Source organism: Arthrobacter sp. sptzw42 (genome assembly GCF_059089685.1).
In genome coordinates this window covers 115,344-163,711 of record NZ_JBNHEX010000009.1, presented here as the reverse complement: position 1 = coordinate 163,711, position 48,368 = coordinate 115,344, and the positions used below count along the sequence as shown (strand labels likewise).

General features: G+C 65.3%; 47 protein-coding genes, 1 tRNA gene, 1 other RNA gene and 1 pseudogene (1 of these 50 only partly in view). 23 read left to right on the top strand and 27 right to left on the bottom strand.

The genetic code is table 11. From position 1 onward, the window contains the following. Positions 1-130: 130 nt before the first annotated feature. Positions 131-760: a uracil-DNA glycosylase family protein gene (locus tag AC5RT4_RS12870; RefSeq protein ID WP_494040629.1), complete on the bottom strand. Its 630-nt coding sequence runs from the start codon at positions 758-760 to the stop codon at positions 131-133. A 209-nt stretch (positions 761-969) separates the two neighbouring features. Then, entirely contained in the window at positions 970-2,175 is a 1,206-nt protein-coding gene (locus AC5RT4_RS12865) for a cobalamin-independent methionine synthase II family protein (protein ID WP_494105985.1), read from the bottom strand. 335 nt (positions 2,176-2,510) lie between these two features. On the opposite strand from AC5RT4_RS12865, the gene AC5RT4_RS12860 reads away from it, so the two are divergent. From AC5RT4_RS12860 to AC5RT4_RS12845, 4 genes are all read left to right on the top strand, one after another. After that, a complete protein-coding gene (locus tag AC5RT4_RS12860; RefSeq protein WP_494105984.1) occupies positions 2,511-3,572 on the top strand; it encodes a M14 family zinc carboxypeptidase in 1,062 nt (353 codons plus the stop codon). Between the two features lie 258 nt (positions 3,573-3,830). Further along, positions 3,831-5,120, top strand: a complete 1,290-nt coding sequence (locus tag AC5RT4_RS12855) for an adenylosuccinate synthase (RefSeq protein ID WP_307096779.1) — start codon at positions 3,831-3,833, stop codon at positions 5,118-5,120. Between the two features lie 275 nt (positions 5,121-5,395). Next, on the top strand, positions 5,396-5,776 hold the full coding sequence (locus AC5RT4_RS12850) for a YegP family protein (RefSeq protein WP_494105983.1): 381 nt from the start codon (positions 5,396-5,398) through the stop codon (positions 5,774-5,776). A 56-nt stretch (positions 5,777-5,832) separates the two neighbouring features. Further along, positions 5,833-6,258 (top strand): CoA-binding protein, encoded by a 426-nt coding sequence (locus tag AC5RT4_RS12845; protein WP_494040633.1) that lies wholly within the window; start codon positions 5,833-5,835, stop codon positions 6,256-6,258. Positions 6,259-6,270: 12 nt separating this feature from the next. Here the strand turns inward: AC5RT4_RS12845 and AC5RT4_RS12840 are convergent, their stop codons facing one another. After that, positions 6,271-7,299: an isopenicillin N synthase family dioxygenase gene (locus AC5RT4_RS12840; protein WP_494105982.1), complete on the bottom strand. Its 1,029-nt coding sequence runs from the start codon at positions 7,297-7,299 to the stop codon at positions 6,271-6,273. A 45-nt stretch (positions 7,300-7,344) separates the two neighbouring features. Here AC5RT4_RS12840 and AC5RT4_RS12835 point away from each other — a divergent pair, with 45 nt between their 5' ends. Genes AC5RT4_RS12835 through AC5RT4_RS12820 form a run of 4 tightly spaced genes read left to right on the top strand, consistent with a single transcriptional unit; the run spans position 7,345 to position 8,966 of the window. Continuing rightward, the gene (locus AC5RT4_RS12835; RefSeq protein ID WP_494040635.1) at positions 7,345-7,761 is read left to right on the top strand and encodes an MmcQ/YjbR family DNA-binding protein; all 417 of its coding nucleotides are present in this window, start codon (positions 7,345-7,347) and stop codon (positions 7,759-7,761) included. A gap of 26 nt (positions 7,762-7,787) precedes the next feature. Then, entirely contained in the window at positions 7,788-8,327 is a 540-nt protein-coding gene (locus tag AC5RT4_RS12830) for a DUF1990 domain-containing protein (protein ID WP_494105981.1), read from the top strand. Then, positions 8,324-8,641, top strand: coding sequence for a putative quinol monooxygenase (locus AC5RT4_RS12825; RefSeq protein ID WP_494105980.1), 318 nt, complete (start codon positions 8,324-8,326; stop codon positions 8,639-8,641). The genes AC5RT4_RS12830 and AC5RT4_RS12825 overlap by 4 nt, the downstream gene beginning before the upstream one ends. A 31-nt stretch (positions 8,642-8,672) precedes the next feature. Beyond that, positions 8,673-8,966, top strand: a complete 294-nt coding sequence (locus AC5RT4_RS12820) for a DUF503 domain-containing protein (protein WP_494040638.1) — start codon at positions 8,673-8,675, stop codon at positions 8,964-8,966. On the opposite strand, the gene AC5RT4_RS12815 is transcribed toward AC5RT4_RS12820, so the two are convergent. The 4 genes from AC5RT4_RS12815 to purS all read right to left on the bottom strand — a co-directional run bounded on the left by AC5RT4_RS12815 (position 8,967) and on the right by purS (position 13,233). Continuing rightward, positions 8,967-9,791 carry an SGNH/GDSL hydrolase family protein gene (locus tag AC5RT4_RS12815; RefSeq protein WP_494105979.1) on the bottom strand — a complete coding sequence of 275 codons (825 nt, stop codon included), beginning with the start codon at positions 9,789-9,791 and terminating at the stop codon, positions 8,967-8,969. It lies immediately after the preceding gene. Between the two features lie 103 nt (positions 9,792-9,894). Beyond that, on the bottom strand, positions 9,895-12,204 hold the full coding sequence (purL, locus tag AC5RT4_RS12810) for a phosphoribosylformylglycinamidine synthase subunit PurL (protein WP_494105978.1): 2,310 nt from the start codon (positions 12,202-12,204) through the stop codon (positions 9,895-9,897). Further along, the gene (gene purQ, locus AC5RT4_RS12805; protein WP_494040641.1) at positions 12,201-12,980 is read right to left on the bottom strand and encodes a phosphoribosylformylglycinamidine synthase subunit PurQ; all 780 of its coding nucleotides are present in this window, start codon (positions 12,978-12,980) and stop codon (positions 12,201-12,203) included. Before purQ ends, purL begins: the two co-directional genes overlap by 4 nt. 1 nt (position 12,981) lies before the next feature. Then, positions 12,982-13,233, bottom strand: coding sequence for a phosphoribosylformylglycinamidine synthase subunit PurS (gene purS / locus AC5RT4_RS12800; RefSeq protein WP_003798434.1), 252 nt, complete (start codon positions 13,231-13,233; stop codon positions 12,982-12,984). A gap of 268 nt (positions 13,234-13,501) precedes the next feature. Here purS and AC5RT4_RS12795 point away from each other — a divergent pair, with 268 nt between their 5' ends. Then, the gene (locus AC5RT4_RS12795; RefSeq protein WP_494040642.1) at positions 13,502-13,684 is read left to right on the top strand and encodes a hypothetical protein; all 183 of its coding nucleotides are present in this window, start codon (positions 13,502-13,504) and stop codon (positions 13,682-13,684) included. Between the two features lie 278 nt (positions 13,685-13,962). Further along, a complete protein-coding gene (locus AC5RT4_RS12790; protein WP_494105987.1) occupies positions 13,963-17,067 on the top strand; it encodes a S8 family serine peptidase in 3,105 nt (1,034 codons plus the stop codon). Positions 17,068-17,156: 89 nt separating this feature from the next. Here AC5RT4_RS12790 and AC5RT4_RS12785 read toward each other — a convergent pair whose 3' ends face one another. Genes AC5RT4_RS12785 through AC5RT4_RS12770 form a run of 4 tightly spaced genes read right to left on the bottom strand, consistent with a single transcriptional unit; the run spans position 17,157 to position 19,626 of the window. After that, complete coding sequence (locus AC5RT4_RS12785) at positions 17,157-17,504, bottom strand: serine protease inhibitor (protein ID WP_494105977.1); 348 nt, start codon at positions 17,502-17,504, stop codon at positions 17,157-17,159. Beyond that, positions 17,501-18,442 carry a 3-methyladenine DNA glycosylase gene (locus AC5RT4_RS12780; protein ID WP_494105976.1) on the bottom strand — a complete coding sequence of 314 codons (942 nt, stop codon included), beginning with the start codon at positions 18,440-18,442 and terminating at the stop codon, positions 17,501-17,503. The genes AC5RT4_RS12785 and AC5RT4_RS12780 overlap by 4 nt, the downstream gene beginning before the upstream one ends. Then, entirely contained in the window at positions 18,411-19,088 is a 678-nt protein-coding gene (locus AC5RT4_RS12775; protein WP_494105975.1) for an SSI family serine proteinase inhibitor, read from the bottom strand. Before AC5RT4_RS12775 ends, AC5RT4_RS12780 begins: the two co-directional genes overlap by 32 nt. Positions 19,089-19,122: 34 nt before the next feature. Next, positions 19,123-19,626: a MarR family winged helix-turn-helix transcriptional regulator gene (locus AC5RT4_RS12770; RefSeq protein WP_494105974.1), complete on the bottom strand. Its 504-nt coding sequence runs from the start codon at positions 19,624-19,626 to the stop codon at positions 19,123-19,125. 77 nt (positions 19,627-19,703) lie between these two features. Here AC5RT4_RS12770 and AC5RT4_RS12765 point away from each other — a divergent pair, with 77 nt between their 5' ends. Both AC5RT4_RS12765 and AC5RT4_RS12760 read left to right on the top strand, forming a co-directional pair. Further along, complete coding sequence (locus AC5RT4_RS12765; protein WP_494040647.1) at positions 19,704-19,946, top strand: hypothetical protein; 243 nt, start codon at positions 19,704-19,706, stop codon at positions 19,944-19,946. Positions 19,947-20,068: 122 nt separating this feature from the next. After that, positions 20,069-20,284 (top strand): hypothetical protein, encoded by a 216-nt coding sequence (locus AC5RT4_RS12760; protein WP_494040648.1) that lies wholly within the window; start codon positions 20,069-20,071, stop codon positions 20,282-20,284. Positions 20,285-20,383: 99 nt separating this feature from the next. On the opposite strand, the gene AC5RT4_RS12755 is transcribed toward AC5RT4_RS12760, so the two are convergent. Further along, a complete protein-coding gene (locus tag AC5RT4_RS12755; RefSeq protein WP_494105973.1) occupies positions 20,384-21,742 on the bottom strand; it encodes an aspartate kinase in 1,359 nt (452 codons plus the stop codon). Positions 21,743-21,984: 242 nt separating this feature from the next. On the opposite strand from AC5RT4_RS12755, the gene AC5RT4_RS12750 reads away from it, so the two are divergent. Together AC5RT4_RS12750 and AC5RT4_RS12745 are read left to right on the top strand one after the other, a co-directional pair. Further along, complete coding sequence (locus tag AC5RT4_RS12750) at positions 21,985-22,947, top strand: ABC transporter ATP-binding protein (protein ID WP_494105972.1); 963 nt, start codon at positions 21,985-21,987, stop codon at positions 22,945-22,947. Next, positions 22,944-24,077 (top strand): ABC transporter permease, encoded by a 1,134-nt coding sequence (locus tag AC5RT4_RS12745; RefSeq protein ID WP_494105971.1) that lies wholly within the window; start codon positions 22,944-22,946, stop codon positions 24,075-24,077. The genes AC5RT4_RS12750 and AC5RT4_RS12745 overlap by 4 nt, the downstream gene beginning before the upstream one ends. Positions 24,078-24,172: 95 nt before the next feature. Here the strand turns inward: AC5RT4_RS12745 and recR are convergent, their stop codons facing one another. From recR to AC5RT4_RS12725, 4 genes are all read right to left on the bottom strand, one after another. Further along, on the bottom strand, positions 24,173-24,772 hold the full coding sequence (recR, locus tag AC5RT4_RS12740; protein WP_256249526.1) for a recombination mediator RecR: 600 nt from the start codon (positions 24,770-24,772) through the stop codon (positions 24,173-24,175). Between the two features lie 37 nt (positions 24,773-24,809). Continuing rightward, complete coding sequence (locus tag AC5RT4_RS12735) at positions 24,810-28,292, bottom strand: DNA polymerase III subunit gamma and tau (RefSeq protein ID WP_494105970.1); 3,483 nt, start codon at positions 28,290-28,292, stop codon at positions 24,810-24,812. 51 nt (positions 28,293-28,343) lie between these two features. Next, an RNA gene (gene ffs / locus AC5RT4_RS12730) (signal recognition particle sRNA small type) lies at positions 28,344-28,440 on the bottom strand. Between the two features lie 18 nt (positions 28,441-28,458). After that, positions 28,459-28,809, bottom strand: coding sequence for a hypothetical protein (locus AC5RT4_RS12725; protein WP_494105969.1), 351 nt, complete (start codon positions 28,807-28,809; stop codon positions 28,459-28,461). Positions 28,810-29,134: 325 nt separating this feature from the next. Between AC5RT4_RS12725 and AC5RT4_RS12720 the strand changes: the two genes are divergently transcribed. Continuing rightward, positions 29,135-29,219 (top strand) — tRNA-Ser (locus AC5RT4_RS12720). Between the two features lie 48 nt (positions 29,220-29,267). On the opposite strand, the gene AC5RT4_RS12715 is transcribed toward AC5RT4_RS12720, so the two are convergent. After that, positions 29,268-30,209, bottom strand: coding sequence for an oxygenase MpaB family protein (locus tag AC5RT4_RS12715; RefSeq protein WP_494105968.1), 942 nt, complete (start codon positions 30,207-30,209; stop codon positions 29,268-29,270). An 86-nt stretch (positions 30,210-30,295) separates the two neighbouring features. Between AC5RT4_RS12715 and AC5RT4_RS12710 the strand changes: the two are divergent. The 3 genes and pseudogenes from AC5RT4_RS12710 to AC5RT4_RS12700 all read left to right on the top strand — a co-directional run. Further along, positions 30,296-31,063 (top strand): annotated as a pseudogene (locus tag AC5RT4_RS12710) (M23 family metallopeptidase); the annotation flags it as partial. A 257-nt stretch (positions 31,064-31,320) separates the two neighbouring features. Further along, positions 31,321-31,506 carry a hypothetical protein gene (locus AC5RT4_RS12705; RefSeq protein ID WP_494105988.1) on the top strand — a complete coding sequence of 62 codons (186 nt, stop codon included), beginning with the start codon at positions 31,321-31,323 and terminating at the stop codon, positions 31,504-31,506. A gap of 696 nt (positions 31,507-32,202) precedes the next feature. Next, on the top strand, positions 32,203-33,132 hold the full coding sequence (locus tag AC5RT4_RS12700; RefSeq protein WP_494105967.1) for a phosphodiesterase: 930 nt from the start codon (positions 32,203-32,205) through the stop codon (positions 33,130-33,132). Between the two features lie 10 nt (positions 33,133-33,142). Here the strand turns inward: AC5RT4_RS12700 and AC5RT4_RS12695 are convergent, their stop codons facing one another. Beyond that, on the bottom strand, positions 33,143-34,780 hold the full coding sequence (locus tag AC5RT4_RS12695) for a stealth conserved region 3 domain-containing protein (RefSeq protein WP_494105966.1): 1,638 nt from the start codon (positions 34,778-34,780) through the stop codon (positions 33,143-33,145). A gap of 60 nt (positions 34,781-34,840) precedes the next feature. After that, positions 34,841-35,770, bottom strand: coding sequence for a hypothetical protein (locus tag AC5RT4_RS12690; RefSeq protein ID WP_494105965.1), 930 nt, complete (start codon positions 35,768-35,770; stop codon positions 34,841-34,843). Positions 35,771-35,917: 147 nt separating this feature from the next. On the opposite strand from AC5RT4_RS12690, the gene AC5RT4_RS12685 reads away from it, so the two are divergent. Together AC5RT4_RS12685 and AC5RT4_RS12680 are read left to right on the top strand one after the other, a co-directional pair. Further along, entirely contained in the window at positions 35,918-36,217 is a 300-nt protein-coding gene (locus AC5RT4_RS12685) for a type II toxin-antitoxin system VapB family antitoxin (protein WP_170850843.1), read from the top strand. Beyond that, positions 36,210-36,884, top strand: coding sequence for a LytR C-terminal domain-containing protein (locus tag AC5RT4_RS12680; protein ID WP_494105964.1), 675 nt, complete (start codon positions 36,210-36,212; stop codon positions 36,882-36,884). Before AC5RT4_RS12685 ends, AC5RT4_RS12680 begins: the two co-directional genes overlap by 8 nt. 69 nt (positions 36,885-36,953) lie before the next feature. Here AC5RT4_RS12680 and AC5RT4_RS12675 read toward each other — a convergent pair whose 3' ends face one another. Continuing rightward, on the bottom strand, positions 36,954-37,604 hold the full coding sequence (locus tag AC5RT4_RS12675) for a TetR/AcrR family transcriptional regulator (RefSeq protein WP_494105963.1): 651 nt from the start codon (positions 37,602-37,604) through the stop codon (positions 36,954-36,956). A 50-nt stretch (positions 37,605-37,654) separates the two neighbouring features. Then, complete coding sequence (locus AC5RT4_RS12670; RefSeq protein WP_494105962.1) at positions 37,655-38,353, bottom strand: DsbA family oxidoreductase; 699 nt, start codon at positions 38,351-38,353, stop codon at positions 37,655-37,657. A gap of 219 nt (positions 38,354-38,572) precedes the next feature. On the opposite strand from AC5RT4_RS12670, the gene AC5RT4_RS12665 reads away from it, so the two are divergent. Both AC5RT4_RS12665 and AC5RT4_RS12660 read left to right on the top strand, forming a co-directional pair. Further along, complete coding sequence (locus tag AC5RT4_RS12665; RefSeq protein ID WP_494105961.1) at positions 38,573-39,634, top strand: glycosyltransferase family 4 protein; 1,062 nt, start codon at positions 38,573-38,575, stop codon at positions 39,632-39,634. A 58-nt stretch (positions 39,635-39,692) separates the two neighbouring features. Beyond that, complete coding sequence (locus AC5RT4_RS12660) at positions 39,693-41,852, top strand: amylo-alpha-1,6-glucosidase (protein WP_494105960.1); 2,160 nt, start codon at positions 39,693-39,695, stop codon at positions 41,850-41,852. Between the two features lie 7 nt (positions 41,853-41,859). On the opposite strand, the gene AC5RT4_RS12655 is transcribed toward AC5RT4_RS12660, so the two are convergent. Genes AC5RT4_RS12655 through AC5RT4_RS12635 form a run of 5 tightly spaced genes read right to left on the bottom strand, consistent with a single transcriptional unit; the run spans position 41,860 to position 46,474 of the window. Further along, the gene (locus AC5RT4_RS12655; RefSeq protein WP_494040663.1) at positions 41,860-42,393 is read right to left on the bottom strand and encodes a GNAT family N-acetyltransferase; all 534 of its coding nucleotides are present in this window, start codon (positions 42,391-42,393) and stop codon (positions 41,860-41,862) included. A gap of 17 nt (positions 42,394-42,410) precedes the next feature. Continuing rightward, a complete protein-coding gene (locus AC5RT4_RS12650; protein WP_494105959.1) occupies positions 42,411-43,406 on the bottom strand; it encodes a sugar phosphate isomerase/epimerase family protein in 996 nt (331 codons plus the stop codon). A gap of 1 nt (position 43,407) precedes the next feature. After that, entirely contained in the window at positions 43,408-44,550 is a 1,143-nt protein-coding gene (locus AC5RT4_RS12645) for a Gfo/Idh/MocA family protein (protein WP_494040792.1), read from the bottom strand. Between the two features lie 38 nt (positions 44,551-44,588). Next, complete coding sequence (locus tag AC5RT4_RS12640) at positions 44,589-45,731, bottom strand: Gfo/Idh/MocA family protein (protein ID WP_494105958.1); 1,143 nt, start codon at positions 45,729-45,731, stop codon at positions 44,589-44,591. Beyond that, positions 45,728-46,474, bottom strand: a complete 747-nt coding sequence (locus tag AC5RT4_RS12635; protein ID WP_494105957.1) for a sugar phosphate isomerase/epimerase family protein — start codon at positions 46,472-46,474, stop codon at positions 45,728-45,730. Before AC5RT4_RS12635 ends, AC5RT4_RS12640 begins: the two co-directional genes overlap by 4 nt. Before the next feature lie 155 nt (positions 46,475-46,629). Between AC5RT4_RS12635 and AC5RT4_RS12630 the strand changes: the two genes are divergently transcribed. After that, entirely contained in the window at positions 46,630-47,841 is a 1,212-nt protein-coding gene (locus AC5RT4_RS12630) for an ROK family transcriptional regulator (protein ID WP_494105956.1), read from the top strand. Positions 47,842-47,880: 39 nt separating this feature from the next. Here AC5RT4_RS12630 and AC5RT4_RS12625 read toward each other — a convergent pair whose 3' ends face one another. Further along, positions 47,881-48,368: the 3' portion of a D-2-hydroxyacid dehydrogenase family protein gene (locus AC5RT4_RS12625; protein WP_494040668.1), read on the bottom strand. It continues 472 nt past the right edge of the window; only the last 488 of its 960 coding nucleotides appear in the window; its start codon lies off the right edge, out of view; it ends in the stop codon at positions 47,881-47,883.

Sequence of the window (48,368 nt, the reverse complement as noted above, 5' to 3'; positions counted from 1 at the left end):
AAAAATCCCCCCAAAGGCCTCAACCCGAAAGAAAAAAACCACACCAGAGGACGAAAAAAAAACCCCCCCCTCCCCCCTCCCCCCCCCAGACCCGCCCCCCCCCCGCCGTCGTCGTTCCAGAAACTCCGGGCTACGCCTTTGCCAGGCCTGTGCGCGCCATTGCGTCCGCATAGGCGACGCGCATGTCCTCGAGGTACTCCTCCTGTCGCGCCGGCGAACCGGCGAAAGCACGGCCGCTGAGGGACCGCACCTTGTACGTCTTCAGGCCGCGGCGCCAGAGCAGCGGAACTTCAGTCTTCAGCAGCAGGTTGGCCAGGCGGTTGGCCTCGGTGCCGTGCGCCACGATCACGGACGCGCGGGGAACCAGCGCAAGGAACTTCAGGAGCGGCTTGAGGCCGGCAGAGATCTGGTCCGGGGTGAACTTGCCGTTGGCCTCGCCGGGCATGTGCCACGGGTGGACGTTCCACGGCATCACGAACTCCGGCCGCAGGCCCAGCTTCCACTGGATGCCGAGCATGCGGGTAGCGGCATCGTGGTCCCCGGCAGTGATGAAGCCGGAGTTGTCCGCCTCGCCGATGTTCGAGTACAGGCTGATGATGCGGCACTCATCGACGTCGTGCATGGGGTCCACGTAGGGCACTGCCATGCCAGGCTTGGCCGCCTGAAGGGAATCGCACAGTTCGTTGACCGCTGCGACATTGGGTTCGTAGCGGCGGCTCAGAAGTTGGTCATGAAAGGATTCGGGTGCCAGGGCTGTCATGTAGTGCTGGGTCTCCTGCGGGGATTGGTGTTGCTGCCACCACGGAAAATGGGCGCACGGTGGCGCACTACATCCGCGGTGGTTGAAATGGGGTGGACCGATTCCTGGTCGGACTTTCCCAGTTTAGCAAGCCCCGCAAAACGAAACGCCGGTCCCGCGCACCCGTCCTGAACGGGGCACGGAACCGGCGGGTTCGGTCTGACTTACTTTTACCAAAGCCGCTTGGTTGCGCGGCGTGCGCCTTCACCCAGTGATTTCAGCTTGGCGAAGGCGATCTGCGGGTGGACCCTTCCACCCAGGCCGCAGTCGGTGGAAGCGATCACGTTCTCCCGGCCCACAACTTCCGCGAACCGAACAATGCGGTCGGCCACGAGGTCCGGATGCTCCACTACGTTCGTGGCGTGGGAAACGATGCCCGGGATGATGACCTTGCCCTCGGGAAGCGCAGTGTCCTCCCAGACGCGCCACTCGTGTTCGTGGCGCACGTTCGCGGCCTCGAACGAGTAACCGCCGGCGTTGATCCGGAGCATGGTGTCCACCAGGTCCGCAAGGGGAAGGTCCGTAGTGTGCGGGCCGTGCCAGGACCCCCAGCAGAGGTGGAAGCGGACCTGTTCCTCGGGGAGGCCGCGGAGGGCGTAGTTGAGCGCCTCGACGCGGATCTGCGTGAACTTCAGATAGTCCGCCACGCTCGGCTCGGGGCTGATCTGGTCCCAGTTCTCGGCGATGGAGGGGTCGTCGATCTGCAGGATGAGGCCGGCGTCGACGATGGCTTTGTACTCTTCGCGGAGCGCATCGGCGCAGGCGTAGATGTACTCCTCCTCCGTGGCGTAGTACTCGTTGGTGATGCGCGAGGCGCTGCCGGGGGAGAGTGCAGCTACAAAGCCGTCCTTGAGTCCGGCAGCCGCAAGGCCGGCCTTCAGGTTGGCGATGTCGGAGGCGACGGCGTCCTGTCCGGTGTACACGAGTGGTCCGGTGACCTTCGGGAACGGCTTGGGGCCGCCCGTGAAGATGCCGCTGGTGGGATCGCTGTAGGCCTCGGAAAAGAGGGCGCGGTCCCGGCGGTGGAGGAAGCCGGTCAACTGGACGTTGCCGGGCGTCGATTCCTTCGCTTCAACGGCCCACTTGGCGTCATTGTCCAGTTCCAGCCCGCCCATACGCGCGAAGGAGTAGGACCACCAGGCGCCGTAGTCAACGGAAGCGGACATGGCGTGCCCGTACTCGCCGTCGTTAGGGATATCGACGCCGAGGCTTTGCTGGCGCTGGACCAAATCGACCACGGAAGCGGTGAGGAGTTCGTTGTAGCCCTCGACGTCGGCAGGGTTTTCCTCGCGTGCGGCATTGGCAGCGATCAGCTCAGGAGTCCGGGGCAAGGAACCTGCGTGCGTGACGCGGATATGGTCTGTGTTCAAGGTCATGCTGAAATTTCCTTCCATCGGTCCTGGCAGTAGCACCTTCGCAGGCAGGACGGGCCTGCACTTTGAGGTTGCTGCGGCGTCAACGATCCAGGTCTCTCGGCCGCTCCGGATGGTTCCCTCCCACTCAAAGCCAGCGGCCTCCCGGGGAGCAAGTTCGCTTCGGATTGTGTCGGAACAGGATTGGACGGTGTCGCTTACAAAACGTAATAACTGGCTGCGCATTCCTGTTATGTCCATTGACACCGTTCGTTCAGGTTGGTTGGCTTCTGTCACAGCCTGTGATGGGTGACACGGCGAACTGTCACACCCAAAGCACTCGAAAGAGGTACCGCACCGTGAAAAAAACCCTGGCAACCTTCAAGACCCTGGCCGTTACGGGAGCCCTTGCCCTGGCCGTTGTGGCCGCACCAGCCCCGGCCCTCGCCGTGGGCGAAGGCCCCAACTACGACGGCAACGGCCAGATCACCACATCGAAGCTGGCCTCTTATGACCAGATGGTGTCTTTCCTGAAAGACCAGGACGCCCGCCAGCCGGCCATGGAACTGGAGGTCATCGGCCAGACCGTAAAAGGCCGGGACATCCACCTGGTCAAATACATCTCGGACCCGGCCAAGCCCACCATCCTGTACCTGACGCAGCAGCACGGCAACGAACAGCTCACCACCGAAGGCGCCCTGGAATTCGTCAAGCACCTGGGCACCGGAAAGTCCGGGGACATTCTCGACGGCGTGAACATCCTCATTGTGCCGATGCTCAACGCGGACGGCGCCATGGGAGACGTGAACTTCCCGCTGGACGACTACTTGGCGAAAGGCGACCGCAACATGACGCGGTACAACGCCGAAGAGGTGGATCTCAACCGGGACCATGTAGCCAAAGTCCAGCCGGAAACCCAGGCGCTGCATAACAACGTGATGCGCAAGCACAAGATCGACTACATGATCGACCTGCACCACCAGGGCACCCGAAGCCAGCGCGACGGCGAACTGGTGTCCGGGTCCATCCTGTACCCCACCACACCGAACGCCGATCCGGCAGTCGTCGAGAAGTCCAAGCAGCTGGGCGCGGTCGTTTTCGAGAACGTCGACTCCACTGGCTGGGGACACCTCGGCAAGTACGTGGGCGGCAGCGCCGAAACCATCAGCCGCAACGGCATCGCCGTGGAATACGACATCGCCACCCTGCTCTTTGAAATGCGCGGAATGTCCGACCACTACCTCGATGGCTACGCCCTGGGGCTCCGCAGCAACGGCTACCTGATCAAGCAGACGGTCACCACCCTGACCGCCACCGCCGCCGCGATAGCGGACGGATCCATTGCCGACGCCGACACTTCCTTCTGGGACAGCCTCGCCACCCAGACTTCCCGTCCGGGTGAGGAAGCCGACGACGAATAGCGTCACCGCTGACAACCTGCTGCGGTCCTTCCCACCGGGTCCGTTACCCGGCAAGAAGGACCGCAGCAGCCCAACGAGTGGACAAAGTCCCTGATCGGCTAAACTTGGGTGGTAAGAGCCCCGGAACTCTTGCGTCGCTGTGCTGCCGCGCAGACCAGCGAAGGCCGGTCAATTCGGGGCGTTCTCATGAACGGCGCTGCACCAGGCCCGCCACCTTTGGCCGGGCAGGGGCAGCCCGAACGAATGGGGGAGGATCCCATGCCAGCAATTGTGATCGTAGGAGCCCAATGGGGCGACGAAGGAAAAGGCAAGGCGACCGACCTGCTGGGCGGCCGTGTTGACTACGTTGTCAAACCCAACGGCGGCAACAACGCCGGGCACACCGTCGTCGTAGGCGGTGAAAAATACGAGCTCAAGCTGCTTCCGGCAGGCATCCTTAGCCCCAACGCAGTACCCATCATCGGCAATGGCTGCGTGGTCAACCTAGAGGCACTCTTCCAGGAGATCGAAGGCCTCCAAGCCCGCGGCGCCGACACCTCCAAGCTTCGCGTCTCTGCCAACGCGCACCTCGTCGCCCCGTACCACCAGGTGCTGGACAAGGTGACGGAACGCTTCCTGGGAAGCCGTGCCATCGGAACCACGGGGCGCGGCATCGGGCCTGCCTATATGGACAAGGTGGCCCGCCTGGGTATCCGGGTCCAGGACGTTTTCGACGAGTCGATCCTGCGCCAGAAGGTGGAAGGTTCGCTGCGGCAGAAGAACGAACTTCTGGTCAAGGTCTACAACCGCCGCGGCGTGCTGGTGGACGAGATCGTTGAGTACTTCCTGTCCTTCGCCGAACGGCTCCGGCCCCTGGTCATCGACAGCACCCTGGTCCTGAACACCGCCCTTGACGAGGGCAAGGTGGTCCTGATGGAAGGCGGCCAGGCAACGTTCCTGGACGTGGACCACGGCACCTACCCGTTCGTTACCTCATCGAACCCCACCGCCGGCGGCGCCTCCGTGGGTTCGGGCATTGGCCCTACCCGCATTTCCCGCTCCATCGGCATCATCAAGGCGTACACCACCCGCGTTGGTGCCGGCCCGTTCCCCACCGAGCTGTTCGACGACATGGGCTTGTACCTGCAGAAGACCGGCGGTGAATTCGGTGTCAACACCGGACGGCCGCGCCGCTGCGGCTGGTACGACGCCGTCCTGGCCCGCCATGCCTCCCGCGTCAACGGCTTCACGGACTACTTCGTCACCAAGCTGGACGTACTCACCGGCATTGAGCAGATCCCGGTGTGCGTGGCCTACGACGTGGATGGCGTGCGCCACGATGAGATGCCCATGACGCAGACGGAGTTCCACCACGCCGTGCCGATCTTCGAATACTTCGAGGGCTGGACCGAGGACATCACCGGTGCACGCACCCTCGCGGACCTGCCGGAAAACGCACGCAACTACGTGCTGGCCTTGGAGAAGTTGTCCGGCACCCGGTTCTCCGCCATCGGTGTTGGTCCGGACCGGGACCAGACCATTGTGGTCAACGATCTGATCAACGACTAACACTTCAGCACGTACTTGCGGCGGGCCACCTTATGAAGGTGGCCCGCCGCCGTCGTTTGGCCGCCCCGGCAATTTACACAAGGTTTACGCGGCCGGTCTAGCCGCGCCGCAGGCGCAGCGGTGAGACTCTTTGGTACAGCCGGTGACCTGTTCACCCATTTTTGGCCAGAGCCGCCGACGAAGGGCCGACCATGCGCCCGGACCGGCGGGGCGCCGACGACGCCGCCCTCCAGACCTGCAGGCAGGGCAGGACACACAAAACGGAAGGATTCGTGATGGCTGGAAAGTTCGAAGCTTTTCTTGATCCGGAGTCGTACTTCAGGTTCCGGCTGTTGGCGCCGGATGGCGAAGTGATGGCAGTCTCCGGCCCCTTCCAGGACAAGGCGGCCCTCGCTGCCGGAATTGCCGCAGTCCGGGAGTGCGCCGGCACAGGGTTGGTCACGGACCTTTGCCCTGCCGGATTTGTCGCGCGTCCGGCACCGGGTGCGGCACCCGCTGCGGCTCATGAGCTGGTGGAGGGCGCCCCTGTTGCTGCGGCAGCGGCCAAGGCTGGCTGCGAAGACCGGCGCGTACGTGCCGGGCACACCTTCGTGCTGGCAAAGGGACTCCACCGGCAGGGGAGCAAGCCCCGCTGGACCACGGCAATCGCCCGTTGAACCCACGGCACGGCCCGCTGGCACCGCATGTCTTCCCGGCCACGTAGGCTAGGCGCATGGCGCACAAAAATGATCCGGCCGTCGTCGAACGCCTGATGCGAACCAAAGGACGGTGGGCCATCGTCGGCCTCACCACTAATGAATGGCGTGCCGCCTACGATACGTCGCTGTTCATCCGGGACCGCCTGGGTATGGAGATCATCCCGGTCAACCTGCCGGGGGAGCCTGTGCACGGGGAAGAAGGCTACCGCAGCCTGGCTGACATTCCGGCTGAAAAGCGCCCCATCGACGTCGTGGACTGCTTCGTGAACTCCCAGAAGGTGGGGGAGGTGGTGGACCAGGCGATTGCCGTGGGTGCGAAGGCGGTGTGGCTGCAACTCGGGGTCATCGACGAGGATGCTGCCGAGCGTGCCAGAGCTGCCGGTCTCGACGTAGTGATGGACACCTGTCCCGCCCAGCAGGCCTGGAAATACAACCTTTGACGGGCCGGCGCTTCAGCCCTTCAGAAGCTCCGGGTAGTGCCGCCCGGTGACGTCGGGGTGGGCGCGCATCCTGCCTTTGAGCATGTTCATCCCGAACGACGCCAGGAGCGGGTTGGCGGGGTCGTCGGAGATGCCCCTCGCTTCAGCCTTCAGCTCGGGCGGCAGGGGAACGGTTCCGATCACCGCATCCAGCCGGGGGGACCAAAAAAACGGGACGGAATACCTGTCGACGCCAGGAGGCGGTGCCTGTACCCGGTGGATGGTGGCCACCAGGTAGCCTTCCGTGGCTACCTCCAGCATCTCGCCCAGGTTCACCACAAGTGCTCCCGGAATAGGCTCCACCTGCGCCCACTCAGTGGCCCCGGGCGGCAGCACCTCAAGCCCGCCCACACTGTCCTGCAGCAGGAGGGTGACGAAGCCGTAGTCCGCGTGTGAACCCACGCCCTGGTTACCCGCGGCTTCCACTACTCCGCCTACGTAGTGGACCAGCTTGCCCATCCAGGCGGGAGAACCCCGGAATGGCTCGTCAAAATAGTCCTCCGGCAGGTGCAGGGACACGGCGATGGCCCGGAGCAGCTCCATTCCCACCGCGGACATCAGTTCAGCCCATTCCATGGCCGCCGGCTCGAGCTCCGGAAAAGAGTCACCGGGCCAGAGATTCGGGCCTTGAAGCAGCCAGTAGGGTTTGTCCGGCGGGTAGTCCGGAACCGGTTCGCGCTCCGGGGAGTAGTCGATCTGCTCGCGGGCGTCCGCCCGACCCTGGGTTACCTCGGTGCCCATGCGGGTGTAACCGCGGAAATGGGGTGAGAGCCGGTTGTCCAGCCTCATCCTCTCCTCCAGCGGCAGTGAAAAGAACCGCCGGATCACGTCCAGGAGGTGTTCGGGCTGGCCGGGCGCCGCGCCGTACCCGGTGATCTGGAAGAAGCCTACGCTGTGCGTCGCGTGCCGCAGCTGCTCGATGAAGTCCGGGTTGAAGGAGCCGTCCGCCTGCCGAGCCGTGCCCAGGTCCAGAACAGGAATGGCAGCCTCATCGTGTGACATCCTGGCAGACTAGCACCGGAGGAGCCGGCTTTATAGGCTTCCTGCATGGACCCCGCTGCACTCAGAAAGATCTGCCTCTCGTTCCCGGGCGCGTACGAGGATTACCCCTTCGGGCCGGAGACCGCCGTGTTCAAGGTCCGGGCAGACGTTGCCGGCGGCGCCCGCCGTGGGGCCAAGCTCTTTGCCTTGTCGTCGCTCGACGCAGACGACCTTTACGTGAACCTCAAGTGCGACCCGGCTTTGGCTGTCCAACTCCGCGCAGCGCATCCCGAAATCACCGGGGCGTGGCACATGAACAAGGTGCACTGGAACGGCGTCCGCCTGGATGGCCGGCTGCCGGACGCCATGGTCAGGGACATGGTGGAGGACTCCTACGACCTGGTGGTGGCAGGGCTCAGCAGGAAACAGCAGGAGCAGCTGGGGTGGGCGCGGCTTGCAGGTGCCGGAGGCGGCAGCCCTTGAGATCCAGGCGCACGGCAGGCGGCGGTATGAACCGCGGCGGCCTCGACTACCCCTGCGTCGGGGGAACAGAGCACGGCGCGGCGCCGGAAGGCTACGCCATAGTACTGAAGGAGGTTCCTCTCGGCAGCGGCCTGGATGTGTACCGGCAGGTCGCCGCCGGCATCCTGTCGTGGGAGCTGCAGCGGCGGGCCGGCCTGCGCGTCCGCACGGATTCACCGCGTGTGGTGCCTGGTGCGCGGGTGGTGAGCGGTTTCGGTGTGGGACCCTTCCGGTTGAACGCGCCGTGCGAAGTGGTGTGGGTCCGGGAACCCCTGCCGGCGGGCATTCCGCAATCGGCAGGATTCGGATACGGCGCCCTGCGTGGCCATCCTGCCCGGGGTGAAGAATCGTTCGAAGTGGAGATCAACGCAGATGCCGGAGTTGTGCTTCGAATCCGGGCCTTCAGCAAACCCGGCAGTTGGTTTTACGCGGTGGGCGCACCGGTCACCCGTGCAGCGCAGCGGCACGTTACTTCCCGGTACATTGAAGGGGCACGCCAACTCGCTGCGGAAGGAATGTCCCCGTGATTTTTATCGTCGTTAAGTTCAAGGTCAAGCCCGAATGGTCGGAGCGCTGGCCCGCCCTGGTGGCCGGCTTCACCGAGGCCACCCGGCAGGAGCCCGGCAATCTATGGTTTGACTGGTCCCGCAGCCTGGAGGACCCGAACGAGTACGTCCTGGTGGAGGCCTTCAAGGACGACGCCGCAGGAGACCATGTCAACAGCGTCCACTTCAAGCAGGCCATGGCTGATATGCCCCAAGCCCTTGCCGAGACTCCGCGCATTATCAGCCGGCAGCTCGACGGCGAAGGCTGGGACCGGATGGGTGAGCTCACCATCTAGCCGTATGGGCGTATTTCGCTAGGCTGAAGCCATGTGGATCGGCTGGATCGAATTCGACATTCTCCTGGGCGACGTCCAAAGCCTGAAGGAGAAGCGCTCCGTCATCAGGCCCCTGCTCGCTGAAATCAAGCGCCGGTACGACGTCTCCGTCGCCGAGGTGGGGTTTCACGACCAGTACCGGCGCTCCCAGGTGGGGGCAGGCCTGGTGGCAGCGGACCGGGCGCACCTCGTGGAGGTGCTTGACGCCGTCGAACGCCTTGTTGCGGGGCGGCCCGAAATCGAACTGCTCAGCGCAAGGCAGCGGGAACACCACAGCGAGGACTGATTACCGCCGTTCCGAGGCTGCGTTCCATGTGATCTCCGCCAGTACGGCCTGCCCCCGGAGGCTCGGGTGGAAGTAGTCCCGCACGCTGATGTCGGCGGCGCTGAAGTTGTAGTTGTAGACCGCGCCGCCGTCGCTCCGGCAGTTCGTGTAGTGCCCGCAAACCTCAGCGAGGACGGCGTTGAACGCGAGTTCCCGTTTCACTACCTGGCTGCGCATCTCCTCAGTGTTGGAATCCGCCAGCATCGACTGGCATGTCCGTCCTGCGGTCCAGGCAGACGCTGCTGCCGGTTCGCCATGCAGGACACTCCACAACTGGTAGATGTTGGGAATGCTGCTGACTGCCACCTGCGGGCGCGGCCGCGCCTGGTCCAAGATGGTCAGCGCCTCGGCGACGCGTGTCCTGAAGTCTTCGATCGGCGTCATGTTGTCCACTGATGACGCGCACAAGTCGTTGGCGCCCATCAGGATCGTTACATACTCGACCTGCTGTGCCACGGCGGCCGCCGCCTGCCGGGGCAGGTCGGAAACCTTCGCCCCGCTGACGGCGTTGTTGAACGTATTTCCCTGGATGCCGGGGGTCAGTTGGAGCAGCCGTTCGTAGTGGCTGGTGATCCCGTCACCCTGGCCGCCGCCGGTGGACCAGGACAGTGCGGGTAGGTCGCCGTGGGTACAGCATGCGTTGTGGGCCTGCGTGATGGAGTCCCCGAGGGCAGCCATGCTGTGCGGATACGCGGCTTGGGGTCCTGACCGTGGTGTTGGTGCTGCGGCAACCAGGACAAGGATCGGCAACAGAAGGACGCTGAGGAACTTTCCCGCCTTGCCCATAGGACGATTAAAGCGGAAACCGCGGTGGTTACGGAGGTCCATTCCCGCACGGGGGAACATCTGGTTTCCGTAACCACCGCGGTGTCCGGCGGTGGCGTGGGTACTAGCCGAAGTGCTTCGGCAGCGTGGCCTCGTGGGCTTCGCGGAGGGCGTCCAGCGACAGGCCGGCCACGCCGTTGATCTCCAGGGTGCCGCTGGCTGCGTCCACCACGCCGATGCGGGTGTGCGCGAAGCCGCGGGCGGTGCACATGTCGGTGAAGCGGACTTCCTCCGACCGGGGGACGCCCACAACAGCGCGGCCCTGGGACTCGGAGAAGAGCGCCGTGAACAGGTCCACGCCGTCGCGGTCCAGAACGTCCTGGAGGGCGATCCGGGCGCCAACGCCGTAGCGCAGCGAGGACTCCACCAGGGCTGCGGCGAGGCCGCCCTCGGAGAGATCGTGGGCGGAGTCGATCATGCCGTCGCGCGAGGCGTTGATCAGGATTTCGCCCAGCGCGCGTTCGGCGTCGAGGTCCACCTTGGGAGGCAGGCCGCCCAGGTGGCCGCGCATGTTCGCCCATTCGGAGCCGTCCAGCTCCGCAGCGGTGGTGCCCAGCAGGTAAATGGCCTGGCCGTCTTCCCGCCACCCTGACGGCGTGCGGCGGGCGACGTCGTCGAGCTTGCCCAGGACTGCCACCACGGGGGAGGGGTGGATCGGCGTGGTGCCGGTCTGGTTGTACAGGGAGACGTTGCCGCCGGTGACCGGGATGCCCAGCACCATGCAGGCGTCGGACAGGCCGCGGATGGCTTCGGCGAGCTGCCACATGACGTCCGGGTCCTCCGGCGAGCCGAAATTCAGGCAGTCGCTGACGGCCATCGGGACCGCGCCGGAGGTTGCGACGTTCCGGTAGGCCTCCGCCAGCGCCAACTGTGCACCATGGTAGGGATCTAGGTAGGTATAGCGGCCGTTGGCGTCAGTGGCCAGGGCCACGCCCAAACCGGTTTCCTCGTCTACCCGGACCACACCGGCGTCGTCAGGGAACGCCATGGAGGTGTTGCCGCCAACGTAGCGGTCGTACTGGTTGGTGATCCAGGACTTCGAGCACATGTTGGGCGATGCCACCAGCTCGGTGACGGCCTTAGCCAGTTCGGCCGGGGCGGACGGCCTGCCGGCGTCCTGTACGGAACCGGTGAAGGCGTCAGTCTGCACGGCGTCCTGCCACTCGGGACGGGCGAACGGGCGGTCGTAAACCGGTCCGTCGTGTGCCACGGTGCGGGGATCGACGTCGACAATCACCTCGCCTTCCCAGGTGATGATGAGGCGGCCGCTGTCCGTCACCTCGCCCAGCCAGGCGTACTCCACAGCCCACTTGTCCATGACCACTTCGAACGCTTCCACGTTCTCCGGAGTGACCACGGCCATCATGCGCTCCTGCGACTCGGACATCAGGATTTCGCCCGGAGTCAGCGTGGGGTCGCGCAGCAGCACGGAGGTCAGCTCAACGGCCATGCCGCCGTCGCCATTTGAGGCCAGCTCGGAAGTAGCGCAGGAGATGCCGGCGGCGCCGAGGTCCTGGATGCCTTCCACGAGGGAGCCCTTGAACAGCTCCAGGCAGCACTCGATCAGGACCTTCTCAGCGAAGGGGTCACCCACCTGCACGGCCGGACGCTTGGAGGGCTTGGTGTCGTCAAAGGATTCGGAGGCCAGCACGGAGGCGCCGCCGATGCCGTCACCGCCGGTGCGGGCGCCGAACAGGACCACTTTGTTGCCCTTGCCGGAGGCGTTGGCCAGGCGGATGTCCTCGTGGCGCATGACGCCCACTGCGAGGGCGTTGACCAGCGGGTTGCCCTGGTATACCGAGTCGAACACCATTTCGCCACCGATGTTCGGCAGGCCGAGGGAGTTGCCGTAGCCGCCGATGCCGGCCACTGCGCCGTGCATCACGCGTGCCGTGTCCGGGTGGTCGATGGCACCGAAACGGAGGGGATCCATAACGGCAACCGGGCGGGCGCCCATGGAAATAATGTCGCGGACGATGCCGCCGATGCCGGTCGCGGCGCCCTGGTAAGGCTCAACGAACGACGGCGAGTTGTGCGATTCGATCTTGAAGGTCACGGCCCAGCCGTCCCCAAGGTTGGTCACGCCGGCGTTTTCGCCGATGCCCACCAGCATGTCCTTCTTCATCTCCGGGGTCACCTTCTCGCCGAACTGGCGCAGGTGGTTTTTGGAGGATTTGTAAGAGCAGTGCTCGCTCCACATGACGGAGTACATGGCCAGCTCGGCGCCGGTGGGGCGCCGGCCCAGGACCTTGACGATCTCGTCAAACTCGTTCTGCTTGAGGCCCAATTCGGCCCAGGGCAGCTCAGTGTCCGGAGTTTTCGCGGCGTTCTCGACGGTGTCGATGTTGAACTTTTTGGTGGTGTCGATGCTCACTTGTCGCCTCCCACAATCTTGGTCAGTACGGAGGTGAAGAAACCCAGGCCGTCGGTGTCGGACCCGCCCACGCCGTCCAGCGATTCTGGGCCGAACCCTGCCTCCACGGCGTGCTCGGGGTGCGGCATGAGGCCCACCACGTTGCCGGCTGTGTTGGAGATGCCGGCGATGTCGCGGCGGGAACCGTTCGGGTTGAAGCCGACGTAGCGGAACACCACGCGGCCCTCTGCCTCCAGCGCGTCCAAGGTTTTGTCGTCCGCGAGGTACTGGCCGTCCTGGTTCTTCAGCGGCACAGTGATCTCCTGGCCCGCCTGGTAGTCCAGGGTCCAGGCGGTGTTGCTGTTTTCCACGCGCAGGACCTGGTCGCGGCACATGAACTTCAGGTGGTCGTTCTTGATCATTGAACCCGGCAGCAGGTGCGATTCGGTGAGGATCTGGAAGCCGTTGCAGATGCCGAGCACGGGAAGCTTGGCATCGCTGTTGGCGGCGTCGATGATTTTGGACATCAGGGGCGCGAAACGTGCAATGGCGCCGGCACGGAGGTAGTCACCATAGGAGAACCCGCCGGGAATCACGACGGCGTCCACGTCACCGAGTTCGGTGTCGGCGTGCCAGAGCCCAACGGCGGTGCCGCCGGCGAGCCGGACGGCACGGGCGGCGTCGCGGTCATCAAGTGTCCCGGGGAAGGTGACGACGCCGATCCGGGCGCCAGCGAGCCGACGGGCACCGGAGGCGTCAACGGCGGGTGCCCCGCCGATCAGGGGAAGTTCAGTCATGTCAGGCCTCAACGACCTCGACGTTGACGACATCCTCGATCACAGGGTTGGACAGCAGGGTTTCAGCGGCATCGCGCGCCTGGGCCAGGATGTCCTCGGTCACCTCGCCGTCGACCGTCAGTTCAAAACGCTTGCCCTGGCGGACAGAGCTGAAGCTGGTGAAACCCAGCCGGGGGAGGGCGCCGACGATAGCCTTCCCCTGCGGGTCCAGAATCTCGGGCTTGGGCATGACGTCAACAACGATCCGGGGCATCCGGTAACTCCTGTGCGTGAGCTTGGGTAAGGGCGCAGCGGAGTGGTGCCGTCTCACGCCGTACCGAAGTGTTGAGGACACACGTGTTCAACCTTGTGGACGGGCGCTCCGCGAGCTTGCCAGTCCATTCTACCGGCCGGAAGGGGCCAACCTGTATTCGGGGGATTTAGGGCCGCGACCTGCCCTGGAGCTCCCGCAGAAGGGGTGGCCGGCGCCGGTTTGCAGCGGAGATCTGGAGTTGACCCTACGGTGTCACTAGGATTACGGAATGGCTGAGAAACCGAAATCCGTCCTGTTGCCCGTGGTTGCCGCTGCAGTATTTGCCGGGCTGGGGCGCATGGTTCTCCAAAAGATCAAGGCCGATCGGCTTGCCCGGGAAAACCGGGTTGCGGGACCGCTGGATGAAAAGACCCGGCAGTGGATCAGCGACGTGGTGCGCACGCCCCGGTAGCAGCGCAGCAGCGCCTTCCGTCCACGCATGAAAGGGCGCCCTGCGGGGTGCCCTTTTCCATGCCGTCCCCCTCTGTGGGCAAGCCGTTTGACTGGCGATAAATTCATGCATGTGTTCTATGTCATATTCAGCTATCAGTCTGTACTCTATGAATCGTCTGGTCGAACGAAATGACAAAACCTGTAATTTCGCATGCCAGGCCGTAGTTTCTGCCCCCCATCCGGCCGGGGCGGTACATCGTGAAAGGGTTGCGAGTGATATCAACTGGAAAGAGCCCCATGCGGGCCGGGGGATTCCGGAAGGCCGCGGCGCTTGCCGTGGGCCTGCCCGTTCTCCTGACCTCGATGGCCATAAGCCCCGCCACCGCGGCGCCGGCCGGACAGGATCTGGCAATCACTGCCAAAAAGGCCGATCCCGCGGAGTTCAGGGACGGTCGCTACATCGTTGTCCTTGCTGGTGCGGCGGCTGCGGGTTACGACGGCGAAACCCCCGGGCTGGGCGCAACCAGGCCGCAGGACGGCAGGAAGCTGGATGCCGAAAGCCCCAACTACAAGGCCTATGACGCCCATCTGCGCAAGCAGCAGCGGGAGGTCGCTGCCAGCCAGGGCATCACTCCCGGAAAGCAGTTCACCGCTGCCCTGAACGGCTTCAGTGCCGAACTGACAGCTGCCCAGGCTATGGAGCTGTCCCGGGATAAGCGTGTCCTGGCGGTCGCGCCGGACACGGAAAACGCCCCTGACTACACCACCACGGACTTCCTCAGGCTGACCGGCCCCGACGGTGTCTGGGCCAAGCAATTCGGCGGGGAAGCCAACGCCGGCAAGGGCGTGGTGGTAGGGGTCATCGACTCCGGTTACGCCCCGGACAACCCGTTCCTCCAAGGCGAGCCGGTCCAGTCCCTGAGCGGTCCCGCGCAGGTTGGCGTGCCCTACCGCACCGCCGACGGCCGGATCGCCATGCTCAAGGCAGACGGCACCACTTTCAAAGCCGAATGCCAGAAGGGGCAGGGGACGGGGGCCTCATTCGACGGCTCCCTGTGCAACTCAAAGGTGATTGGCGCCAGGTACTTTGCCGATTCCTTCCTTCAGTATGTGGCGCCGGAGAACCGCGCGCCGGAAGAGCTGATCTCGCCGGTCGACGTCGGGAGCCACGGCACCCACACCGCCACCACCGCAGCCGGCAACGCGAACGTGGAGCAGGTAATCGACGGCAGCACATTCGGCAGGAGCTCCGGTGTTGCCCCCGCCGCAAAGGTCTCTGTTTACAAGGTCTGCTGGGAGGACACCAACCCCAATACCGGCGGCTGCTACTCCTCCGCTTCAGTTGAGGCCGTGGAAGCCGCCATCAAAGACGGTGTGGATGTCCTGAACTACTCGATATCGGGCAACAACAACAGCACCACCGATCCCGTGGCGCTGGCCTTCCTCAACGCTGCGGCTGCAGGTGTTTTTGTTTCCGCTTCCGCCGGCAACTCCGGCCCTGCAGCCTCCACGGTCAACCATGCGTCACCCTGGCTTACCACGGTTGCCGCCTCCACCTTCCCGAGCGACCTGCTTGGCACGGTGAAGGTCTCCGACGGCTCGCTGTACCGCGGAGCGTCGATCATGAAGTCTGAGGTAGCAGACAAACCCGTCGTCGTTGCCGCTGCTGCGGCAGCAGCCGGTGCCGCCAACCCAAACCTCTGCGGCCCCGGTTCGCTCGACGCAGCCAAAGTGGCCGGAAAAGTAGTGGTCTGCGACCGCGGCGTTGTGGACAGGACGGCCAAGAGCCAGGAAGTACAGGCCAAGGGCGGCGTCGGGATGATCCTCGTGAACGTCACCAGCAGCTCCGAAGACGCGGACAACCACGTGATCCCCACGGTCCACGTCAACGCTCCCAAGAGCCTGGAACTGAAATCCAAGCTGGAAGCCAATTCTGCGCTGACCGTCAGCCTTGTCAAGGGTGATCTCACCGGTGAACCGCCTGCCCCGGCGCCGCAGATCGCCGGCTTCTCGTCCCGCGGGCCAACCCTTGCTTCCGGCGGTGACCTGCTGAAGCCCGACATCGCTGCGCCAGGCGTCAACGTCCTTGCCGGTGTTTCCACCATCGGCAACAACGGTGACCAGTTCGGGTTCATGTCCGGCACTTCCATGGCCGCGCCGCACATCGCCGGCTTCGGTGCGCTGGTGCTCAGCAAGCAGCCCAAGTGGAGCCCTGCCATGGTCAAGTCAGCCATGATGACCACCGCCTACCCGCTGGTGAACGCTGACGGTTCGGCCAACACCGATCCGTTCCAGGGCGGCGCAGGCCACATTGACTCAACCCGTGTCCTGGATCCGGGCCTGGTCTACAACTCAGGCGTCAAGGACTGGCTCGGCTTCCTCAACGGTCAGGGCGTGGACACCGGAGCACCGCAGGCCGGCACCATTGCAGCACGCGACCTGAACCTGCCGTCCATCGCGCTCGGCAGCCTGGTGGGCGAAGTCCAGGTCAAGCGACAGCTCACCGCACTGGTACCCGGGATGTACCGTCCGGAGGTCAATACGCCCGGGTTCAGCGTCCAGGTGGAGCCGAAGTCGTTGAACTTCGCCAAGGCAGGCCAGACACGCGAGGTCACACTTACCATCAGGAACGTCAGCGCTCCGGTCGGCAAATTCAGCACCGGTACCCTGACCTGGAAGGGCCCGCGCACGGTCAGCTCTCCCATCGCCATCCGGCCGGTCGACGCACAAATCGCCCCGTCGTTCTCCTTCAGCTCGGCCACGGGTGATGGCAGCGGCACCATAGAACTGGTGTCCGGTTCGGATAACCCCATCAAGGTAGGAATTGAAGGTTTGGCGCCCCTGAGCCAGACGGCCATCACCAAGACCCCGGGGGAGTACGCACCGGCAAATGATGCGCACAATGCCCTGCTCCAGGTGACCGTTCCCGCAGGCGCCTCATTCGCCAGACTGGGCGTCCAGGCGCAATCGGATGACGTGGACTGGGACATGGTGGTTTACGCGCCCAATGCCGCTGGCGGTTGGACGGCAACACAGGTGGCGACGGCTTCGGCCAGCGAGTTCCTGGACCTCGAATCGCCGCGGTCCGGCGTTTACTACATCGTGGCCAACCTTTACTCCACACCGGACAACGGGGCGGCCAGCGCCTCCGTGCAGGCGGTCACGTTTGCCGGGGACGCGGGTAACCTCACGGTTGAACCGAACCCGATCGTGGCTCCCAACGGTACTGCCACGGCGGCCACACTGTCCTGGACGGGCTTGTCCGAAGGGGCTTACCTGTCGCGCCTCAGCCTGGGCGAAAACGGCATCCGCACCTGGGTGAACGTCCAGGTGGGCGCCGCCTCCGCCGCTCCTGCCGGGGCACCGCGGGTGGCTCTCGCGGACGCAGTTCCCGCCGGCTAGCAGCCGACAATTATGGAACAGGATCCCCGGGTGGTTGAACCGTCCGGGGATCCTGTTGTTGCAGCCCTGGCTGGCTGCGGGACGATGCGCTAGATGGCGCCGGCGGCTCCCGCCGTGTTACCGAGCAGAGGGGCCATTGTCTTCCAGCGGGTGATTTCGCAGCCGTCGGTCCTGGTGAAGACCGCCTCCACAGCGCGTCCGTGAAATGTTCCTATCACCACTGCGACCTGCGGCCCGCCGTACTGCTGCGTGCACAGCTTGGGGGGCCCGGGCTTCGGGAAGAAGATGTCCTCGCCGTACCGTTCCACTGCGGCCAAGGCAGCGGCGGGGTCCGGCAGAGTGCTTCCGGCCAAGGGGTGCCCGGCCTCGGCCACCAAGCGGAACTCGTGCCCGCCGGCCTCGGGGCTCTCCCGCAGCGTAATGGTCAAATCGATCATTCCGGTCCGCCTCCGGACAAGGCGGCCAGTTCCTGGGCCAGCTTTTCCCGTAATACGGCCGCCTCGGCCGCGAAGGACCGCTGGTGTTCGACGTAGGCGGCCTTGCCCTGGGAGGTTTCGATGGGAATGGCAGGGTAGCCCCACTCGGTGAGGTCATAGGGGGAGGCCTGCATGTCCATGGCCCTGATCCGCCAGGACAGGTCAAAGCAGTCCATCACCAGTTCGCTGGGCAGGGCGGGAAGGAGCTTGTACGCCCATTTGTACAGGTCCATATTGGCGTGAAGGCAACCGGGCTGTTCAAGGTGCCGCTGGGTTTCCCGGCTGGGCGCCAGTTCGTTCAACGGAACGGCATCCGGGGTGTAGAAACGGAACGCGTCGAAGTGGCTGCATCGGATGCGGTTGTCCTCCACCACCTTGTCCGTGCCTGCTGAGCCGAGGCGCAGCTGCAGGTACTCGTGGCGCAGGTCGAACCGGTCCTGGTGGTAGACCATCGCCCATTCATGGAGCCCGAAGCAGCCGAACTGGGCGGGGCGGGCAGCCGTTCCACGCAGGATGATGCCGGCGAAGGCGACGGCGTCCCTGCGGTCTGTGACAAAGGTGTCCCGGTCCATGGTGACCGCGGTGGAACCTGGCGGCAACCTGAGGAAGGCCAGCTCACCGTCGTCGAGCATCCGGTAGTGCTTCCACCCGCGTCGCGCTGCCGCTTCCGGGCCCGCCAGAACGACGCCGGCGCCTGGGTGCCAGCGGCGGAGCTGGCCGGGTTTTTGCGTGTAGTAGGTGAAAAGGAAGTCCTCCACCGGATGCTTTTGCCCCGCGGAGCGGCGGGCAAGATAGGGATCCGCATAGCGGCTGACGTGCTGCTGGTGGGCTTCCTCGCGGGCCCGCCACTCGTCCGCCGCCAGGACCCTAAGCTGCTCCACCGGCTGCACCAAGTACATCTTTCGCGGCATCCCAGGCGCTGATCTCGCAACCGTTGGTGCGGGCAAAGGCAGCATCAACAGGGACTCCATCCACGACGCCGGTGACGGTGGCTTCCTGCGGCCCGCCGTACTGTTCAGTGCAGGCCTGGTCAGCCCGTTGCGGCGCGGCATTCAACAGGGCCGCATTTTCCTGAAGGGCTGCGCAGGCGGCATCCGCAGCGGGGTGCTCGCTTTCAGCATCGGGCGCGCCCCCAAGGCAGACGAGCGTGTAGTGGATTTCCGGTTCGCCGGCTGAAGACTTGTAGACGATGGCCAGTTCGGCGTTGCCCTGGCCGGGGCCTGATGCCGGCGGGGCGGGCTCGGGCGCCGGTGCCGGCACGGAAGACTCGGCGTCCGGGTCGAGGCTTTCCGTAGGCGCCGGTGTGGCCTGCTGTGCAGGGGAGGAGGCGGAAGCGGTCGGCGATGGGGAGGTGCTGCCTGAAGGAGTTCCCCCGCCCTCGTTGGGGGTGCAGCCGGGCAGCAGTACAGCGGCGAGCAGCAAGGCCGCGATGCGGAAGTAGGCGTGGCTCCCGGACCGCAGCGGGAGCGGTAAAACCGCCGATGGCATCAACTGCGCCAATCCCCCAGAGTGCACGCTGGGCCCGCCTCGTGGCCTGTCCGTCATGATTCCATCCTACTGCCGCCGTCCCGGCCCCCGGCTAAGCCTGCCGGGCCTGGGATGTGGCTGCAATGAGGCCGGTCATGGCAGCATGCAGCTCACTGACCTGGCTTCGGGTCAGTCCCAGGCGGTCCATCATGGTGCCGGGGACGTTGAGTGCCTCCTGCCGGAGGGCAGCGCCTGCGGAAGTGAGGCCGACGGCGAGCGAGCGCTCGTTGCCGTCCACACGGCGTCGGGAGATCAGGCCCGCTGCTTCAAGGCGCCGCAGCAAGGGTGAAATGGTGGCCGGCTCCTGCGCCAGGGCCTCGCTGATATTCCGCACCGTGCGCGGGCTGGACTCCCAAAGGCACAGCATCACCAGGTATTGCGGGTGGGTGAGGTTCAGTTTCTCAAGCACCGGTTTGTACGCTCCCACCACGCTGCGGGAAGCAACGGTCAGGGCGAAGCAGAGCTGGTGTTCAAGCAGCAGGTCATTGTCCTCCGGGCTTTTCCTGCCGGCAGGCGTTTTGCCGGTGGAGGTGGAAGTGCTGGATGCGGTGGTCATCAGGGCCTCCAATTGTTAGCGCTAATCATTAGCGTACACTCCAATCAGGAGTCATGGTTCGCGGAAGGAGCCGGTTCATGGGTAAGGCCAGTTCAGCAGGCAAGGACAACGCGTCGCAGCGGTTTATGCGGGCCACCGGCAAGTTGCGCGCCATTTTCGGGCCTGCGAACCGCTCATCGCTCCTTCATGACATGACGGAGGAAAACCGCCGGCTCCTGGCCCAGCGTGAAGCTGAAACGCAGCAGTGGGAAACCGTCACACGCCCGGATGGAAGCACCTATGTAGTGCCGCGGAATCCGGACGACAAGTCCCTCCGCTGACACCTGGGCTGCGGAGCCTTTTCCAGCACCCGGGCGTAAAATAAGGGCACTGGCTCCGTAAGGAGCAGTGGCCTTTTGGACTGGCTCTTCTTTCCCTGCACGCGGAAAGGGGGTGGAAAACAGTGGCACATGTACTTAGCGGGTTTATGAACGCGACCGAACGGCTTCGCTTCTTCTTTGGACCGGCCGCCCGCCTCGACTCCAGTTTGCCGGTGGTGCACAAGCATGACGAGTTTGAGCAGGCCTCGGAGGAGGAGCTCACGCATTTTGTGGTGGAAACCGATTCGGCCGGCCACCACTACGCCGTTCGGCGGGAAGACCTTGAAAAGGAGACGTGACGCCAGCGGGATCATGGCGCGTACTCCCTGGATATAAAAGTATGCACTGGCAGGAAGCAGGTTCCCTGCCAGTGCATACTTTTATGTTTTAGGCGCCGTTTAGCGGCCGGTCCCGCCGTACACGGTGGCTTCGTTGTCGCTGTCGAGCTCAAAGGCCCGGTGGATGACCCGCACGGCCTCGTCCAGGAAATCGGCGTGGGTTACAACCGAGATGCGGATTTCCGATGTGGAGATCATGTTGATATTGATCCCTGCGTCCGAAAGCGCTTTGAAGAAGGTTGCGGAGACGCCCGGGTGGGAACGCATGCCCGCGCCAATCAGGGAGAGCTTGCCAATCTGCTCGTTGTACTCGATGGTTTCGAAACCGATCTGGTCCTGGGCCGCATGCAGGGCCGCCAAGGCGTCGGCTCCTTCCACGATGGGCAGGGTGAAGGAGATATCAGTCCGGCCGGTGCCGTGGGTGGAGACGTTCTGCACGATCATGTCAATGTTCGAGTGGGCATCGGCGATGACCTGGAAGATCGCGGCCGCCTTGCCCGGGATGTCCGGAACACCAACAACGGTGACCTTGGCTTCGGAACGGTCGTGTGCGACGCCGGAGATGATTGGCTGCTCCAAGGCAACTCCCTCTTGTGTGGTGATCTTGTCTTCGGCACTGGGGATGACCCAGGTGCCTTCGTGCTGGCTGAATGACGAGCGGACGTGCAGCGGCACGCCAAACCTGCGGGCGTACTCCACGCAGCGGAGGTGCAGGATCTTGGCTCCCGAAGCTGCGAGTTCGAGCATTTCCTCGCTGGAAATCGTGTCGATCTTCTGGGCTGAGGGGACCACGCGCGGATCCGCCGTGTAAATGCCGTCCACGTCCGTGTAGATCTCGCAGACGTCCGCCTCAAGCGCTGCTGCCAGCGCTACCGCGGTAGTGTCCGAGCCGCCGCGCCCCAGGGTGGTGATCTCGTTGGTGGCCCGGCTCATGCCCTGAAAGCCCGCCACGATGGCGATATTGCCCTTGTCCAGGGCGGTGCGGATGCGGTGGGGATCGACGTCGATAATCCTGGCCTTGCCGTGGATGCCGTCAGTGATCATCCCGGCCTGGGAACCGGTGAAGGACTGGGCGGAGGCACCGAGCTTATTGATGGCCATGGCCAGGAGCGCCATCGAGATGCGCTCGCCGGCTGACAGCAACATATCCATTTCGCGGGCGGGGGCTGAGTCCGTCACTTGGCCCGCAAGGTCCAGCAGTTCATCGGTGGTGTCACCCATGGCCGAGACCACCACAACCACTTCGTTGCCCGCTACCTGGGCGTCCACGACGCGTTTGGCGACCCGCTTGATGCCGTCGGCGTCCGCGACAGAAGAGCCGCCGAACTTCTGCACGATGAGCTGCTTGGTTACGGCACCGCCGACGGCCAGCTCCTGAGGCTGGGTTGCGTTGTGCACTTCGGTAGTGGGCGTACTCATGCGCATACCTTCACTGGATCAATTGGGGTCCGGCCAGGCAGCCGCAAAGCTGTTGGCCCAGACGCTGGAAAACTAACGCCGCTGTTGGCGCGACTTCTCGTTTCAGTTTATCGCCGCGCTTGGCCGGGCGTTGAATTGTGACCGAATCTCAGCCCCCGGGAGGACCTGCGCCGAAGCCCCTCGGGCGTACGCTCAGACTGTCACAATGCAACAAAATACTGTGGGGGACAGGTGTGCAACACATGGCCATGATTTCTGAACTACCTGATGCGGACGGGCCGGAACCCAACGATGGCATTACGGCCCGTGCCGTGAGTCGCAGCTTCGGCGCGGTGCGCGCCGTCGAGCACATGGATTTCCATGCACCCGCCGGGAAGGTGACGGCCTTGATCGGACCGAACGGGGCAGGCAAAACAACGCTGCTGCTGATGCTGGCGTCACTGCTCGCACCGGATGAGGGCAGTATCAGCGTGGGCGGGCTTGATCCGAGCCGGCACCGGGCGGAAGTGCGCAGCCGGCTCGGCTGGATGCCGGACACCCTGGGAGTGTGGGAGTCGCTGACCGCCCGGGAGATCCTCACCCAAATGGCCCGCTTCTACCGGCTCCCGGCACAAGGCATAGCGCAGAGGGTCTCTGACATGCTTCGAAGTGTGCGGCTGGATGGCCTCGCGGACCAGCCGGCCCGGGTGCTGTCCCGGGGGCAGCAGCAACGGCTCAGCCTGGCGCGGGCCCTGATACATGACCCGTCCGTCCTCCTGCTCGACGAGCCCGCCTCGGGATTGGACCCGGGTTCCCGCGTGGAACTGAGGATCATGTTGAGGCAACTCGCGGCGGAGGGCAAAGCCGTGGTGGTCTCGTCCCACGTGCTCAGCGAACTGGATGAAATCGCCGACGCAGCGGTGTTCGTCAACAAGGGCCGTACCGTCCGGCATCAAACCACCGAAGAAGCCGCGGCCGCCGGCCGCCGGTACGCAGTCAGCGCCTCAGATACAGCCGCGCTGGCAGCCGGGCTCACCGCGCTGGGCGTGGCCTTCCGCCACGAAAACGGGCGGCGGCCGGGCCTCAGCCTGACGCTGGCAAGCGATAACGACGCCGAGCGGCTGCTGCGCGACCTGGTGCTCGCCGGCGTCGGAGTCAATTCCTTCGCCCCCGCTTCCGGGGCACTGGAAGAGACGTACATGAGCCTCGAAGGGGAGCGGCAATGAGCCACGCGACAGAAAACCTGCAGCACACCGTCAGCGGCAGGGGAATTGGCGGTTACCTGCCCGGGGTCAGGGACGTCGTGGTCCTGGAGCTCAAGCAGCGGTTGCGGTCCCGCGGCTGGTTCATCATGCTGGCCATCTGGTTTGTCCTCACAGGGCTGGTGACCTGGCTGACGTGGGCCAGCTGGAACGCCTCACAGGCGGCCCAAAGGGAGTTCCCGGGCTCGGTCCCGGCACCCGAACCGGGGCCGGGCTCCATGATTTTCGAGGTGGTCCTCGCCTTTGTCCTGCTGTTTGCGTTGCTTGTTGCTCCGGCACTTTCTGCCAACGCGGTGAATGGGGACCGGGCAGGCGGCACCCTGGCCATCCTCCAGGTGACGCTGCTGCGGCCAGGCCAAATTCTGTGGGGCAAATTTTTTGCAGCATGGGCTGCAGCGCTGGCCTTCCTGGTGGCAAGCACCCCGTTCCTGGTGATCGGAGTGGCGCTGGGTGGGATGACCGCAGGCCATGTGCTGGTGGCCCTGCTGATGCTGGCGCTTGAGGTGGGTGTTGTCTGTGCAATCGGCGTGGGCATTTCCGCTCTTGCCGGCCGGCCGCTGTTCTCTATCGTGGTTACTTATTTGGCAGTGGCGGGGCTGGCCGTCGGCACACTGATCGCCTTTGGGCTTGTCACGGGCCTCACCCAAGGAACGATCATGGCGAACCAGGCCCAGTACCGGCAGTACGAGCCCCTCCGCAACGGGACGGCGGAACCTGATTACACCTGCTCAGGGCCCTTGCAGGAGCAGAGCGCTGTGCGCACCGAGCGGGTGGCCTGGCTGCTGGCCATGAATCCTTACGTGGTGGTGGCTGACGCTATCCCGTACCCTGACCGAACCGGCCAGCAGGGTTTCACGGCTGTTGGGGCGATCGAGAACGTCAGCCAGGGCGCCAGGTATGCCATGGCGGGCCCGGAAGGAACCTACCCCTGCGCCAACGGGGAGGTAAAGCCGCGATACCTTGCTCAAGCCACGCCGCTGTGGCCATTGGGCCTTGGCCTGCAGCTCGTGCTGGCAGCGCTGCTGATGTGGCTCGGCTGGCGTTCGCTCCGGACTCCGGCACACCGTCTGGCGAGGGGTACGCGTATCGCCTGATTCGTGCTCCGTGACCCGGAAGAGGGATGGGGCCTGTCCAGCCGCAGTCCCTAACCAGGCGCGACCCCTTCCCGGAAGCCACGTGGTCCAAGTCCTCAGGTCAGGGCGTTGCGGCGGCCCTCAAAGGCACGTCCCAGCGTGACCTCGTCTGCGTACTCGAGGTCCCCGCCCACCGGCAGCCCGGACGCGAGCCTGGTCACGGTGATTCCGATCGTCTTCAGCATCCGGGCCAGGTAGGTGGCTGTTGCTTCCCCTTCCAGGTTGGGGTCCGTGGCGATGATGACTTCCTGGATAGCGCCGTCGTTCAACCGCGTCAGGAGTTCCCGGATCCGTAACTGTTCCGGCCCGATCCCGGCGATCGGATTGATGGCCCCGCCCAGCACGTGGTACCTGCCCCGGAACGAACGGGTGCGTTCCACCGCAAGTACATCCTTGGATTCCTCCACCACGCAGATCACAGCGGGATCGCGCCGTGGATCGCGGCAGATGTTGCACTGTTCCTGCTCGGTGACGTTGCCGCAGACGGTGCAGAACTTGACCCGTTCCTTGACGGAGGTGATGGCCTCCACCAGCCGCTTCATGTCCTGCGGGTCCGCTTCGAGGATGTGGAACGCCAGCCGCTGTGCGGATTTCGGGCCCACGCCGGGAAGGCGTCCAAGCTCGTCAATCAGCTCTTGGACAGCACCTTCGTACACGATATTCCTCTTTAGCTAGGGGTAGACAGTTGTTGGATCAGTAGCGGGACGAAACGGGATTTCCGTCGAGGGACCGCTCTTCAATCAGCTTTCCGCCCAGGATACGTTCCACGGCGGCACGGCCGAACACCCCCGATTCCTCAATGGTCTCATCGTCGGCGCTGGGCACGTCCTGTACGTAGGCGGCAGCTGCGGGAACGGCCCGGGCAGGAGCCTTTGCCCGCCCTGCCTCCGCCTCCGGGCTGTTGGACAGGCGCTGGTAAAGGCTCTGCCGGGTGCCTGCTGGAGCAGGAGAATCGGCGGAAGCAGGAGAAGCTGCAGGAACAGTGCGGGCGGGTACAGCAGGGGCGGGAGGAACCGCAGGAGCCGTGCGGGCGGGGGCAGCTGCAGGTGCGGCTGAAGCCATGGCGTACTCCCGTACCGGCACCGGAGCCGACCCTCCGGGAACAGGGTCCGAAGGAACTGTACTTGGGGGCGCCGCGCTGGCTGGTACGGGGCTTGGGGCGGCCGGTTCAGCGACCGTCGCCCTGGTGCCCAGGCTTACGGGCGGGGCAGCAGCCGGAACCAAACCCCATTCGGCATCCACCGAAGAACCCGCCCTGCTGACAGGGATGGAAGGCGGAACCTGGGCGGCAGCCGGCTCATAGCGTGTTGCTGAGGGTGCAGCAACTGCCTTATCTTCCGGCGGGACGGCAGACACATTCCTGCCCACGTTGCTGGCTTCTCCAATCACCCAAACACCCGGGGCTTGTTCAACGGCGCGCGTCCACGGATCCGAGGCATCCACGCCCGGGGCGGCCATCGCCGGAGCCTCGGCAGGCGGCGTTGGCGTGCCCGCCGTGGCGCCGGGCCTTGTGTGCTGTTGACCTGGGCTGGGCACCGCGGAAGTGCCGCCAGTTGCCGCGGGAAGGGATTGGCCGCCGGCCCGGGCGGAAGGAACCCAGTCCATGGGAGGTTCCTCCTCGAGCGGGGGTGCGTCCTCGTCCCGGGGCGGACCCCAATCGTCGTCAGAGTAGGAGTAGTCGCCTGCGGAGCCGCTGTACGGGTCAGCCTGGGCCGGAGGGACGGCCGAAGATTCCGCCGGAGGTTGAGCCTGGAAAGAGCCGCCCGGTCCCGGCTGTTGAGCGGGGGATCCGCCGGCAACAGGTGCAGGTACCTCCCGGGAGGACTCTGCGGCAGCACCGCGTTCACCAACAGGTATGGACTCAGCCTGTGAAGTGTTACTGCCGGACTCGGGGTTGGCCGGGGGCCGGAACAGTGTGGACCCCGTTCCTCCTCCAGGTCGGCGAGGGGCCGCTGGGGGAGGCCCGGCAGGCGAGGGTGTACCGCGCCCCTGCGCCGGTTGAACGGTCTGTGCCGGGACACGGGCATGGCCTTGGCCCGGACCTGCGGACGCGGAAGATTCAGGTGCATTTGGTGCCGGGGAAGGGGCAGGTGCCAGCCCCCAGGCGACGTCAGCCGATGTGGCCCCGGCAGTTGAAGCGCCTGGATCAGTTGTAGTTGCCGGGGCCTGCCGGCTGGCGGGTGCTTTTGGGTTTGGTTCAGAGCTCGTCCGGTTGGCATTACCGCCAGCCACCGCGTTGATTTGGCAGTCGATGCCTACGGTTTTATGGATCGCCTGCCGAAGGTTCTCTGAGTGGTCAGCCCGGCCAAAAGCGCCGGCGAGCCCGGAAGTGGCGAACGAAAGCGTGAGAGTCTGGCCGTCGAAAGCACTGACCTGTGCGTTGGGTTCAACGAGCGCCCAGGTGCTGCGCTTGATCCTGGACAGCGTCTGCAGGACATCGGGCCACGCCCTGCGCAGCACTTCGACGTCGCCCATGGCGGCAGGGGCCCCGGCCGGAGCTGGCGTGGCAGTGGCCGGTTCGGGGCGGACAGCAGGCGCGGGCTGGGCAGCCGGAGCCGAAGCTTGGCCCGAGCCCTGTGCCGGCATCCCGCTCACCGGGCTTGCTGCGGGGCCCTCTTTGGGAGCTGCGGCCGCGGGGCGTGCCGGGCCAGGGCGGGAACCGGTGCTGCCGGAGCGGGGTTCCGTTGTGGGATCGACCGGCCAGTCGCTGGTGCTGACGCGGGGAGGGGTCAACGGGGCGCGGGCGTCGGCCTCGGCCGGGCTGGCTGATGCTGCATGTACCGGCGGTTGTGCAGGGACGGTTGCAGTTGCCGCGGGCCGCTGACCGGCTGGCTGGGCAGCGGCGGACTGGGATGCCGCGGGCCGTGCGGGTTCGGGTGCTGCTGGTTCGGCAACTGCCCGGGCGGGTATGGCCGGTTCCGGCGCCGCTTGCGCGGGAGCATTGTCCCCGGCGGACGGAGACTGCTGCACCGGAGCTGTGGCAACGGGAGCGCCGACGTCGTTCCCCGCATAGTTAAGCCGGCGCTCTACCCGGTCTATCCGGGCTGCCATCCCGCGCTCGTTCTGCTCTGAACTGGGCAGCAGGATCCGGGCGCAGAGGAGTTCCAGGTGCAGCCGCGGGGAGGTGGCGCCGGTCATCTCGGTCAGGGCCGTGTTGGTGACATCGGCAGCGCGGGACAACTCCGCCGCACCCAGGTTGTGCGCCTGGTTCTTCAGCCGCGCAATCTGGTCCGCGGGCATGCCCCGAAGAATGGTCTGGGCGCTTTCGGGCATGGCCTGGACGATGATGAGGTCGCGGAAGCGCTCCAGCAGGTCCTCAACAAAGCGGCGCGGGTCATGGCCGGTTTGGATAACCCTGTCCACGGCACGGAAGACAGTGGCGGAGTCCGCGGCAGCGACTGCCTCCACGACGTCGTCGAGCAGGGATGCGTGAGTGTAGCCGAGCAGCGCGACGGCAAGTTCGTAGTCCAGGCCGTTGGGGCCGGCGCCTGCCATCAGCTGGTCCAGGACTGACAGGGAGTCGCGGACCGAGCCGCCGCCGGCACGGATCACGAGTGACAACACCCCGGGGGCGACCGGAACGTTCTCCTGGTTGCAGAGAAGTTCCAGGTAGGCCATAAGCGGCTCCGGCGGCACCAGCCGGAAGGGGTAATGGTGCGTGCGCGAGCGGATGGTGCCAATGACTTTGTCCGGCTCCGTGGTGGCAAAAATGAATTTGATGTGTTCCGGCGGTTCTTCGACGATCTTCAGCAAAGCGTTGAAGCCGGCCGAGGTGACCATGTGGGCTTCGTCAATAATGAAGATCTTGTAGCGGTCCCGGACGGGGGCGTACGTTGCCCGCTCGCGGAGGTCCCGGGCGTCATCCACGCCGCCGTGGCTCGCCGCGTCAATTTCAATAACATCCAGGGATCCGGAGCCGCCCCGGGCCAGCTCAATACAACTGGGGCAGGTACCGCAGGGGGTGTCCGTGGGGCCTTGGGCGCAGTTCAGGCAACGGGCCAGAATGCGCGCCGACGTGGTTTTGCCACAGCCCCTGGGACCCGAAAAAAGGTACGCGTGGTTGACCCGGTTTTTACGCAAAGCCGTCATGAGCGGCTCGGTGACGTGTTCCTGCCCGATAACGTCAGCGAACGAATCTGGACGGTATCTGCGGTAAAGGGCGGTAGTAACTGTCACAGTGAAAACCCTACCAATCCGGGCTGACAGTACGCCGCCCTGTGGGGGAATAGTAAAGACCCCCCATGCACCCGCCAGAGCCCATTTACCCTTGCTACCTTCCGGTCCTGGGGGAGTTCAACAGGATGACGCCACATGAGGGGCCGCCAGTTACTTTACCCGAACTTCAGGCCTGACTCGAATCGACGCCCGGCTGCCTCCAGCCCTCAACCTGCCAGCTCATAAAAGCCGGTTCCTCGTAGGGGTGCGCGGCGCGCAAAGCAGCTATCACCGCAGGAAGCGCGGGCCGTTCAACCACGCACTCAATCCGGTCCTCCGGCACTTCCTCGGGTGCTCCAACCCGCCCGAGATAAGGGGCGGCGCCGTCGTGCGCAGTGAAGCGGCCAGTTCCAGGGGAAACATAGGAGCAGTGGGAGTAGTTCCCGATCCGGCCCGCTCCGGCGTCACCGATGGCCTTGAGGATTTGCTGCGTATGGGTTCCGGGAACATAAATCACTAAAGCGTGCAGCTCAGTCATAACACTCATGGTGCCCTAAGAACCGGGCTTGCGCGGAAATTCATTGCTTATCCAGCCGGCACCCACGATCATGGGTATGTACACCGATTGGGGCAATTTCAAGATTGTGAGCTGCGGGGCCTGGCTGAATGGACCCGGACCCGGCAGCTCAACGGTGTTCCGGTGGAATGGACGCATTGGGGGCGTCCATTTCTGGCGTTAAGCCCAGGCTCTGAACCCTTATCCAACCGGGCCGAAGCCCTTTTCGCACATGCGCCGGAGCCCCGATTGGGCGAAGCGGAAAAGTTCAGGTAATCTAGTATCTGCTTTTGATTCAGAAGCAGCTGGAGAATTCGCCTAGCGGCCTATGGCGCACGCCTGGAACGCGTGTTGGGTTAACGCCCTCGGGGGTTCAAATCCCCCATTCTCCGCCGGTAAAGAACCCGGTCCCGGCAGAGCCGGGACCGGGTTCTTTCGTTTTACCCCTTCTTCGCGAACCCCGACCCGTTCGGCTCTGCAAGCCCGAGGCGCCGCAGCCGTTCGCGGGCGGCCAGCTCGCTCGGCCCGCGGCGGCCCAAAGCAAGGCGTACGACGCCGAGCACCGCCTTCGTAGCCAGCCTTACCGGCAGCGGGAACGGACCGAGCCGCGGTACCGACAGTCCGAGCATCCGGCGGTATTTCGGTTCCAGGCTGTACACCGCACCCGCGAACAGGACGCGGTAGCCGGGCCGAAGCATGGGGTGCAGCGGCGGATTGCGGATGAATGCCACAGTATCTGCCACCCGGCTGTCCGCTCGAAGTTCCCCGTTCCGGAAAAACCGGTCCAGCTGTGCCCGCATGTCCGCTTCTGTCAGTGGCGGATCCTGTACGCCCATCAACCTGCCGGCCTGGGCCCACTCACGAACGTAGGCGTCCGGGCCGCCGGGGATAGGGCCGCCCCACAACTGATGGGCCGTGAGGAACGCGTCCGTGAACGCGATGTGGATCCAGCGGGCCAGTTCCGGATCATTGGCGCTGTAGTCGCGCGGCGTTCCCTCGTTGTCCACAAAGCTGCCCTGCACCGGATCGTGCAGGCGCCGCACCCGACGGGTAGCCTCTTCTGCGGCAGCCTTGGAGCCGTAGGTAACAGTGAAAATCCAGCGGATCGTGGCAGCCAGGCGGGCCAGGGGATCCTCGCGGAAGTTCGAATGTTCGTGGACGCCGGCGAGGGCTCCGGGATGAAGGGACTGCATCAGCAGCGTCCGGATGCCGGCAACAATAGGCGACATGGACCCGTGCACCGCCCATACCGCGGATCCTGGCAGGTGGTATCCCGGATCGTCCCCCTCCGCCAGTTTCGGAACCCAGTCCGGTACCTGGTCCGCCCTGCCCGTAAAGGTTTTCTTAAGCTCGTCCTGCAATTTCCGAAGGAAGCTCCGCATATAACATTGTCGCCCCAAGGAGAGCAGGCGGCGCTGCCCCTGCGGCGCACCGTACCGCAAGGTTTTCTCAAGTTGTCAACGGCACCATGAAACGGGGTTCACAGGCTACGGGTGCTGTGGTCCCATGGGAGATACCGTCAGGACGCGGGCGGGTGATTATGTTATGGAGACAGGCATTGGGGAATCATCAAAAATCGGGTAAGCACACAGACGTGCGCCGTCCTAACGTTTCGGTTGTGCGTGCCCTGACTGCCACTGGTGCTGTTGCCTTGTCCATCTGGTCCCTCAACCTTTCCGGCAGTGCCGGTGAGCAGGCCACCCCGGGCACCACGGTTGCGTTGGCAGCTGGGACAGCGTCGTCCAGTGGGGGTAAGGCGGACAAACTGACGTCGGACAGGGTCGGAGCCGGGATGCTGCAGCCTGCCGCTTTCACCGCTCCGGAAGAGCGCGTTACGTTTCCCCACGCTGTAATTGGCGGTTACCGCGGGGAAGACCCCTCGCTGAAGGTGGGCACAACAGGTTTCGGCCGGCCGCCGGCCGGGTTCCTGATGGCGCCGCTGGCTTTGCTCAATGCGAGCTCACCCTTCGGTTTCCGGGTAAGCCCGCTGTCCGGGGCCGCCGGTGATTTCCATCTGGGGCAGGACTACGCAGCGCCCTGCGGAACAAGTGTTTACGCGGCGGACTCAGGACTGGTGCGCGCAGCGGGTTGGCACCCCTGGGGAGGCGGCAACAGGGTGGAAATAGACCACGGCAACGGCCTTATCACCACCTACAACCACCTGGACGCCATCGGGGTCCGTACCGGCGATGAGATTCACGCCGGACAAATCCTCGGCGAAGTGGGCAGCACCGGATGGTCAACGGGATGTCACCTGCACTTCGAAACGATCCTCGACGGCCGGCACACCAGCCCGCTGACGTGGGGCCTGATGCCCGCCCGGCCCGTCGCCGGCAGTGGATCCGGGGAGATGCGGAGCTACCTGCCCGGGTTCGGTTCGCCCTCCCAAGGGACAATCCGTTGGGCGCTTCCACTGCACGATGGTCACGACGAATCCCATGGGGGCGCGGGCCACGCAGGACATCCTGCGAGGCCAACCTCCCCGCCAGTTCCGTGGCGTACCGAGGTGACCGCGCCGGCACGCAATCTTCCGGCGCCTTCACCGAACACACCGTCCCCCTCCGGCACACCGAGTTTGCCGACGACGCCCATAACACCGAGTCATCCGGCGACGGCGGCACCCAGTTCGCCCACGCCGCCGTCTGGGGCGTCCCCGACTCCCTCGCTGCCGCCTGCTGAAACGGCCCCAACTGAGACGGCGCCTCCTAAACCTGGGCCGACGGAGACGGCGCCGACCGGGACCACGCCGACTGAGACTGCGCCGGCCGGGACCACGCCGACTGAGACTGCGCCGACAGGGACTGCGCCGACAGGGACTGCGCCGACTGAGACGGCGCCGGCCGGGACCACGCCGGCCGGGACCACGCCGACGCCGTCGGCCACGCCGCCGGTCGACCCCACGGAACCGGCAGCAACGCCGCCGGTCGACCCCACGGAACCGGCAGCAACGCCGCCGGTCGACCCCACGGAACCGGCAGCAACGCCGGCGCCGGAAACCTGCCCGGCGGAGCCAACTTCGGAGACGCCAGACCCTTCCCCTGGAGCAGTTGTCGCAGGGCCAGCCGGTGAACAACTTCCTGAGGACGAAACCTGTGACGCCCTCCTTCGCGATCCCGCTGACCCTGAACACCAGCCCCGCGGCTGACTCCGGCAAGTTCAGGGACACGGAGGCGAAGGTGGTGCGAAGCGGGCGGCAGGACCTGGCCGCGGTTAAAGCCCACGCTTTCCCGAATTATCTTTCCGATGGCCCGGTTCTTTTATCTTTTTCCACACGGGCCTCGGCGATTCACCCAAAGTTTGCCAAATGTCTGATTGGATAAACCTTACTGAAGGGTAGAAGGGAAGCGCCGTTTCCCACCGACCACAGAGGTAGCAATGGGACACATCGAGGCCGAGCATCCCCGGCCGCGCCACTTCCTGCTCCACTTGAGCGATCCCCACCTGATGGGAGGTCCGGACCCCCTGTACGGCGTCGTTGACAGCGAAGCGAGGCTTGTCCAGCTCTTCGAAGAGGTCAAGGCGTCAGGAGCGCGGCCGGAGGCTGTAATTTTCACCGGCGACCTTGCAGACAAGGGCGATCCGAGAGCCTACGTGAAACTGCGGGCCATCGTGGAGCCCGCGTGCGCGGAACTGGGTGCCGAAGTCATCTGGGCCATGGGAAACCACGACAACCGGGCCAACTTCCGGAAGGGCCTGCTGGACCAGCCAGGCAATGATGCTCCCGTGGACCACAGCTATTTCGTCAACGGGCTGCGCGTCATCACCCTGGACACATCAGTGCCAGGCTTCCACCACGGCGAACTGAGCGCCTCCCAGCTGGACTGGCTGGCACAGGAACTGGAGACCCCGGCCCCGGACGGCACCATCCTGGCGCTCCACCACCCGCCAGTCCCTTCGGTCCTTGACCTCGCGGTCCTGGTTGAGCTGCGGGACCAGGCGTCACTCGCCGCAGTGGTCCGCAATTCTGATGTCCGGACCATACTGGCCGGGCACCTGCACTACTCCACCACGGCAAGCTTTGCCGGCGTTCCCGTCTCCGTTGCGTCTGCAAGCTGTTACACGCAGGACCTGAACGTTCCGGTGGGAGGCACGCGCGGACATGACGCCGGGCAGTCTTTCAACCTGGTGCATGTCTACGAGCACACCATCGTCCACTCGGTGGTCCCGCTGGGCAGTTCGCCGACGGTGGGGGAGTACGTTCCGCCGGAGGAGACAGCCCGCCGGCTTGAGGCTGCAGGGATCCATATCCCGGAGACCACCAAGCAGCGGAGCAGCGCCCGGGCCGGATTGTCGTCCGGGCGCTAATCCGCAGGTCCTACTTTTCCCAGGGCGCCTTGATAGGGAAGTACTTTTCCAGGAAGTCCGTGACCAGTTCGGCGCGTTCGTCCGCGTGCACCTCGGGGAAACTGCCGTCGTTCAGGCAGAAGAAGTCCATATTCCGCTTGGTCAGCAGCTTGGGCAGATAGTTCAACCCTGTCCGCATGGTGGTGTCCACGTAACGCACCTTCGCAGCCGTTTGGGTGACCGCGCGGCCCGTGAGCAGTGCGTAGTAGTGGTAGAACGAGTTGGTGACGGAGATGTTGTCCGCTGCCCGGAACCGGCTGGCCGCGGTCTTGCGGAACTCCTCCGGAAACTCGCGTTCCATCTTCGCCACCACACTTCGGCGCAGGGGCGCGGCGGTGTGCTCAAGGTGGCGGGTAGTGATCCGTCCGAACCGGTTCCACAGCAGCTTCCGGTTGACCCGCGCCGCATTTTCGAAGCCGCTGCGTTCCGCGGCGTTCTCGCCCAGGCCGATCCGGGTTTCCGCCTCGATGAACTTGGTGATCCCGCCGGGGGTGAAGAACAGGTCCGGGCTGACGGGCCGGCCAAAGAACATGTCATCGTTCGAGTACAGGAAGTGCTCGGACAGGCCCTCGATGTTGTGCAGCTGGCACTCCACCGCCTGTGAGTTATGCGTGGGCAGCACCGAGGGGTCGGAGAAAAACTCTTCGCTGCGGATGATCGTGACCGCTGGATGGTCTGCAAGCCAGGCCGGAGCGGGAGAGTCTGTTGCAATGAAGATCCGACGGATCCAGGGCGCGAACATGTAAACGGAACGCAGAGCGTACTTGAGCTCGTTGATTTGGCGGAAGCGGGCCTCGTGGTCGTCGCCTTCGCCCAGGATTACGTCCTTCTGCTGGGCGCGCCGGGCTGCAATGTACCCAGGAGAACTGCCGTCCACCCAGGAGAACACAAGGTCCACGTCGAAGTTGATGTCGCTCGCGTGGTCGGCGAACATGTTCTCGATGGTGGGCCAGGTGTGGCCGTAACGTTCCACGGTGCCGCGTACAGCGTCCTGCCGCAGCAGGGTCCTGCGGGTCAGGGAGTTCTCGATGGGGAGGATCAGCTCCTCCCCTTCGAAGGACCACAACTCGATCTGCACGCCCGCTGAGGGGCCGAATTCAAAGCCGCCCACCGGTTCAACCCGGGGGCGGTACAGGCGGAAGATGCGTGACTGCCGGTTGGAGGACAGCTCCCCGTCTGCCACCAGCACAGAAATCTTCTTTTTCGCGTCCACTGTCATGGAGTACACCGGTTCGTCCCGGCAGGCCTCCACCAGGGCAGCACGAAGCTTTTTGCGGTCCTTCCAGTCCAAGGCAATGACGGGCCTGTCGCTGTTGCCGCGGACCAGCAGGTACTCCAGGCCGGCATCGGCCAGCACATTGCGCACGAACAGCAGGTCCTCCACCATGGCCTGGTAGGGCGTCCTGTTGTAGTTGATCAGGGCATAGCGGCCTTTGTGCCTGATGACGTCGGGGCGGTGCCGAAGCCGTTGCTCAGCCGCAGCGGACGTGACCTCCGCATGAAATTGTTCCTCGACGGACGCCTGGCTGCCGTAGTAGACCTCGTCCTGTACCGGTGCTTCTGTAATTGTCGTCTCCGTGCTCGTCAAAGTAAGCGTTTCTACCTGCATGATAGCCGCGCCGTGGAAACAGCAGGTTTCGGACCGTGCCGTCCGGGGTAAGTAACGCGGTTAGGAACCCAGCGCCTCGCGCCAACTCCGCAGGAAAGCGCCGCCGGCGTCGTCGTGGATCACGGTGTCTTCGAGCCCCAGATCGGCGGCGGTCAGGACGGCGTACGGCTTAACCGGTACGCCATCGGCCGGGCGCACGTCCACATGCTTCACTGCGTGGTCGTTGTGGTGGAGCCAGTCAGCCATGGCGTAGTCGGTGCGGGAATCGCCCACCGTCCGCCAAGCCTGCGGCGTGATGCCCTGGGCCGCGAGCAGTTCCACGGCCCGGCTGGCGCCAAGATCCTTGCCCAGCCGCACTGACTCAATGTCCGTGGAGATGATGGTGGGGTCCACGCGGTAGTCCACTTCGTCGTCGGAATCCGGGGCGTGGTGGTCCAGGCGGACCACGCCCAGTCCGTGGCGGGCCATCAGGTCCATGGCATCGGCGTCAAACAGTTTCTGCTCGGCGAGGTAGTCGGCGCTGGGAACCCCGATGTGCTGTTCAACGGACACCATGGCCCGCTTGGTCTCATCAAAAAACATATGCGCCGAGTAGTCCTCGGCCACCATCCGCCGGACGTCGTCGCCATAGCCGGCTGGTACCGCCAATTCACGGTCCACATGGATCGGTCCGGGACCGGCAGCCGTATAGCTGAACCAGACGGCTCCCTTTTCGCAGACGGCGTGGATGACGGTGCCGGTTGGAATGCCTGCCGCGATCATCGGTTCCATCACCTGCTCCCGGATAAACGCATCCGAGCGGCCGGTGTTGAAAATGACCGGAATGCCGGCAGCTGCCAACGCCACAAGATCAGAGATGATCTCCTGCTTGACGTCACGTGTCACCGGGCTTGCCACCGGCCCGTCCACGTCCAGCAGCAGCGCGAGGGGAGGCGTGGCCGGGTGATGTTCCCCGGACGTGGAGGCGGCAGGAAACTCGGATGTTGTCATGGCTCCATTCTGTCAGCAGCGTCGCAAACTCCCGGTTGCCGCGCGCCCGGGAGCACCACAGACGAAGTTGGTCACTGTTTGGCTACAACCTGCCAGACGGTGTGCCTGCTACTTTCGCTGGAACCTTTGGGTGCCTAGGGTGGCATGGTGATATTCAAAGCTGTGGGCGAGGGCCGCCCTTACCCTGACCATGGTTACAACACCCCCAAGGAATGGGCTGCGCTGCCCCCGCGTCCGGTCAGGCTGGACGAGCTGGTGACCACCAAGCGGACCCTTGACCTGGAGGCGCTCCTTGCCGAGGACTCCACCTTCTTCGGCGACCTTTTCCCGCACGTGGTGCAGTACCAGGGAACCCTCTACCTTGAGGACGGCCTGCACCGCGCCGTCCGGACCGCCCTGCACCAGCGCACGGCGATCCACGCCCGCGTGCTGGTCATTGATGGCTAGGAAAAAGCAGCAGGACGCAAGCGTCCTCCACGGCCACCACGTTGTTACCGGTCCTGAGCTGCGGGCCGCCTTCGAAGCCGGGCACGACGCCGACGATACGGCGCGGGTGCGCCGCCGCGTGCTGCACGGGGTGGTGCTGGTGATCCTCATCGGACTGATTGTTGCCGCCATCATCACCGCCCTGGCCATCATCAACGGGCGCCTGAAGCTCCCCGCCGCCGAGCCTGCCCAGGAGGCGGTCTCCACCTGCCCCGCCGCCACCTTCGACTACACGCCCCACGACAAGATCAACCTCAACGTCTACAACTCCACCAACAGGGCCGGCTTGGCACGGTCAGTGGCGGACGAGTTCCTGGCCCGGAAGTTCGTGGTCGGGGCAGTCTCCAACGTGGACGCCGGCTACCGGGGTGTTGCCGCCGTGGTGTCCGGGGCAGCCGGCCAGGCGGCGGCCTTCAGCGTCCAGCGCAACCTGCCGGGGTCTGACTACTTCCAGGACGGCAGGACAGACGGCAGCGTGGACGTGATCCTCGCCCAGGACTACGCCTCGCTGGCCCCGCCGGAGCTTGTTGACCAGACGCCGGGCACCCTGAGCTGTCCGCGGGAAAGCCGCCGGGTCGCCGACGACGAGAAGGCGCCGGTGACACCTCAGGCTGCGCCTGCGGCCTGAGCCGGATCTCCATCTGCGCCAACAGGCAGGGTTGCTTCACCGGCTGGGCACCAGGAGTGGCAGGGCAGCTCAGCCGGCCACGGCGGGAAGCGGGGCTACGCGTACGGCGCGTCCGGCGTCGTCGAACCTCGCTCCGGCGCCCAGCTGGATAAACCGCACGGTCCTGGCCACCCTGGCTTCCAGCTCCGCGGGCTCGTCGCTGCCCCTGGCCGCGCTGGAGGACAGCGTGCCGAGTATGAGCTGCGCCTGTTGGCCGATGTCCGCCGCCGGCAGGTAGCCCTGCGCCATTCCGTCGCTCAGGATGCCCTGCAACAGGATGCTCAGCTCGCCCACGTGGTCAGCGAGCTTGGCGAAGGACGACGGCGACAATACGGCTCCCATCGCCGGCCCCGGCGGCAGGTGGCGGCGGCTGAGGTCCACCACCTGGGCGCGCACGTACAGTGCCAGCCGCTCCACTGGGTTGTCCAGTCGGCCAAGAGCTTCCCGGAGCTCGGACAGGAACTTCTCCGTTTCCTCCAGGGCATAGGAAATGAGGAGCTCTTCGATGTCCGCGTAGTAGTTGTATACAGCGGTCCTGCCTACCCCTGCATGGCGGGCCACGTCAGTCATGGTCAGCCCGGGCAGGCCATGGGAAAAGAGGAGCTCCCCGAAGGCAGTGAGGATGCGGCGCTGCGTCTCCGCGCGCTGCTCTGCATTGCTGGCGGCTGAAATCCTGGGCATGCAGACACTTTACCGCGAAGTGTCACCAAACCGCTGCCTGGTGGAAGCAGCTAGACGGAGCAGCCGTCCGGGCCGCAGGCGTCGCCGTCGGTGGAGTTCACCAGCACCAACGGATTGGCTTCCTGCCATGCCTGGGCCAGCGCGGCGGCGAACGTCGGGGTGGGCTGGGCGCCGGAGAGGCCGTACTTGCGGTCGATGACGAAGAAGGGCACACCGCTGATGCCCAGCGCCTGGCCTTCGCTGACATCGAGCCGGACGTCGTCGGCATACTTGTCCGTGGTGAACAGTTCCTCCGCCTTCTCCGCGCTGATGCCAAGGTCGAGGGCCAGGGAGGTCAGGTACTCACGGCTGCCGATGTCCCTGCCGTGCTCGAAGTGGTCGCTGAGCAAGCGTTCCTTGGCTTCGTCCTGCCTGCCGTGGGCGGCCGCAAGGTGGATCAGGCGGTGGGCGGTAAAGCTGTTCGCCACAACCACCGCATCAAACCAGTAGTTCAGGCCCTCAGCCTTGGCCTGCTCCGTGACGTGTTCAAACATCTGCGAAACCTGCTGCCGCGGCATGCCCTTACGGCTGCTGAGGTAATCCAGTTCCGTCCCGTCGTAGTGCTCGGGCAGGGTGGGGTCGAGCTGATAGCTGCGCCACTTCACTTCCACTGAATCGCGGTGCTCGAAGCCGGCAAGTGCTGCTTCAAAGCGGCGCTTGCCGATGTAGCACCACGGGCACGCAACATCGGACCAGATTTCAATCTTCATGCTGTAGGCAACCCCGGAGCTCCTGAGCCCATTCCTGCGCCCCATTGTTAGATACCCCACAGTAGGGCTTGTCGTGCAGGCGAACGTGCGCAATAGTCGGAATGTCGGTCCGCGCAGGGCCGGCAGCACACTCTTTTGAGCCGCGGACCGGAACAGGGTCCGCGGATCACCTTGCCCGGCCAGCTGGGAGCCCGGCCTGTCATTTCCTTGGAGGCAGGGATGCGGATAGGACTGGTTGCGGGACCGTGGATCCCCGTTCCGCCGGTGACGTACGGCGGCACTGAAAGGGTGGTGGACAGCCTGGCCCGGGGTTTCGCGGCTGCAGGGCACGAGGTACTCCTGGCGGCGCCAACGGACAGCATGTGCCCGGTGCCTAGGGTTTCGAACATGCGGCCCTCCGCTCCGGACGAGCTGAACCTTACGCTTTCTGAACTCAGCCACGTGGCCCGGGCTTACGAGGGACTGGGGGACGCGGACATCATCCACGACCACACGCTGGCCGGCCCTTTGTTCGCCCACCGGCCGAATCAGGCACCGGTGGTCACCACCATCCACTGCCGGCTTGACCCTGAAGCGGCTGATATCTACAAAGCTGCTGCCCGGAGCGCCGCTGTCATCGCCATCTCCCGCAACCAGGGATCCCACGCCCCGGACGTTCCGGTTACCCGCGTGATCCATCACGGCATGGACGTCTCCTCGGTTCCCGTGGGGTCCGGCAGCGGCGGCTACTTGTGCTTTGTGGGGAGGGCATGCCCCGACAAGGGCCTGCTGGAGGCAGTAATGATCGCCCATCAGGCGGGCTTGCCGCTGCGGCTGGCATTGAAAATGCGCCAGCCGGACGAGGCCCGCTTCTTCCGTGAAATGGTGCAACCAGTGCTGGGCCCGGACGACGACGTTGTGGATGAGGTGGATGATGCCAGCAAGTACCGGCTGATGGGCGAAGCGCTCGCGTTCCTGAACCCGATCCAGTGGCCGGAGCCCTTCGGGCTGGTCATGATCGAAGCGCTGGCCACCGGAACCCCTGTTATCGGCACCGCGGCCGGTTCCGCACCCGAGATCGTGGAGCACGGGCGGACCGGATACCTGGGGGAGATCGAGCGGCTGGCAGGCTTTGTGGGGCTTGCGGCCGGGCTCAGCCGCGCCGTGTGCCGGAAAGCGGTGGAGGACCGGTTCAGCGAGGAACGCATGGTGAGCGACCACCTCCGGCTGTACGCCGGCCTGCTCGAAGGGACTGTGCCGCGAGGGGTTCCGCATCCTGTGGGCGTGCACCAGAATCAGTAGGGGTAAGCCTGCTTCCGGATCCGCGGCGGCAGCAGCCCGCTGAGGAGGGAGTCGATTCGTGACCGCATGGAACGCTGATACAGAGGCGGCCGCAACCGAATCGGGTTCTGTCACCGTCGTGGAAGGGTCCTCCTTCTGCATTTCATCCGGCGGCGGGGACATCAGTTCAGAGGGCGGAACCAACGGCGCCTTTTTCCAGGACACGCGCATCATCTCCCACTGGGTCCTGCGCATCAACGGCTCCCTGCGCGAGCCGCTGGTGGCCCTGCGGCCCCGCCCGTTCGAGGCGACGTTCGTTGGCCGTGCAACGTGGCCGGATGGCCGGTTCGACAGCCCGCTGGTGGTCCGCCAGGTGCGCCACATCGGGCCAGGCCTGCAGGACGACATCACGCTCGAAAACTACTCGTCGGAACCCGTGGACTGTGACATCGAGCTTCTCGTCGACGCCGACCAGGCCGATCTGTTCGACGTCAAGGGCGGGCGGACGTCCCGGCGGGCAGAAGCGGTGCGCAGCATCCGCGAAGGCCGGCTTGTCATTGAAAGCGCCCATAACGGGCAGCGGCGCGGGTCGGCCATCCGTGCCCGCGGCGCCGTCGTCGCCACGGACGGACTTCGCTTCCGGGCCACCGTCCCGGCGCGGGGGAAATGGGCCACGAGCGTCATCGTGGTGCCGCTGGTCAACGGGCAGGAGCCCGATGAGCCCTTTAGAGAGGGCGGGCTTCCGCACCACCGTGAGGGCGCCCTGCGGCACCGCCGGTGGGAGCAGAACGTTCCCCGGATCACGGTGACGGACAGCAACCTGCAGGCAGTCCTGAACCGCAGCGAGAGCGACCTGGGTTCGCTCCGGATTTTTGATGAGAACCATCCGGACCGGGCAGCCGTGGCAGCCGGGGCGCCATGGTTCATGGCGCTCTTCGGCCGCGACTCCATCCTGGCGTCATACATGTGCCTTATGGTGGACCCGAAACTGGCCGCCGGTACGCTGCAGACTTTGGCAGGCCTCCAGGGGACCAGAGTGGACGTGGATTCGGAGGAGGAACCCGGGCGCATTCCGCATGAAGTAAGGCTTGGCGTTACGGCGGGCCTGTCCCTGGGCGGCACTGCCTACTACGGAACCGCGGACGCCACTCCGCTGTTCGCCGCCCTCGTGGGTGAACTGAGCAGGTGGGGAGTGTCCAGGGACATCATCGAACCCTTGCTGCCCCACACGGACCGCGCGCTGGACTGGATTGAGCGGTACGGCGACCGCGACGGCGACGGGTTCGTGGAATACCTCAGGCCCAACGACCATGGGCTCATCAACCAGGGCTGGAAGGACTCGTGGGACGGTATCAACTTTGCCGACGGCAGCCTTGCGGAGGCACCCATCGCACTCTGCGAAGTCCAGGCCTACGTCTATTCCGCCTACATTGGCAGGTCCCTGCTCGCCCTCTGGAACGGCGACAAGGCCCTGGAACAGCACTGGGCAGAGCGCGCCGCGGAGTTGAAAACGGCTTTCAACGACAAGTTCTGGCTGCCGGAGAAGGGCTACTTTGCCGTTGCCCTGGACAAGGACAAGCGGCCGGTGGATGCCTGCGCCTCGAACATGGGCCACTGCCTGTGGCTCGGCATTGTGGATGAGGACAAGGCGCCGTCAGTGGTGGAACACCTGATGTCCCCGCAGATGTTCAGCGGCTGGGGCATCCGGACGCTCGCCTCCGACATGGGTGCCTACAACCCGGTGAGCTACCACAATGGATCGGTCTGGCCGCATGATTCAGCGCTGGTTGCCACCGGGATGATGCGCTACGGGTTCGTCGAGGAAGCCCGGCGCGTGGCCACCGGCCTCATTGAGGCGGCCGAACACTTTGACGGCCGGCTGCCGGAATTGTTCTGCGGGTTCGACCGCGGCGAGTATGCCGGGCCCGTGCCGTACCCCACGGCCTGCTCGCCGCAGGCGTGGGCGGCTGCGGCGCCGGTGCAACTGGCCAGGATCCTGCTGCGGTTCGACCCCGACTTCACCCGTGGGGTGGTCCATCTGGCGCCTATCCTGCCTGAAGCCCTGGGCGGGTTCAGCGCCGAGAATGTCCTGCTGGACACCTCCCGGGTCACCATCAGGGCACGTGAAACCGAAGGCAGCATCGAGGGGCTCCCGCCCGGACTCAAACTGCTCAGCGAACCCCGCCCGCCGCTGGAAACGCTGCTGGATGATTTCGGAGACGGCCGCGCCGGCAGCTAAGGAGCAGTTAGGGGACGGCGCGTTCCAGCACGAAGTCGTGCTCCACCGTACTGCCCAAACGGAACGACTTGGTTCCCACTTTGCGGAAGCCGGACTTTTCATAGAAGCGGATGGCGCGGGCGTTCTGGCTGTTGACCCCCAACCAGACGCCCCGTCCGCCGGTTTCCACAGCCGCCTGAAGGCTGGCCTGCATCAGTTCCGCGGCGGCGCCGAGACCGTGATGTTCCGGATGCACGTAGCACTTGCTCAGTTCCACCGACGGCAGGACCTTCAGCGCGGAAGCGACGTCCGGGTCTGCGGCCGGCCGGTTCACCAGCAGGCTGTAGCCCTGCAGGCCGCCGCCGGCCTCGATCACCAATATGGTCACCTCGGGGTCCGTCAGATAGCCCTGGAAATGGTGCTCACTGAGCGTGCTGGCCAGGTGCGCGGCGATATCCGCGGGCGACGCCGAGGGTGGGCACGCGAGCGGAAAGGTGACGGCCGCCAGCGCAGCCAGCGTGGCGGCGTCGTCCGTTGTTGCCTTCCGGATTGAAGAGGTCATGCAGGGATTTTATGTGCCTACTGCTTGAAGGCCGCGTCGAAGGCGGTGCTCGACGGCGGGAAGTCGAACTTCTTGAGGGCGGCGAGGGCTTCGGGGGCGCCGTGGAGGCGGTCCATTCCCGCGTCTTCCCACTCCACCGAGATGGGCCCGTCGTAGCCAATCGCTGACAGGGCACGGAAGGACGCTTCCCAGGGAACGTCGCCGCGGCCGGCGGAGACGAAGTCCCAGCCGCGGCGGGGGTCGCCCCAGGCGAGGTGGGAACCCAACACGGTGTTCCGGCCGGTCTGTCGGATTTTGGTGTCCTTGCAGTCCACGTGGTAAATCCGGTCCTTGAAGTCCCAGATGAAGGACACGGGGTCAATGCCCTGCCACATCATGTGGGACGGGTCCCAGTTCAGTCCGAACGCCGGGCGGTGGCCGATGGCTTCGAGGGTGCGGACGGTGGTCCAGTAGTCGTAGGCGATTTCCGAGGGGTGGACCTCGTGGGCGAAGCGGACGCCGCACTCGTCAAAGACGTCCAGGATGGGGTTCCAGCGGTCGGCGAAGTCCTGGTAGCCGGCCTCAAGGACCTTTTCCGGGACGGGCGGGAACATGGCCACGTACTGCCAGATGGAGGAGCCGGTGAACCCGACGACGGTGTCCACCCCTAGTGCCTTGGCGAGCCGGGCGGTGTGCTTCATTTCCTCGGCGGCGCGTTGGCGGACGCCTTCGGGGTCCCCGTCGCCCCAGACTCTTGCTCCCACAATCGCTTCGTGGCGGAAGTCGATGGGGTCGTCGCAGACGGCCTGGCCTTTGAGGTGGTTGGAGATGGCCCAGACCTTGAGGTTGTACTTTTCCAGGACGGCGAGCTTGGACTCGACGTAGCCGGGTTCGTCCCAGCGCCAGGCGTCCAGGTGGTCGCCGGACACGGCGATTTCCAGGCCGTCGTAACCCCAGCCCGAGGCCAGGCGCGCGACTTCTTCGAAGGGCAGGTCTGCCCATTGGCCGGTGAACAAGGTGTAGGGGCGGGGCATGTCAGGCTCCTTCAATCGCGGTTGCAGTCCCGGTGGCAGGGGCCAGTTGGATGGTGGAACTTTTCGAGGCGGCGGACTCCTCCACGGCGGCCAGGATGCGCTGGACTGCCAGCCCGTCCTCGAACGACGGCGACGGTTCGGTTCCGCTGTCGATCGCCAGCAGGAAGTCGCGGATCTCGTGGGTGAAGGTGTGTTCCCAGCCGATGATGTGGCCCTGCGGCCACCAGGCGTCAAGGTAGGGGTGGTCCGGTTCCGTCACGACGATCCGGCGGAAGCCCTGCTCCCGGGCGGGGGCCGTGGCGTCAAGGAACTGCAGTTCGTTGAGGTTCTCCAGGTCGAACATGAGGGCGCCTTTGTCGCCATAGACCTCGAGTTGCAGCGAGTTCTTCCGGCCGGTGGCCACCCGGGAGGCCTCCACGGAGGCGACCGCCCCGGAGGCGAGGGACAGCGTTGCCCAGGCGGCGTCGTCGACCGTTACCTCTTCAAGCCCCCCGGCTCCTTGCCTCCGGTCCACGAAGGTCTGCAGGCGGCCGGCGACCCCGGTGACCGGCTCTCCGAGGAGGAAGAGGACCTGGTCAATGGCGTGGGAGGCAATGTCGCCCAGGGCCCCCGAGCCGGCGGTGTCCTTTGTCAGCCGCCAGGTCATCGGGGCGGACTCGTCAGCGAGCCAGTCCTGGAGGTAGGCGGCACGCACCTGCCGGACCGCCCCAATCCTGCCGTCACTGATGAGCTCCTTGGCGAGGGCCAGGGCGGGAACACGGCGGTAGTTGAAGCCCACCATCGACTGCACACCCCTGGCCCGGGCAGCCTGCGCAGCTGCGGTGATGGCTTCAGCCTCGGCCAGGGTATTGGCCAGCGGCTTTTCCAGCAGCACGTGCTTGCCGGCGTCGAGGGCGGCAATGGCAATTTCGGCGTGCAGCCAGCCCGGAGCGCAAATATCAATGATGTGGATGTCGTCCCGGTCCAGCACGCTGCGCCAGTCCGTCGCCGTTTCGCCCCAGCCGTACTTGGCGGCCGCTTCGGAGACCGCGGCGGTGTCCCTGCCCACCAGGATTTTCTGCTCGAAGGCGGGGACGTCAAAGAAGCTGGCCACGTTGCGCCAGGCGTGGGAGTGCGCCTTGCCCATGAAGGCGTAGCCGATCATCGCCACACCCAGGGGACCCTTGGCGCCCGGTTCCGGGTTCACGCGGTGCCGCCGAGAGTCAGTGTTTCCGGGGCCCAGTCCTCGGGGAGGGGAGCCGACGCGGCCGCGGAGCTTTCGACGTTGACGAAGGTGCCGGATTCGATGGATTCCGAGATGGAGACCATGCTGTCCAGGACGTGGTACGCCAGGTTTCCCGTGGCGCGGTGCGGGACGCCGGCGCGGATGGACCGGGCCATGTCCAGAACTCCCATGCCGCGGCCGTTCGCCGGTCCGGTGGCCGGGATGGTGGTCCATTCCTCGTCACCTGCGCGCCACAGCCTAATGTCGCCGTCGAAGTAGTTGGGATCAGGCAGGGACAGGGTGGCCTCGGTGCCGGTGATCTCCACGAAGCCCATCCGCTGGCGCGGGGACTCGAAGGAGAACACGCTGTGCGAGGACGCCCCGCTTTCGAACTGGGCCATCGCGGACACGTGGGTGGGCACTTCCACGGTGAACTCTTCGCCGGCTTTGGGGCCGGAGCCGATGACGCGGACATCTTTGGCCTTGGACCCCACGGCGGCTACCTTGCGGATGGAGCCGAAAGCCTGGACCAGGGTAGTGAGGTAGTAAGGGCCCATGTCGAAGAGGGGACCGGCGCCGCGCTGGAACAGGAACTCTGGGCTGGGGTGCCAGGATTCAGGGCCGGGGGTTTGGAAGGTGGTCAGGGCGGTGAGGGGCGTGCCGATGTCACCGCGCTGGATCAGGCGAAGGGCAGTCTGCAGCCCGGCGCCGAGGAACGTGTCCGGGGCGCAGCCAAGGCGGATTCCGGCGGCGTCAGCGGTCTTGAGCAGGCCCAGGCCGGAGTCCCGGTCCAGGGAAAAGGGCTTCTCGGTCCACACGTGCTTGCCCGCGTTGACTGCAGCAGTGGCAACCTCGACGTGGGCGGCAGGAATGGTGAGGTTGACGATGATTTCGACGTCGGGATGGCCAAGCGCCTTCTCAACGCCGCCCCACTCCGGGATGCCGTACTCCCTGGCGCGGGCTTCCGCCGCTTCCTCGAACAGGTCCGCGATGACGTGGACCTTAAGGTCAGGAAAAGTGGTGAGGTTGTCCAGGTACTGTTTGCTGATGTTGCCGGCGCCGATGACACCTACGCCCACCGGACCACGGCCGGAGGACCTTACAGATTCGTTGGGGCTCACGCTTTGATCCCATCGCCTGATGCCAGAAGGAACGAAAGGCTCTCATTGATGCCCTCGAAAATATCGCCGGCGTAATCGTCAAACTCCACCACGCCCACCTCAAGGGACTTCGCGGCCGCGATGACATCCACCACGGGGACTTTGCCTTGGCCTGCGGGCTGCTGGGCCTTGGTGTCGGTGGTCAGGGGCCCGTCCTTGATGTGGATGAACTTCACCCGATCGCCGAGCCTGGTGAGGATGTCCACCGGGTCCTGGCCGCCGACGGCCACCCAATAGGTGTCCACCTCCAGAACCAGTTCCGGGTCCAGCAGGTCCGCGAAGTACTCCAGGGCCGTACGGCCCTCGATGGTGGACTCCAGCTCCCATTGATGGTTGTGATACCCCACCCGTATTCCGTATCCGGCGCCCTTCCGGGCGGCTTCGTTCAGTTTGGCCGCCGTAGCTTGCACGTCGTCTGCGGACTGCCAGCGGTCGGCCGGGATGAACGGTTCGATGACTGTAGTGATACCCAGTTCCCGGGCGGCTGCAAAGATCTGGTCCTGGTCCTGGCTCAACAGGGGGGCGTGGCCTGAAGGCGCGGTGAGGCCGTTCGCCCGCAGTGCCGCCCCAAGTTCTTTTGCAGTGGCCACGAAGTTGTACGGCTCGACCTGGGTGAAGCCAATATCGGCCACTTTTTTGATGGTTCCAGGCAGATCTTCCTCGATCGCCTTCCGCAGCGTATAGAGCTGAAGGGAGTATGACATGTGGTCTCCTGTGTTGGTTAAGGCGGATCCGTGCGAAGGTTTCGTGGCCTGGTTCACAGCTGTTTGGTTTAGTGCAAAGCTAGAACTACTTTTGATTTACGTCAAGCAAAAGTTGACCGGGTGACATGCAGAAGCGGCCGTGCTATCCATGTTCTATGACCAAGACAGCAGGCAGCAGCGCCACGACTCCTGAGCCTGCGGTAATCCAGGGCGGTGCAGGAGTGCTGTTCCAACTCCTGCGGGACGGCCAGGCACGCACCCGGGCTGAGCTGGCGCTCACCACCGGTCTGGCCAGGTCCACCGTGGCGTCGCGCATTGATGCCCTCCTCGCCGCAGGCCTGGTAGGCCCCGCTGGTGAGGCCAACTCGAGCGGCGGCAGGCCGCCGTCGCGCTTTGCGTTCAATCCGGCGGTGCGCGTGGTGCTGGCCGTGGATGTCGGAGCCACGCACGCGTTGGTCGCCGTCACTGACCTCAAGGGCCAGGTCCTCGCCGAACAGCGCCTGGCGCAGGACGTTGGGGACGGGCCGGAGGCTGTGCTGGGCAGGGTAATTCAGGAGGGGGAGTCGCTCCTCGCCGTGGCCGGACGCGGGCCGACGGACCTGGCGGGCGTCGGGGTCGGTCTTCCGGGGCCGGTGGAGCACGCCACCGGACGGCCGGTTAAGCCACCCATTATGCCGGGCTGGGACGGGTTCGACGTCGTCTCTTACGTTCAGCGCTTGCTGCCGGTTCCCGTGCTGGTGGACAACGATGTGAACATCATGGCACTGGGGGAGCAGGCCGCCCACTGGCCGGGGGAGGAGAACTTCCTGTTCATCAAGGTGGCCACCGGAATCGGCTCCGGGATTATCAGCAGCGGAACCCTGCAGCGCGGTGCCAACGGTACCGCCGGCGACCTGGGCCACGTGCGGGTTCCGCGCGGCGACGACGTCCTGTGCCGCTGCGGCAACTACGGCTGCCTGGAAGCCTTGGCATCCGGTCCGGCACTGACGGCCGCGCTGGTCAGTCAGGGGGTGCCTGCAGCCAGGGGCAGTGATGTGCTGCGGCTTGTGGCGCAGGGAAACCTGCAGGCCATCCAGGTGCTGCGCCAGGCGGGCCGGGACGTAGGCGACGTCCTGGCCACCGCGGTCAACCTGCTTAATCCATCTGTTGTTGTGCTCGGCGGCAGCCTGGGCCAGGCGGGGGAGCACCTGATGGCAGGCGTGCGTGAAGTCGTGTACCGGCGCTCGCTGCCCCTTGCCACAGCCCACCTCCGGATCGCACTGTCCCGGGCCGGGGACCGGGCGGCCATCCTGGGCGCCAGCCGGATGGTGACCCAGCATGTGTTGTCGCCGGCTGCCATCGAGGCAGCGCTGCAGGCAACCGCGTAGCCGGACCAAAGCTCAGCCCGCGTCTTATCCAGGAGAGCTTCAGGCGGAAATGACGCGCACGGGTGAGCCTGCCAACCAGGCCTTGACGTCTTCCAGCGCCCCGCCGTAGAACTGCCGGTAGCTTTCCCGCGTGACGTAGCCGAGGTGCGGGGACAACACCGTGTTGGGTGCGCTGAGGAGCGGGTGGCCCGCGCGCAGGGGTTCGTGGTCGAAGACATCCAGTGCGGCGCCGGCAATCCATCCGTCGGACAAGGCCCGCACCAGGGCGTCCTGGTCAACCAGAGGTCCACGTGCAGTGTTCACCAGCACGCCGTCCGGTCCCAGCAGCCGCAGCTCCGGTTCGCCCACTGTCCCCTCCGAACGGCGAGACAGGCGCAGGTGGAGCGTGGCGACGTCGGAATTGCGGAAAAGTTCCTCTTTGGACACCTTCCGCACCCCTGCCTCGGCAGCGGCCTCGTCCGTCAGGTTCTGGCTCCACGCCAGGACATCCATGCCGAAGGCCTGCCCGTAGCCGGCAACCCTGCGGC

Bases quoted from the DNA above. Each gene is read 5' to 3' on its own strand.
- AC5RT4_RS12690 (WP_494105965.1), bottom strand. From the start codon at position 35,770: ATGACAACATCCGAGTTTCCTGCCGCCTCCACGTCCGGGGAACATCAC.
- AC5RT4_RS12750 (WP_494105972.1), top strand. From the start codon at position 21,985: ATGGCCATGATTTCTGAACTACCTGATGCGGACGGGCCGGAACCCAAC.
- AC5RT4_RS12845 (WP_494040633.1), top strand. From the start codon at position 5,833: ATGGCGCACAAAAATGATCCGGCCGTCGTCGAACGCCTGATGCGAACC.
- AC5RT4_RS12745 (WP_494105971.1), top strand. From the start codon at position 22,944: ATGAGCCACGCGACAGAAAACCTGCAGCACACCGTCAGCGGCAGGGGA.
- purS (WP_003798434.1), bottom strand. From the start codon at position 13,233: ATGCCCCGGATCGTTGTTGACGTCATGCCCAAGCCCGAGATTCTGGAC.
- AC5RT4_RS12695 (WP_494105966.1), bottom strand. From the start codon at position 34,780: ATGCAGGTAGAAACGCTTACTTTGACGAGCACGGAGACGACAATTACA.
- AC5RT4_RS12675 (WP_494105963.1), bottom strand. From the start codon at position 37,604: ATGCCCAGGATTTCAGCCGCCAGCAATGCAGAGCAGCGCGCGGAGACG.
- AC5RT4_RS12820 (WP_494040638.1), top strand. From the start codon at position 8,673: ATGTGGATCGGCTGGATCGAATTCGACATTCTCCTGGGCGACGTCCAA.
- AC5RT4_RS12870 (WP_494040629.1), bottom strand. From the start codon at position 760: ATGACAGCCCTGGCACCCGAATCCTTTCATGACCAACTTCTGAGCCGC.
- AC5RT4_RS12645 (WP_494040792.1), bottom strand. From the start codon at position 44,550: ATGATCGGCTACGCCTTCATGGGCAAGGCGCACTCCCACGCCTGGCGC.
- AC5RT4_RS12835 (WP_494040635.1), top strand. From the start codon at position 7,345: ATGGACCCCGCTGCACTCAGAAAGATCTGCCTCTCGTTCCCGGGCGCG.
- AC5RT4_RS12790 (WP_494105987.1), top strand. From the start codon at position 13,963: ATGCGGGCCGGGGGATTCCGGAAGGCCGCGGCGCTTGCCGTGGGCCTG.
- AC5RT4_RS12830 (WP_494105981.1), top strand. From the start codon at position 7,788: ATGAACCGCGGCGGCCTCGACTACCCCTGCGTCGGGGGAACAGAGCAC.
- AC5RT4_RS12655 (WP_494040663.1), bottom strand. From the start codon at position 42,393: ATGACCTCTTCAATCCGGAAGGCAACAACGGACGACGCCGCCACGCTG.
- AC5RT4_RS12635 (WP_494105957.1), bottom strand. From the start codon at position 46,474: ATGTCATACTCCCTTCAGCTCTATACGCTGCGGAAGGCGATCGAGGAA.
- AC5RT4_RS12755 (WP_494105973.1), bottom strand. From the start codon at position 21,742: ATGAGTACGCCCACTACCGAAGTGCACAACGCAACCCAGCCTCAGGAG.
- purQ (WP_494040641.1), bottom strand. From the start codon at position 12,980: ATGACTGAACTTCCCCTGATCGGCGGGGCACCCGCCGTTGACGCCTCC.
- AC5RT4_RS12770 (WP_494105974.1), bottom strand. From the start codon at position 19,626: ATGACCACCGCATCCAGCACTTCCACCTCCACCGGCAAAACGCCTGCC.
- AC5RT4_RS12670 (WP_494105962.1), bottom strand. From the start codon at position 38,353: ATGAAGATTGAAATCTGGTCCGATGTTGCGTGCCCGTGGTGCTACATC.
- AC5RT4_RS12815 (WP_494105979.1), bottom strand. From the start codon at position 9,791: ATGGGCAAGGCGGGAAAGTTCCTCAGCGTCCTTCTGTTGCCGATCCTT.
- AC5RT4_RS12715 (WP_494105968.1), bottom strand. From the start codon at position 30,209: ATGCGGAGCTTCCTTCGGAAATTGCAGGACGAGCTTAAGAAAACCTTT.
- AC5RT4_RS12765 (WP_494040647.1), top strand. From the start codon at position 19,704: ATGGGTAAGGCCAGTTCAGCAGGCAAGGACAACGCGTCGCAGCGGTTT.
- AC5RT4_RS12700 (WP_494105967.1), top strand. From the start codon at position 32,203: ATGGGACACATCGAGGCCGAGCATCCCCGGCCGCGCCACTTCCTGCTC.
- AC5RT4_RS12665 (WP_494105961.1), top strand. From the start codon at position 38,573: ATGCGGATAGGACTGGTTGCGGGACCGTGGATCCCCGTTCCGCCGGTG.
- AC5RT4_RS12785 (WP_494105977.1), bottom strand. From the start codon at position 17,504: ATGATCGATTTGACCATTACGCTGCGGGAGAGCCCCGAGGCCGGCGGG.
- AC5RT4_RS12840 (WP_494105982.1), bottom strand. From the start codon at position 7,299: ATGTCACACGATGAGGCTGCCATTCCTGTTCTGGACCTGGGCACGGCT.
- AC5RT4_RS12680 (WP_494105964.1), top strand. From the start codon at position 36,210: ATGGCTAGGAAAAAGCAGCAGGACGCAAGCGTCCTCCACGGCCACCAC.
- AC5RT4_RS12850 (WP_494105983.1), top strand. From the start codon at position 5,396: ATGGCTGGAAAGTTCGAAGCTTTTCTTGATCCGGAGTCGTACTTCAGG.
- AC5RT4_RS12865 (WP_494105985.1), bottom strand. From the start codon at position 2,175: ATGACCTTGAACACAGACCATATCCGCGTCACGCACGCAGGTTCCTTG.
- AC5RT4_RS12775 (WP_494105975.1), bottom strand. From the start codon at position 19,088: ATGACGGACAGGCCACGAGGCGGGCCCAGCGTGCACTCTGGGGGATTG.
- AC5RT4_RS12795 (WP_494040642.1), top strand. From the start codon at position 13,502: ATGGCTGAGAAACCGAAATCCGTCCTGTTGCCCGTGGTTGCCGCTGCA.
- AC5RT4_RS12855 (WP_307096779.1), top strand. From the start codon at position 3,831: ATGCCAGCAATTGTGATCGTAGGAGCCCAATGGGGCGACGAAGGAAAA.
- AC5RT4_RS12725 (WP_494105969.1), bottom strand. From the start codon at position 28,809: ATGACTGAGCTGCACGCTTTAGTGATTTATGTTCCCGGAACCCATACG.
- AC5RT4_RS12780 (WP_494105976.1), bottom strand. From the start codon at position 18,442: ATGTACTTGGTGCAGCCGGTGGAGCAGCTTAGGGTCCTGGCGGCGGAC.
- AC5RT4_RS12630 (WP_494105956.1), top strand. From the start codon at position 46,630: ATGACCAAGACAGCAGGCAGCAGCGCCACGACTCCTGAGCCTGCGGTA.
- AC5RT4_RS12650 (WP_494105959.1), bottom strand. From the start codon at position 43,406: ATGCCCCGCCCCTACACCTTGTTCACCGGCCAATGGGCAGACCTGCCC.